The following is a 46,575-nucleotide window of genomic DNA, read 5'->3' as shown; positions in this document are numbered from 1 at the left end:
CTCTCGGCCTAGAAGGTGAGGTTCCAGGCGTCGATCTTGCCGGTGTCCTGGGCTGCGTTGTCGTTCACACGGAGCTTCCAGACGCCGTTCGCGACCTCGGAGGAGGCGTTGACGGTGAAGGTCTGGACGATGTTGTCCGTGCCACTGCCGGTCCGGTTGTGCACGGTGTACACGGTTCCGTCGGGGGCGACGAGGTCGACCTTCAGGTCACCGATGTAGGTGTGCTTGATGTCCACCCCGACCTTCAGGGTGGCCGGCGCGTTGCCGGTGACGCCGCTGACCGTGATCGAGCTCTCCACGGTGGCGTTGTCGGAGATCGTGACGTCGGCGAGGTTCTCGAAGTACGCGCCGGGCGGCGGGGTGGAGCCGCCGACGGCCTTCAGCGCGTCGACCGCGCCCTCACCGAAGAAGCCGTTCTTGGTCGTGGTGCCCTTGCAGCGGGTGTCCGAGGGGCACGCGCGGTCCGTGGCCTGCACGCCCAGCTGGTCCCGGATCTGCGCCGGGGTGAACGCCGGGTTCACGCTCGCGATCAGCGCGGCGACGCCCGCCACGTGCGGGGAGGCCATCGACGTGCCGTTCATGTTGCCGTACTTGCCGCCCGGGAGCGTCGAGTAGACACCGGAGGCGCCGTCGCCGCCCGGGGCCGCGATGTCGATCACGCCGTTGCCGAAGTTCGAGTACGAGGCCTTCGCGCCGCCGTTGCCCTGCGACGCGACCGTCACGACACCCGGGAGCTCGGTCGGGATGTCGATGCAGGCGTTGGTGATGGTGCGGGTGACCGGCGTGGAGTCGTTGGGGCTCTCGCTGTCGGTGGTCTTGTTCGCCAGGTCGTAGTTGGAGTTGCCGGCCGCGGCGACCTGGAGCGAGCCCTTGCCCTCGGCGTACGCCTGGGCGCGCTTGACGCCCTCGATGATGGCGGCCTGGTCCACGTTGTCCGGGCAGTTGAACTGCCACGGGTCCGTGTAATAGCTGTTGTTGGTGACCTTGAAGCCGTGGTCGCCGGCCCACATGAAGCCGCAGACGGTGTTCTCGGCGAAGAAGAGGCTGCTGGTCGGCTCGGCGATACGGACCGAGGAGATCTTCACGCCCGGCGCGACGCCGATGACTCCCTTGCTGTTCTTGGCGGCGGCGACGGTGCCGGCGACGTGCGTGCCGTGCGTGCCGACGTCCCGCCAGGCGCCGGCGCGGGTGTCCGCCTTGCCGTAGGCGCAGGAGACCGAGTCGGCCGCGTTGAAGTTGGGCGCGATGTCCTGGTGCTGGTCGTCGACGCCGGTGTCGAGGATGCCGACCTTGACGGAGGCGGAACCGGTGGTGACGGCCCAGGCCTGGTCGGCCTTGATCTGGGTCATGTCCCAGCGGTTGGACTCCGTGAGCGTCGTCGGCGACTGCGCCGGGTTCGCGGGGAGCGCCGGGTTGTAGGCATCGGCGGGGACGTCGGAGGTACGGGTGGCGCCGACCTGCTGGACGCCGGCGACCGTACGCATCGTCGAGGCGAAGCCCGTGGACGTCGAGTGGGCGACGATGACGCCGATGGCGTCGTACGAGGCGAAGACCGAACCGCCGTTGCTCGCCACGGCGTTGCGCACGGCCGTGGTGTCACCGGGCGCGGTGATGACCAGGTAGGCGCGGGTACCGGCGGCCCAGGCGGCGGCCGGGGCGGCGACGTTCGCCGCCCTCGACACCGAGGCGCCGGAGGGCTCAGGGGTGGTCGATTCCACTGCCTGGGCGGGGGCGGCGAGGGCGACGGCCGCGCCGAGAGCGGCGGCGGCCGCGACCGAGAGTCTCAGCCGGCTGGATATGTGGGAAAACAATGCGTCCTCCGATGACCGGGTGGCGCTGGTGGCGCCGACCTGGCCGTGTGATGTGTGGGGTGGACGCAAGATCCCAGACGTTGCCGTGCGGAAGGAAGGATTCTGTCCGACAAGCCCGTTGGCGTTACAGAGTGTTGACCTGACGGGGCGCCGGTCGGGGAGGGTTTCCGCCTCGATGCGGCGCTTCGTTCCGGCTGGTACGTACCGGGCGCCGAACCGGTCCCGTCTCGACGCGGGACCCCCGGCCGACGGCTGTCGAGGGAACCGTGCGAGGGCCGCCGGGCGGGGACGACGTCGCACGGGAGGGCCGACCACCGGCCGGTTCCCGAGGGCGCGGAACGAGAGCGGCCCTCACGCCCACCGGGCGGGTGCGCCGGCTCCGTCGTCAGCAGGAGGCGTTCCTCGCCGACGCGGCCCATGACCTGCGGACGCCGGTCGCCTCACTGCGGATGCTCGCCGTGACCGCCCCTGCGTGACGAGACGGACACCACCGACGAGCTGCGCCGCACGGCGCGGCCGGCGGACGGCATCGGCGGCCTGGACTCCGGTCCCTGGCTGCCTCCGGGCGCGGCCGGGTCCCTGTCCCGCTTCGTCCTGCGCCTGCCGGCCGTCAGTAGAGGCGCGGGGACATGACCTGAGGCTCGACGCCTGGCACTTCCAGGACGCAGCGGGGGATACCGGGACCGGGCGCCGCACGGACCGTCGCCGGGGTCGGCGGTTCGGTCGGCAGCTCGATGTGCACGGCCACCGGGTGGCCGTGCCCGGACGTGGCGTGCCCCGTCTCCTTGCCGTCGACGAGGACCTCCACCACCGCGGTGTGGCCCGTCTGGATGGTGACGCTGACCGAGTGCCCCGCGTGGTCGATGTGGAAATGGTGGCGTCGTCTCATGGGGTCGCCTCCGACCGGTCGCCGTCCACGCCCCCAGAACCAGGGTAGCCATCCGGCACCGGGCCAGCCTGGTCGCGGTCGCGGCGGCGTCACCCGAACAGCCCCCCTCCAGGCGTGCAACCACCCCTCCGTCCGGTGCACTGGAGAAGGAACACGTCCGCCGAGCATGGAGACGACCATGTACGAAATGCACGTCGGCATAGCGCCCCGAGACGGGATCTTCGTCTGGCACGTGGCCGCGATGGGCACCGCGACCGCCCTGTGCGGGCAGTCCCTCCACGAGGAGCCCCTCGAAGAGCGCGAGAGGACCGACCGTCACTGCACCCCCTGCATGAGCTCGTTCCAGGAGTTGATGAACGACCGGCATTGAGGGGCGGGACCTCGAGCAGGACACCGCCTCGACCTCGTTCCGCTAGACCTCGAGGCGGTCCCGCAGGGCCGACAGCGGCGTGCGCTTCGCGGCGCGTTCGCGCGAGTGGCGGTCGAGCTCCTCCATGAGGCGGCGGCCGCGGTGGCCGGGGTCCAGTTCGTCGAGGATCCGGTCGATCTCCGCGAGCAGCGCGCCGTGGAGCTGCCACTGCCGGGGGTCCCGCAGGACGCCCCGGAGCAGCAGGTCGGCGACGTGGTCACGGACCGCGCGGGTCGCGACGAGCTCCCCGGCGAGCCGTTCCTCCGCGGCGTCGGCGTTCGCGCTGACGCGTGCGGTGACGAGGACGGCGTAGCTCACGAGGGCGTCCGCGACACGCGCCAGGAGGTCTTCGAGCGCGATCGCCACGTCTCTCGGGAAGAGTTCCTCCTCCCTGCGTTCCTTGGCGAGGTCGGCGAGCGTACGGGCCAGGACGCGCAGGACGACGGCGCAGATCTCCAGGGTGTCGAGCCCGGTGCGCAGGACGACGCGGTGCAGAAGTCCCTCCTTGACGCGCGGATTGAGGCGGAGGCTGTCCTCGGCCTGTCGCAGCGCCGCGTCGACGTCGGCCACGTCGTTGTCGAGCCGGCGTGCCTCGTGCAGCCGCGCCTCGTGCCTGCGCGCGGCGGCATACGCGACGGGGGCCTGGGTCGCGACCTCCTCACCCATCCGCAGCAGCAGCTGCCGCATCCGCCGTGCCAGGTCCTCGATGGACTCCCCCGCCGATCCGACCCAGACCGGTGGCACGAGCAGGATGTTGAAGAGCAGGCCCACCACGGCCCCGATGAGGGTTTCCAGGACCCGGTCCCAGGCGGTGTTGGTGACCTGGGTGACGCCGAGGACGAGCATGGCGCTGATCGCGACCTCGGGCACGAACTCGTCGACGCGCACGAACCGGCCCACCACCAGCGAGGCCAGGATGATCAGCCCGAGACTCCACCAGGTCAGCCCGACCAGGGCGCTGAACGCGATCGCGATGATCACGCCGACGACCACGGCGTTGACGCGGCGGATCCCGGTCTTGAGCGTGGAGTAGAGCGTCACCTGGACGACGAGCAGGGCGGTGAGCGGCGCGGTCAGCGGGGCTGCCTCGCTGCTCAGCTGGAGGGCGACGACATAGGAGATCGTCGCCGCGGCGGTGGACCGGAGGGTCTGGACGACGACCGGGTCCCTGCGCCGCGCGAGCAGGTCGGCCAGCGGTTCTCGTAGCGCGGCGCGCACGTCCGTCACCTTTCAAGGTTTTCTCACCCTCGGCCGCTTCGCACTCCGTACCGGGACGGCCCGCCGGAATGGCGATCTCGTCGGGGGTACGGTGGGATGAGAACGATCACGCGTCCACGACGGATGGATGAAGGTTGTGTCGACCTCGAGCCATGCGGTGTCCGGCGCCCCCTGTTGGGTCAGTCTCATGGCCCGGGATCTCCGAGCCGCCGAGTCCTTCTACGGTGCCGTCTTCGGCTGGCACTTCCGGCCCACCCGGTTGGGTGAGGAGTTCTCCGTCGCCATGAGCGAGGGGGCGCCCGTCGCCGGGATCGGCGCCTTGGCGCCACGTCTGGCCGTGGCGGTCGCCTGGACGCCGTACTTCGCCGTCGACGACGCCGATGTGACCGCGGCCCGTATCCGGGAGCGCAGCGCCACCGTGGCCGTCGGGCCTCTGCGGTTCGGTACGGGGCGGGCGGCGCTCGCCTCCGACCGCGAGGGCGCCGTCTTCGGCATCTGGGAGGGCGAGGTGATCCCCGACTGGAGTGTCGGCAAGGGAGGCGCCCCGGCCTGGCTGGAGCTGCGGACGAGGAACGCCTTCGACGCGGCCATCTTCTACGCCGAGGTGCTGGACTGGGCCGGCGAGCGGCCCGGCTGCTGCCAGGTCTCCTACGAGGACGACCACGTCGTGCTGAGTCACGCGGGCGTCACCGTCGCCCGGCTGTTCGGCGGCGCGGTGGAGGCGGCCCCCGATCCGCAGGTCAGGCCGCGCTGGCATGTGCACTTCCGGGTGCCCGACGTCGACATCGCCGCCGAGACGGCCCTCAAGGCCGGCGGTACGACCGCTTCGGCCGTACTCCCCTCGGGCAACGGCCGGCGCATCACGCTGCGCGATCCGGACGGCGGGCTCTTCACGGTGTCCGACAGCGTGGAGTGACCGCGGGGCGTCCCCTCCGGGAGGTCACTCGCCGGCGTGCGCGGCCCGGCGGATCGTCGCGTCGAGGAGGGCCAGGGCCTGGTCCGCGGTACGTCCCGGCGCTCGGTTCCAGGGGCCGATGAGGCCGGTCCATCCCTGCGCGCGCAGCTCGGTGACGATCCAGGCGGCGGAGCGGTTCATGGTGTCGGCGCTGCCGTAGCCGAGGCGGTGCGCGGTGAGGAGGGCGCCGCAGAGGCAGCGGGCGCCCCGGGCGTCCCGGAGCCGGTACGGGCGGTTCTGCCAGCCCCACTCGACCAGGACGAGGCGGGCGTGGGCGAGGTGGGTGGAGGGGCGCAGGTCGGCCTGTCCGATGCGGCGCCAGGTGTGCAGCCGGTCGGGCAGGACCGCGCCGAGGCGTCCGGGGAGCCGCCGTTCGGTGGGCGGGGGCGTGGTGAGGCCGGCGAGGGCGGTGGCGACGAGCTGGTCGACGGGGACGGTGAGCAGCCGGCGCCAGTCCTCGGGGGCTGGCGGCGCTCCCTCGGGGGCGGGCGGGGCTTCGGCGGGGGTGCCCCAGTGCCGGACGATCTCCTGCCAGGCGGCGGTGTCGTAGAGCCGCGCGGCGGCGCGGTCGACGGTCTCGGGGGCGAGAGTCGGCAGGGACATGGGCGCTCCGGGCTCAGCGGTTCTCCAACTCCTCAGAATGTCGGCTTTGCCCCGATCATTCTTGAGCGATCCACCCAAAAGTTACCAATCGGTATGCCGTGACTTCCCATCCGGGCGGCAGTAGAACTCGTTCCCATTCCACCCGACAGTGAGGAACAACATGGCTGTCTCACGCCGTGGATTCATCACGGGAACAGGTTCTATTCTCGGCGCCTTGGCGCTCCCCTCACACGCCTACGGATCGACCACGCAGGCCCGCATCCCCGCTCTGGTGATCGGCACCGGATACGGCGGCTCCGTCGCCGCGCTGCGCCTCGCCCAGGCGGGCGTCGACGTGCGCATGGTCGAGATGGGCATGGCCTGGGACACCCCCGGCCCCGACGGCAAGATCTTCGCCAACACGACCACCCCCGACTACCGCTCGTTCTGGCTCCGCACCCGGACCAAGCAGCCGCTGAGCCAGTTCCTCGGCTTCCCGCTCGACAAGGACGTCCCCAGGCACACCGGCATCCTGGACGCCGAGGAGTTCGGCGGCATCACGGTCTACCAGGGCCGGGGCGTCGGCGGCGGTTCGCTGGTGAACGGCGGCATGGCGGTCACGCCGCGGCGCGAGAACTTCGGGGCGATCCTGCCCTCCGTGAACGCCGACGAGATGTACGACGTCTACTACCCCCGCGCCAACGCCGGCCTCGGGGTGACCGCCGTCGACCCCGCCTGGTGGGAGAGCGCCGCCTGCTACCAGTACGCGCGGGTCGGCCGTAAGCACGCCCAGCGCTCCGGCTTCCCGTTCGTCTTCGTGCCCAACGTCTACGACTGGGAGTACATGAAGCAGGAGCAGGCCGGCGCCGTGCCCAGGTCGGCCCTGGCCGGCGAGGTGCTCTACGGCAACAACCACGGCAAGAAGACCCTGCAGAAGACCTATCTCGCGCAGGCTCGGGCGACCGGCCGGGTCACCGTCACACCCCTGCACAGGGTGACGTCGGTGACCCCGGCGTCGGGCGGCGGCTACACGGTCGTCATGGACGTGCTCGACAGCGGCGGGAACGTCACGGCCACCACCTCCGCCGTCGCCGACCGGGTGTTCTTCGCGGCCGGCAGCGTCGGCACCAGCAAGCTGCTGACCAAGCTCCGGGCCACCGGCGCGCTGCCCCTCCTCAACGGAGAGATCGGCCAGGGCTGGGGCGACAACGGCAACGTCATGTGCGGCCGCGCGAACCACATGTGGGACCCGACCGGAAAGCTCCAGTCGTCCATGCCGACGGCCGGCATCGACAACTGGGCCGCGGGCGGGGCCTTCGCCGAGGTGGCGCCGCTACCGACCGGGATCGAGACGTACGCCTCGTTCTATCTGTCGATCACCAAGAACCCGCACCGCGCCGCCTTCTCGTGGAACGCCGCGGCCGGCCGCGTCGACCTCAACTGGCAGACCGCCTGGAAACAGCCGTCCATCGACGCCGCGAAGACCATCTTCGACAAGATCAACGCGAAGGAGGGCACGATCTACCGCACCGACCTCTTCGGCGCGTACAAGATCTGGGGCGACCACCTCACCTACCACCCGCTCGGCGGCGCGGTGCTGAACCGCGCCACCGACAACTACGGTCGCCTCCACGGCCATCCGGGCCTCTATGTGATCGACGGCGCGCTGATCCCCGGCAACACCAGCGTCAACCCGTTCGTCACCATCACCGCGCTCGCCGAACGCAACATCGAGAAGATCATCGCCACCGATCTCTGAGGTTACTGGGTGGGCAGCACACACACCGCATCGAGGCCCAGCACCCGGTTGAGCCGCCCGAACGACAACCAGGAGCCGATGCTCATCGTCAGCTCCACGATCTCGGGCTGGCTGTAGTGAGCGGTCATACGAGTCCAGAAGTCCTCGTCGAGACCGTGATGATCCAGGGCGTACCGCTCGGCGTACTCCGCGGCCAGCCGCGTACGGTCGTCGAAGTCATCGGTGGTGCGCCACTGGGTCACCGCGTCCGCGAACGACTCCTCGACCTTCTCGCCGTCGCGGTCGGTCCGCCAGTCGAGGCAGAACAGACAGCCGTTGATCTGCGCGATGCGCAGCCGCGCGGCCTCGAACTCGCGCAGCCCCAGGGTCGTATGGGCGTAGACCGAGAGCGAGAAGTTCGCGGCGGCCGTCCCGATCTCGGGGACGATGTCGCCCCACACGTATTCGATCGGGTGCCTGCCGTCGGGTACGTCGATTCTCATGGCCGTTTCCTTCCCAGTCGGCCCACTGCGGGCCGCAGCGGGACGTCGAGCGCGTCGTAGAGGCCGGGCTTCGCGTCCACGAGCCAGTCGACGGCGTTCACCAGTCGGCCGACGGCCGTCGCGTTCCCGCCCGCGGAACGGTTCTCGCCCTCGTCGCTCGCCTCCACCGTGACCTCGATGCGCGGGCGTCCCTCGATGACCACCCGGTGCGCTCCCGTGCCGTCGGGCGGCGTCGGCCAGTCGGGGGCGCAGGAGGGGTGGATGCGGGTGATGTGCTCGACGACGATGCGGGGTTCGCCGCCGACGATGCCCTGCACCTCGAAGCGCACGGCGCCCTGTGTGCCGGCCTCGAAGACGCCCATCGTCCGGGTGGTGACCGTGGTGTCGAGGGCGCGCCGCTCCAGGGTCTCGCGGATCTCGTCGAGTTCGACGCCGAGGGCGCGGGCCATGAGCCGGAGCTGACCGCCCCACACCATGGTCGGTATCGACGGGGCGAGCATCAGGGGCTCGTACTCCATCGGGTGCCCCATGCCGATGAGGTGGCGGACCGAGTCCTCCTGCTCGTACGTGGAGTAGTCGAAGATCTCCTGGCAGCGGATCACGTCCACGGTGGTGCCGAGGCCGCTGATCAGCAGGGGGAGCACATCGTTGCCCCAGCCGGGGTCGACGCCGGAGACGAAGAGCGAGCCTCCCCCCTCCGCGACGGCGGCGAGCACCGGGTCCCGGAACTCCGGCGGGGCGCTGCGCGGATCGTAGAGCGGGTAGAGCGCGGGGGTCACCACCACCGCGCCCGCGCGGACGGCCCTGACGACGTCGGCGAGCGCCTCGTCGGGCCGGATGTCGCCGGACGCCGCGTACACCACGGCTCGGGGGCGGGCAGCGAGCACGGCGTCGATGTCGTCGGTCGCCGGGACGCCCAGGGCGCGGTCGAGACCGGCGAGTTCGCCCGCGTCCCGGCCGACCTTGGCCGGATCGTGGACGAGGACGGCGGCGAGTGCGAGCGCCGGGTGGGCGTCGACGGCCCTGAGGGCCGCGCGGCCGACGTTTCCGGTGCCCCAGACAACGGTCGGAATCATGCGGGGAAGAGTAACCTGACGGATCGTCAGTTCCTAGAGGCGCGGACGATTTCGGCGGACGCAACCCTCTCGCAACCTCCGCCGGTGTTCTCTGGACCACCGAAGGACCCACGAGGAAGGGGCGGGAGATGGATCGACCCGGAGCACGTGTGGAGTTGACGCCCGCCGCGGCCGACCTGGTGCGGCGGCTGCGGGAGTCGCACGGCCCGCTGATGTTCCACCAGTCGGGCGGCTGCTGCGACGGCAGCGCGCCGATGTGCTATCCGGACGGGGAGTTCCGCACCGGCGCCTCGGACGTGCTGCTCGCCTCCCTGGAGGTCGCCGGCGTCGCGGAGCCGGTCCCGTTCTGGATGTCCACGGCGCAGTTCGAGCTGTGGAGTCACACGCGGCTGATCGTGGACGTCGTACCGGGGCGGGGCAGCGGGTTCTCCCTGGAGGCCCCGGAAGGCGTCCGTTTCCTCATCCGTTCCCGCCTGGTCGGCTCCTAGCCGCTCGACCGGAACGGGGGTCTGGTCAACTCTTCCGGATCCTGGGAGATTTGACGGGACGCCGGGGGGGGAATCGTGCGAGGTCCGGGTACGCGTACGCGCGCGTTGGCGACCGTCCTGCTGGCCTGGTGCGCCCTGCTGGCCGGGGCCACGCCGGGCACGGCCGAGGCCGTCTGGACGGAGGTCGCGCGGGGTGTCGCGTACCGCTCCTTCGACGTGGCCGCACTCGGCGGGCCGGCCCGGGTCCATCTGCTCTCCGTCGATCTGCGCGAGTCGGGCGTCGACATCGATCTGCTGACGCCGGGGGCCGTCGGAGCGCGCGCCCCGTTGTCGGTGCTCGCCGGAACGCGCGGCGCGGTCGCCGGGGTCAACGGGGACTTCTTCAACATCACCGAGACCCAGCACCCTGGCGTCGAGGCGACCGGCGCGCCGGTCGGTCCCGCGATCGCCGGCGGGCGGGCGCTGAAGGCCGCGGTGCCGACCGGACAGCGTTTCGGCCCCGCCCTGCCACCGGGCACCGACACGCGCGAGGTGCTGGGCGTGGGCGTCGACGGCCGGGCCCGGCTCGGCCGGCTCACCCTGGACGGCGCGGTCTCCACACCCCGGGGCGGGCTCGCGCTCGGCGGCCTGAACCAGTACGCGCTGCCCGTCGACTCGGTCGGGGTGTTCACCTCCGACTGGGGCGCCGCCTCACGGCTGCGCGCCACCTGCGGTACGGACACGGACCGCGCGGCGCCGTGCAGTGCGGAGACGTACGAGGTGACGGTGCGCGACGGAAGGGTCCTCGCGGTGGCCGGCACGCCCGGCCGGGGCACGATCGCCGACGGCACCGAGGTACTCGTCGGCCGGGAGGCGGGCGCGCGGAGACTGCGCTCGCTGACCGTCGGCGACCGGGTCGGCGTGCGCCATCGGCTGGTCGCGGACGGCTCCCGGGTCCCGTACCGCTTCGCCGTCGGCGGCTATCCGGTGCTGCGCTCGGGAGAGCCGCTGCCCGGCCTCGACGCCACCACCTCCGCCGTTCGCTCGGCGGCCGGTGTCATGGATCGTGGGCGCCGGCTGCTGCTGATGGCACTGGACGGGTCGCCCGAGCACCGCACCGGGCTCACGATCGCCGAGGTCGCCTCGGTCATGGCGGGCGTGGGTGCCGTGGACGCGTTCAGCCTCGACGGGGGTGGCTCCTCGACGCTGGTCGCCCGCGACCCGGACGCCTCGGCCGTCACCGTGCGCAACCATCCCGCCGGAGGGGCCGAGCGTCCCGTACCGAACGGCATCGGGATCTTCTCGCGCGACTGACCGCCACGGACACGCACCGTCACCGAGCGGGGCGCGCCCGTGCTGGCTAGCGTGGGTCACGGCAACGCCATCGAGAACCTCATCGATCGGAAGAGAGTCACCGTCATGGCCGCACGACCTGAAGGCACACCCTGCTGGACCGACGCGATGTTCACCGACGTCGAGGGCGCCAAGACGTTCTACGGCGAGGTGCTGGGCTGGACCTTCGGCGAATCGTCCTCGGAATTCGGCAATTACACCCAGGCCTACAAGAACGGCAAGGCCGTCGCGGCCGTCGTCCCGCCCATGCCGGGCCAGGACGGCTCCCCGCAGTCGGCCTGGTGTCTGTACTACGCCTCGCCGGACGTCGCCGCCACGGCCGAGAAGATCAGGAGCAGCGGCGGCACCGTCGTCATGGAGCCGATGGCCGTCGGTGACTTCGGCTCCATGTGCCTGGCCCAGGACCCGGCCGGCGTCATGTTCGGCGTCTGGCAGCCCGGCTCCCACACGGGTTTCGAGCTGGAGGGCGAGCCGGGCTCCTACGTGTGGGCAGAGGTCTTCACCCGGGAGCCCGCGAAGTCGGACGACTTCCTCACGTCGGTGTTCGGCTACAACGCCAAGAAGATGGTCGACGACACCATGGACTACAAGGTCTTCGACCTGGGCGGCGACATGCCGGTCCTGGGGCGGATGAAGATGACGGCGGAGGACTTCCCGGCCGAGGTCCCGTCGTACATCCAGGTCTACTTCGCCGTCGACAACTGCGACCAGGCGGTCGACAGGGCCGTGAAGCTCGGCGGCCAGAAGGTCTTCGGGCCGATGGACAGCCCCTTCGGCCGGTTCGCGGCGATCATGGACCCGCAGGGCGCGGCGTTCGCGGTGATCGACGTGAAGACCACCGAGGGCGAGATGCCCGCGATGGTCTGAGACGGGTACGACAGGTGCCCGGGACCCCAGCGGTCCCGGGCACCGTCGTGTCTCGGCCGCCGCCGTGACTCGGCGGGCCGCCGTGTCTCAGGCTGCGTCGCGCACGGCGACGATCCCGTTGAAGACGCCGATGTACGCCGTCCCGTCGGGCCCGATGGTGATCGGGGCCCAGTTGTTGTCGTACGCCGGACCGGTGCCGGTGAACCGCTTCCAGGCGCGCTTCCCGGTACGGAAGTCGACCGCCGTCAGATACCAGGCGTCGATACCGAAGGCGTTCGGCTCCTTCTCGTAGAAGTACAACAGGCCGTTGGCGGTGGACAGTTTGGGCACGGTGGAGGGCGAGCGGACGTCGCTCTCCCAGACGGTGTCGCAGCCGCTGCCGTCGCGGCGGACGTCGATCCTGGTCGCCCCGCCGACGACGCTGCGGCCGAAGGTCAGCGTCGTGGGGTTCTCGTAGCCGTAGTTGTTCTCGACGACGAGGCTGTTGCCCCAGCTGATCAGGGAGTTGTCGGTGGTCGAGGTGCCGGAGCGGAAGACCGGGACCTTGCAGACCAGGCGATCCGCGTCGGGGACGTCGGTGCCGCGTCGGTAGACGAGGACGTTCATCCGGTCGTCGGCGTTGTCGGTGATCGCGACGTAGGAGTCACCGACGCCGAAGAGGTCCGGAGTGGTGCCGGAACCCTGGTTCACCGAGCCGGGCTTGGTGCCGGTCCCCCGGTCGTACGTCTGGCGCCACTGGATCCGCGGGGTGCCGTCGGCGTCGGCGCGGAAGCTGTAGAGCGCGTGGTCGGAGACGATGGAGACGCCGTCCCGGGCGACGGAGAACGAGTTCTGGATCTCCTCGCCGACCAGCCGGACCGAGCGGAGCGTGCCGGTGGCGGGGTCGACCGTGCCGACCCTGCCGAGCCGGGTCACCCACCAGACACGGCCGTCCCAGTCGGGCATGACGGAGGTGACGGGGTCGCAGACGCCGCTCGGGAAGAGATTGGTCCAGCTGACGCAGTCGTGCGGGACGAGCGAGGTGAGGTCCCAGTCGTCCTCGACCGTGAACTGCCAGCTCCCGTCCGGCTTCTGACTGTGCGCGATACGGAGGATGTGCTGGCGGGAGTCGGCGAGGACGACCCGGTCCCGGTTGTCGAGGTAGAAGTAGGCGCCGCCCGAGGTGTCCTTGAAGATCTTCTCGAAGTCGAGGCGGGTGATGGCCTCGACGGTCGAGGAGCGCTGCGGCAGCTGGTACTCGGCGAGCGTGTCCAGGGTGCGGGGGTCGAGCAGCTTGAGCAGGAAGCCGGAGAAGGTGCCGCAGACGGTGAGGACGCGGCCGGCCGAGTCGAAGGTGACGGTGGCGCACTCGCCGCCGAGTGCGGCGATCCTCTCGCTGGACACCTTGGGGTCGCGTCCGAGCGGCCCGGAGAAGGGGTGGGTGCCGCTCCCCGCGCCGTCCGCGTGCATCCCGCTGCGTCCGTTGGGGGCGAGGTACGGGTGCTGGGCGGGCGGCGCGCCCGGTACGGGCAGGGCGGTGGCGGGAGCGCCGTCGTAGTGGTCGACCAGCCGGTGGCCGGGGGCCAGCGGTATGTCGTCGGCGAAGGCGGCGGGGGTGGCGAGCGCGAGGGCGGTCGCGCTCACCGCGGCGATCAGGGCGAGCACACGGGCTCGTCTTCGGGGGGTGGTCAATGCGGCTCCTCGGGTGCGTACGTCGGTCGCGCCGGCGGCCGACGTTAGGCCCGAGTTCGTGAGATGTACATGCAAATGCCCGTGGTTTCATGGGCACTTCATGATCGCGAAACGTTGCGTCGAACGGTGCGTCAGGGCTTGAGGCTGCTGACCACGTTGGCGGTGGCGGCCACCCCGTTCTGGATGGTCGGCGCCATGCTCGTGCCGGCGAGGAAGAAGCCGAGCAGGGCGCAGACCAGCGCGTGGGACAACTTGAGACCGCCGTTGCGGAGGAAGATCACCGCCAGAACGAGCAGCAGCAGTACGACAGAAACGGACACGGCCATCGCCCACACCCTCCTTGCGCCGCGCCGGAATCGCGGCGTTCGGCGGCCAGTGTGGCGCAGCGGGGGCGCCGTCCGGCCGTATGGCATGCCTGCCGAACGGGTGACGTTCCCGCCGCGGCGGTTCATCTGCGGTGGGACCGGCTCACGAGGAGGGCTCGGGCAGAGCGTGTCGCAGTGCCTTGTCCAGCTCCCCCGCGAGGTGCTTGGGGTCGGGGGGACTGTCGCCGAACAGCTTGCTCAGATGCGTGGTGAAGGTCTGGGTGAAGGCCCCGTAGTGCGGGGTGCGGGGGCGGGTGACGGCCTCGCCCTTCAAGGCGGTGAGCAGGGTGGTCCGCGCGTACAGCGGGCGCCCTTCCTCACGCGGCATACGGTCGGCGCTCTCCGCCGACGGCGAGGGCCCGGAGGCCGCCGGGAGCCGGCAGGACACCGCGTCCTCCGTGTACGCGGACTCCCGGGTGGCGGCGAAGCCCGCGTCGAGCAGGCAGCGTTCGCTCTGCGGGTCGGTGAGGAATGTGATCAGATCCCGCGCCGCATCGGCGCGCGCGCCGGTGGCGGACGTGGTGACGGCGAGATTCTGGCCGCCGAGGACCGCCTTGCCGGGGAGCGGGGCGACTCCGAGCTTCTCGGGGGTGAGCGACTGGTGCAACGTGCGGTAGGCGTAGGGCCAGTGGCGCAGGAAGGTCGTCCTGCCGTCGATGAAGTCGGTGAGGGACGCGGCTTCGTCGGAGCCGGTGGCGGCAGGGAGGAGGTAGGAGCTCTCGGTACGGTCGCGCAGCTCCTCGAGACCGTCCTCGAGGCCGCCGACGGTGGCCGTGTAGCGGCCGTTCTCGTCGGTGAGTCCGTCTTCGAGGACCGAGGCGAACGCCTCGATGCCGTTGACCGTCAGGCCTTCGTACGGGGCGAGTTGGCTGGTCCACCCCGCCTCGACACCGGGCAGGTCGGCCCGATCGACGGTCCTGATGAGGTCGCGCACGTCGTCCCAGGTGGTGTTCTCGTCGAGGCGGGTGTTCTTCTCCTGCACCCCGGCCCGCTCCAGATGGTCGCGGCGGTAGTAGAGCAGTCCGACGTCGGTGTTGAAGGGGACGGAGTAGGTCTTGTCCTTCCAACGGGCCGTACGGGCCACGGAGTCGATGACGTCGTCGCCCACGAGGGCCGCGTCCAGCTCCTGGACGAGCTTCGCCTCGGCGAACTCGGGCACCCAGGTGACGTCCAGGTTGACCACGTCGTACCGGGCGCTGCCGGACTGGAGGGCGCCGAGCAGCTGACTGCGCTGCTGGTCGGCGGAGCCCGGCAGTTCGACCAGGCGCGCCTGGTGGGTGTTGCCCGGCCTGGCGTTCCACTCCTTGATCAGCTTCTCGCGGATGCCCCCCTTGCCGGTGACGTCCCGGCCGCTGGCGACCAGGAGCGGCGCACCGGAGTCCGTCGCGTTCTCGGGCGGATCGCCGCCCTCGCCCGTGCACGCGCCCAGCGCGAGAAGACCGGCGAGAAGGAAGGTGGTGGTGCGACGGGATGCGCGGGCGGTCATGTCCCCTCCCCTGTACCGGTTCTGGCGACCTCGTCGCGCAGCCCGGCGATGAGGTCCCCCGAGCCGTCCAGGCACCGCCCACCGCTCACGGCGGCGATCCGCTCGTCGGGCCGACCCTTGGCGCAGCCGCCGACGTCCAGGGACGCCATGACGACCGGGACCCCGGCCTGCCCGAGGGTCGCGACCAGTCCCTCCAGCCGGTCGCCGGTGAGACGGGTGTTGTCCTCGTCGTCCGTGACGAAGACGATCAGCCGTGGCCGGCTGTCGTCCCCCTCCTCCTCCGCCTTCATGGCGGTCACCGCGGCGCTCAACGCCCGGGACGGATCGGCCTCGTTGTCCGCGATCCGGGCCCCGCCGACGGTCCTCCTCGCCTCGTCGCGGTTCTTGTGCGTACCGAGGTTCAGCAGAGGCGTGTACGGGCGGGCGGCTCCGGGCTTCGACGACACCGTCCACACGCCGTACTCGTCCTGGCCGCCCAGCCCGCCGAGGGACTGCTGGATGATCCCCGGGCCGCCGCCGGGGCCGTCCCACGCGCTTCTCATCGAACCGGAGTTGTCGAGCAGGAACAGCACCCTGCCGGGGCCGTTGGCCTTGCGGTACCCCTCCAGGGCGGCGTTCATCGTCTTGGCGTCGCCCGCGTCCGGAAGCCGCCCGGGGTCGGCGAGCGTGCCTGCGGCGGGGGGCGAGGCGGCCGGGGAGGCAGGGGCCTGCGCGTCGCCCGGCCCCGCGCGGTAGCCGTCGGCCGTGAACACGGCCACTCCTTCCGGGCCGGTCAGCCAGTGGCGGAAGCGGTCCGCGGCATCGTCCCGGGCCGCCTTGTCCTGATCGCCGCCGTCCCAGTGAACCCGCACGAAGGGCAGGGTGAGTCGGGGTACGTCGGCGGGGTACTCCGCCACGCGGGGAGTCCGGGTCTGGCGCCCGCAGCCCACCCCCGTCCTCAGCAGGTGCTCCGGCACGAGCGCGGCGGTCTTCGTGTCGACGGCGGCCACCTTGGGCAGCTCGCACAGCAGCGCACGGCCGTCGGGCAGCGGTCGTCCGGGCGCCAGGCCCCGTTCCACGCCGGCCGCGGCGCCGGGACGGTTCCCGTACAGGCCCACGGTGGCGAGCAGTCCGGAGTCGGTGTGTTCCGGGTCGCTCCGCGCCACGACGGCGTCGGCGGCGCGCTGGGTCAGCGCCTCGACGAACTGGGCGAGCGGGCGGCCGATCCGGTCCTTCTCCGATCCCTCCGCCAGCTGGGCGGGGACCGCCAGCACCATCGGGGAGTGGGCGAACGGCTTGTGCGCCGTGAGCTCCACCGACGATCCGCCGCCGACGTAGGAGCGGGCACGGTCGACAGCTGCCGCCGAGCCGGGAATCCAGATGTCCGGCTGGGGGCCGACGTCCCGCTGGGGGTTGGTCTCGGCGTCGGGGTCCTGCCAGAAGCGGGAGGAGTCCCGGAAGGCGGCGACGGCGTCGGCGGCCTTGGCGCCGTAGACGGTGATGCCGCTGCGTCGGCAGCCGTCGTCCTGGTTGGCGGGCGACTCCAGGTATTCGTTGACCGCCTTGCGTACGGTCGGCTCGGAGTCCGAGTCGACGAGCAGTCTCAGTTCCAGGGGAGAAGTGCACGGGCTCGTCGGCATGGCGCGGTAGAGGGCGAATCCCGCCACGACGGCCAGGGACAGGGCCAGGGCCGCCCAGGCCAGGACGGGGACACGACGCCATCGCCCGCTCGGTGTCGGTGGGTCGGGCGGAGGGGGCTGCGGAGGCGGAGGGGGCTGCGGAGGCTCGACATCGGCCGCGGTGAGGACGACATCGGCACCTTCGGCGGCGCAGCTCTGCGGCACCCACGGGGTCGGCTTCTTGCGCAGGGTGGTGTGGTGCGTGGACATGTACGTCCTGAGCGCGTCGGAGAGCGCGCTGAAGCTCACCTCACCGCCGGCACCGTCGACACCCTCCACGAGCACGCGAGCCAACTGGGCGGTGAACGGTGTGGGCGTGCCGGCGTCCCCCGCGTCGATCCTGTCGTTCGCCTGCACGCAGGCGAGCAGCGAGATCCGCCCGCGATGGTCCGCGGGCAGCTTGTTCCAGGCCGCCGACGCGTTGCCGGCGTAGCAGCAGTCGAGGACGACCACCACCTGCTCGGCCCGGGCCTGGCACAGGGCCGGGAGCACCTCGCTCCAGCGGACCGCCTGCAGGAACGCCGGTGGATCTCCCGGCACGATCGTCGTGCGGGGCATGGCGAGCCACAGTTCGTCCGGCTCGTTGTAGCTGGACACCAGACCGTGTCCGGCGAAGTACAGCAGGAGGAGCCCGTCCGCCCGGTCCCGGGCGCGCATGAGGTCGCGGAAGAACAGGTCGGAACCGGCCGGGCTGCTGGTGGTGATGTCCTCCTCGCGGAACACCCCGCCCGTTCGCAGCGCCCTCTCCAGCTCCGTGCTGTTGTGCCGGACGGCCGCGATGTCGCCCAGCACGCCGGACGGATCCGGCGGCAGATCGGAGGTGTACTCGGGCACCGTGACGAGCAGGGCGTGATTCACCCTTCCGCGCGGGTCGAAACGCGCCACCGGGCTACCTCGGATCGCCGTCCGAGGTGACGTCGAAGTCGGGGGGATCGTCCTCGCCGACCGATCGACGGTTCTCCTGCCACTCCCGCACGGCGGACTTCGCCTGCTCCAGGAGTTCGACGAGAATGACGCCGGTCACCCCTTGGAGGACGACAAGGACGATCTCGGTCCCGAGGCCCATCGGGGTGCCGTGCTCGTCCGGCGTGGCCCGCTGTTCGACCCGTAACTCCCCCTTCTCGAGCTTCTCCTTCACGATCGGCTCGCGAGTGAGCCAGGTCAGCAGGGCGTCGACATCACTGCGTGATGTCTCCTGGACCGGCCTGATGTGGATCTCGCGCTTCGTCACACCCTCCCCTGGCGTCATAACTCACCATCATGGCATGGCAGTTGCCCTCAGCACGATCCACTTGCAAGAGAATTCGAGGTCAGACCGCCACACAGTCGGACCACTCGACGGTGCGGTCGCACCAGCGGTCGAGCAGGACGCGGTCGTGTCCGACGGCGAGCAGCCCGGCGCCTGATTCCGCGCGGTAGGACTCCACCGCGGCGACGAGGGCCGCCGTGGTCGAGGCGTCGAGCATGGCCGTCATCTCGTCGCAGACCAGCCAGCGCGGGCGGAGCACCAGCGCCCTTGCCAGGCAGGCGCGTTGGAGCTGTCCGTCACTGACCTCGTGGGGGCGGCGCGCCAGCAGGTCGTCGGTGAGGCCGACGGTGGGGGCGAGTGCGGCGAGCCGTTCGGGGATCTCCGCGCGGCGGCGGCCGGCCCGCAGGGGTTCGGCGATCAGATCGCGCAGCCGCAGCCGCGGGTCTGCGGACATCCGGGGCTGCTGGAACACCACGCCGACGGAGGTCCGCAGGGCGCGCGGGGCGCGGTGGCGCCAGCCTCGCGCCTCCTGTCCGTCGATCGTGACGCGGCCGGCCTCCGGCCGGTGGAGCAGGGCGGCAACCCGGGCGAGCGTGGACTTGCCGCACCCGCTGGGTCCGAGCAGGCCGACCGACTCGCCCGGTTCGAGCGTCAGCGAGGCGCCGCGGAAGACCGGCGTGCGGCGGTCGTAGCCGGCGGTGATGGCATCGAGTTCAAGCACGGGGCACTCCTGGTGCGACGGGAGCGGGGAGGCGGCCACGGGCCGCCTCAGGCCGACGGGTGGACACACACCACGGCTCCACGCCACGGCGCGCCTCACGGCCAGGGCCGACGGGGCTCGTCCCCGACGCGCCTACGCGCCCGGGCGGGCCCCATGAGTCCGCGCCACCGCGCGCCCCACCGCCGGGGCCGAAGAGGCTCGACCCCGACGCGCCGACACGCCCGAGCAGGCACCACGGCTCCACGCCACCGCGCGCCTCACGGCCCGGGCCGACGGGGCTCGACCCCGAGGCGTCGGCGTGCCGTGGCGGGTGCTCGGTCGGGCCGCTACGCATCGGGGCCCTGTCCCACCGGGTGGTGGCAGGCCACTCCGGCGAGCGGCGACGGCAGCGTGCCGCAGACCTCCGTCGCCCGCGCGCACCGCGGGGCGAACGCGCAGCCGGGCGGCAGTGCGGTCAGCTCGGGCGGCATACCGGGGATGGGGGTGAACGCACGGTCGGGCAGTGCGTTCAGCAGGCCCCGGGCGTACGGGTGGCGCGGGCCCGGCTCGCCGAAGAAGCGGTGGGCGGCCGTCGTCTCGACGATCCGGCCGGCGTACATGACCGCCACCCGGTCGGCGATGCGTTCCGCCGCGGCCAGGTCGTGTGTGATCAGCAGCAGCGCCCGGCCCTCGTCGGCGTGGCGGCGTAGTTCGTCGACGGTCCGCTCGACCAGGTCGCGGTCGAGGCCGGTGGTCGGCTCGTCCGCGAGCAGGAGCGGGGCGTCGCCGATGAGCGCGAGGGCGGTCGCGGCGCGCTGGGCGAGGCCGCCGGAGAGTTCGTGCGGATGGCGGTCGAGGTGGCCGGCGGGGAAGGCGGCCCGTTCGGCGGCGGCCTCGGCGGCGGCACGCCGCTCCCGGCGCGGAGCCCCGGTCAGTTCGCGGACGGTCTCCTCGAGCTGGGCGCGCACGGTCCGCACGGGAGTGAGATGGGCGGCCGGGCTCTGCGGTACGAGGCCGACGCGCCGTCCTCGTACCGTACGGGCCAGGGTCCGCTCGTCGGCGGCCAGCAGGTCGACGCCGTCGAGCAGCGCCGTGCCGGACGCCTCGGCGTTGCCGGGCAGAAGTCCGAGGAGCGCGGAGGCGAGGACGGACTTGCCGCAGCCGCTCTCGCCGACGAGGGCCAGGCACTCCCCCGCCGCAAGGTCGAAGTCCGCGTCGGTGACGGCGGCGACATGCCGTCCGCCGCGCATCCGGAAGCGGACGGAGAGCCCGCGCACGCTGAGGACGGCCTCGTCGGCTCGCTCGGCGGTGACGGCCTCCAGGGCTCGTACGAGGCGCGGGTTCACAGCGTCAGCTCCGATCGGCGGCGCGGGTTGAGCCGGTCGCGCCACACTCCCGCGAGGCCGGCGATCGCGAGTGTCGGGACGATGAGCAGCAGGCCGGGGAAGAGCGTCGGCCACCAGTCCCCGGCGAGCAGCGAGGAGCGCGCGGACTGCACGAGATTGCCGAGGCTGGCCTGGTGGCTGGGGAGGCCGAGGCCGAGGAAGGAGAGCGCGGACTCGTGCCACATGGCGTGCGGCACCATCAGGACGGCGGCGAGCCCGGCCTGCGGCAGGACGGCGGGCAGCAGATGGCGCGCGGTCACGCGCCACCGCGAGGCGCCGCCGGAGATCGCCGCGTCGATGTAGGGGCGCGAGCGGAGCGAGAGCACCTCGGAGCGGACGATCCGGGCGGTCGAGAGCCAGTGCGTGAGGGCGACGGACACGATGACCGGCCACACGCCCGGCCGGAACATCGCCACGATGAAGATGCCGAGCAGCAGGTGCGGTACGGAGGAGAAGGCGTCGACGAGCCGCATCACGACCCGGTCGGTCCAGCCGCCGAGGGAGGCGGCCGCCGCGCCGACGGCGGTGCCGATGACGGTGGCGACGAGCGCGGCGACCAGGCCGACGAGGAGCGAGATCCGCAGCCCGTAGACGCAGCGCAGCAGCAGGTCGCGGCCGACGTCGTCGGTCCCGAAGGGGTGCTCCCAGGACGGCGGGAGGAGCTTCAGGGACAGGTCGACGGCCTGTTCGTCGAGTTGGACGAGCGGCGGTACGAGGAGCACGGCGAGCGCGACCGCGCCGACGATCACCGCGGAGGTCCACAGCCGTACACGGCGGGCCCGACGGTCAGCCATCGAAGCCCACCCTCGGGTCGGCGAGCCCGTACAGCAGATCGGAGAGGAGGTTGCCGAGGAGCACGGCGGCGGTGGCGAGCACGGTGAGCGCGGCGAGCAGCGGGAAGTCCACGGAGGTGGCGGCCTGGACGGTCGCGGCGGCGATGCCGGGCCAGCTGAAGACGGTCTCCACGAGGAGGGCTCCGGTGATGAGTTCGGGGACGCGGGAGCCGACCAGGGTGAGCATGGGCAGCATGCCGGAGCGCAGCGCGTGGCCGAGCAGGACGGTCCGCTCCCGCAGTCCACGCGCGCGTGCGCCGCGTACGTGGTCCTCCTCAAGGGCGTCGCCGACACCCTGCCTGACGTACAGGTAGAACCAGGGCAGTTGGGAGACGCCGAGGACGAGGGCGGGCAGCACGAGGTGGCTGATCACCTGGTCGGCGGTGACGGTGTCGCTGGCGGTGTCGGTCAGACCGCCGGCCGGCAGGGCGCCGAGCCTCAGGGCGAAGAACCAGATGGCGAGAAGCCCGAGCCAGAAGGCGGGGGCGGCTTCCAGGGTGTACGCGGCGGAGCTGACGGTCCGGTCGAGGAGGCCGCCGCGGCGGCGGCCGGCGAGGACGCCGAGCGCGGTGCCGAGCAGGATGGCGACGAGGAAGGCGGTGGCGGCGAGGAGCACGGACCAGCCGATGCGCTCGGCGATGACGTCGGCGACGGGCCGGCGCATGACGCTGGAGTCGCCGAGGTCGCCGCGCAGGGCGGCGGTGAGCCACTCCCACCAGCGGGTGACGAGGGGCTGGTCGACGCCGAGATTGGCGCGGAGCTGGTCGAGGTTCTCCTGCGAGGCGGTGAGCCCGGCGGTGCCCGCGTACGCCTTGACGGGGTCGAAGGGGGAGGCGGCGGCGACGGCGAAGACCGCGAAGGTGACGGCGAGGAGGACGGGGAGGGCGAACAGGGCCCGCCGTCCCGTCATCCGGGCCATGGCCCCCCAGGGGAGGCGCCGGCTCACTTCTCGGCGTCCTTGGGGATCCACGCCTCGACGTTCCACCAGGGGCCGGAGGCCAGGCCGTGGTCGTGCGGCTCGATCTGGGTGGAGAGTCCGTTCCAGCTGTCGCTCACCACATAGAGGTGGTCGATGTGGGTGAGGAAGGTGTAGCCGGGGTTCTTCACGAGCTCGCGCTGGACGGTGGAGTAGGCGGCGTGCCGCTTGACGGCTTGGTTCGTCCGGCGGCCGTCCTCCAAAGCCTTGTCGACGGCCTTGTTGTCGTACCAGGCCATGTTGTTGAAGCCGTCGCCGCCGAGCGTGGACTTCAGGAGCAGGTACTGGTCGAAGTCGGGGTCGCCGGGCGAGCCGCCGCCGGCGAGGACCGCGTCGGTCTTCATCCGGGGCTCGATGACCTCCCAGGTGCCGCCCTGCGTCTTGATCTCGATGCCGGCCTTCTTGGCGTCCGAGGCGTAGGCGAGGGCGTGGTCCTGGCGGAGCTTGTCGCCGGAGAGGTACCAGAGCGGGAACGTGGCCCGTACGCCGTTCTTCACGCGGATGCCGTCGGGGCCGGGCTTCCAGCCGGCCTCGTCGAGGATCTTCCGGGCGCCCGCGAGGTCGTGGCGGCGTTCGGTGCCCTTGGCGAACCACTCGCTGTCGGTGGGGACGGGTCCGTAGGCGGGCTTTCCGGCACCTTCGAGGATCTTGTCGACCATGGTCTGCCGGTCGACGGCGACGTCGAGTGCGCGGCGGACGGCGGTGTCCCCGGTGACCTTGTTGTGGGTCGGGAGCGTGACGGTCCGGTAGTCGTAGGTCTTCGCGGCGAAGGTCTTCTTCGTCTTGTCGTTCTCGAAGCCCGCGGCGAGGTTGGGCGGCAGGATGGCGGCGTCCAGGTCGCCGGCGCGGAGCCGGGTGGCGCGGACGTCGTCGTCCTTGATGATCGCCATGGTGAACTGCTTCACCCGGGGCGCGCCGTTCCAGTACGTCGCGTTGGCCTTGAAGCTGAGCTTCTCGCCCTTGGACCAGTCGCTCAGGACGTACGGTCCGGTGCCGATCGGCTTCGTGGTGAAGGCGCCGGTGTTGACGTCCTGCTTCGCGGCGACGTGCTCGGGGGCGATGGCGTGGACGGTGCGCTCGGCGAAGGGCGCGTAGGGGTACTTGAGCCGGAAGACGACGGTGTCGTCACCGACCGCCTCGACGCTCTTGAGGGCGTCGAGTTCGGTGCGGGAGGGGTTGTTCGTCTTCGGGTCGAGGATCGTCCGGTACGTGAAGACGACGTCCTTCGCGGTGAAGGGAACGCCGTCGCTGAAGGACACGTCGTCGCGGAGGGTGTACGTGTAGGTGAGGCCGCCGTCGCTGATGTGGGGCAGCTTCAGGGCGAGGGCGGGCTTCAGCGTCATGTCGCCGTCGAAGGCCAGCAGGCCGTCGAAGATCTTGGAGTTGCCGTCCTTGCCGTAGCCGAGGAGGGGGCTGAGGGTCTCGGGCTCGTAGGCGATGCCGACGACCGCGGAATCCTTCGGGCCGCCGGAGCCCGAGGCGGTCCCGCCCGGGTTCGAACAGGCCGCCGCGGTGAGGGCCAGTGCTCCGGCCAGCGTCGCGGCGGCCGCGCCGCGTATGGATCGGGCGGTCATCGTGCCCACACCCCTCTTGAAGATCAACTGTTGTTGCGAACGACTCGCAATTAAACAGTATGTAAAGGGGTGCGGACACAAGGGCCCCTTACTTCCGCCCTAGGCGGGAGCCGGGAGCCCGACCAGCGCGGCGACGGTGTCCTGGTGCCGCCCCGCCGAACCCAGCGCGATCTGGTCGGACTTGGCCCGCTTCAGCGCGAGGTGGGCGGGGTGCTCCCAGGTCATGCCGATGCCGCCGTGCAGTTGGACACACTCCTCGGCCGCGTGGACGGCGACCTTCGAGCAGTACGCCTGGGCCACGGCCACCGTCAGCGGGGCGTCCGCACTGCCGGTGGCCAGCGCGTCGGCGGCGGCGCGGGCCGCCGCCCGGGCGTTCACGACCTCCAGCCAGAGCTGCGCCATCCGGTGCTTCAGCGCCTGGAAGGAGCCGACGGGCCGGTTGAACTGGTAGCGCTCGCGGGTGTGGCGGACGGTCTCCTCCAGACACCACTCGGCCAGCCCGAGCTGCTCGGAGGCGAGCAGCCCGGCGCCCGCGAGCAGGCCGCGGCGGACCGCCGCGCGGGCCATGTCCGCGTCCGCGAGCCGGGTGCCGCTCGTCCCGTCCGTGGTGACCGCCGCGAGCGGCCGGGTCAGGTCGAGAGGGGTCTGCGCCTCGACCGTGGCCTCCGCGGCCGGAACCGCGTACAGCCCGTCGGCACGGGGCACCAGCAGGACGTCCGCCGCGGCCGCGTCCGCGACACCCGTCACCCGCCCGGTCGTGGGCGGCACCGCGTCGGGGTCCGCCGAGAGCGGGACGGCGAGCACCGCCACCGTGCGGCCGCCCGCGAGACCGGCGAGGAGCTCGGCGACGGGCCCGCTCTCCGAGTCCAGCGCGAGCAGGATCTCGGTCGCCACCACGGCACTGGTGAGGTACGGCGCCGGGGTCACCGCGCGCCCGAGCTCCTCGAGGACGACGGCCGCCTCACGGTGGCTCGCGCCCTGCCCACCGAGCTTCTCGGGGACGAGGAGTCCGGCGGCACCCATGTCGCCGGCGAGCGACTTCCAGAGGCCGGGGACGTACGGATCACCGCTCTCGATCCGGCCGAGCACCACGCTCGGGTCCGCCCGGTCGGCTAGCAGGGAGCGGACCGCCGCCCGCAGGTCGTCCTCGGTCTCGGAATAGAGCAGATCAGTCATCGCGCGAGGTCCTTCCAGGCGACGTCCTTGTCGTTGCGGGGCTCGGCGGGCAGGCCGAGGACGCGTTCGGCGACGATGTTGAGCAGGACCTCGGTCGTGCCGCCCTCGATCGAGTTGCCCTTGGAGCGCAGATAGCGGTAGCCGGCGTCCCGGCCGGTGAAGTCGACAAGTTCGGGGCGGCGCATGGTCCAGTCCCCGTACAACAGCCCCTCCTCACCGAGGAGTTCGACCTCCAGGCCGCTGATGGCCTGGTTGAGGCGGGCGAAGCCCAGCTTCATGGCGCTGCCCTCGGGGCCCGGCTGTCCGGCGACGAGCTGCTGACGCAGCCGCTCGCCGGTGAGACGGGCCACCTCGGAGTCGACCCAGAGGTCGAGCAGCCGCCGGTGCAGCTCGTGGGTGCGCAGCTCGGGGTGCTCGCGCCAGGTCGTGGAGACCGGGCCGATCATCCCACCCTCGCGGGGGATGCGGGCGCCGCCGATGGAGACCCGCTCGTTCATGAGCGTGGTCTGGGCGACGCGCCAACCGTCGCCGATCTCGCCGAGCCGGTGGGCGTCGGGGATACGGACGTCGGTCAGGAAGACCTCGTTGAACTCGGCCTCTCCGGTGATCTGGCGCAGTGGACGGACCTCGACACCGGGGTCGGTCATGTCGCAGATGAAGTAGGTGATGCCCCGGTGCTTGGGCAGGTCCGGGTCGGTGCGGGCGATGAGGATGGCCCAGCGGGCGACGTGCGCGCTGGAGGTCCACACCTTCTGGCCGTTCACGACCCATGTGTCGCCGTCGCGTACGGCTCGGGTGCCGAGCGCGGCGAGGTCGGAGCCGGCCCCGGGCTCGCTGAAGAGCTGGCACCACACCTCCTCGCCGACCCAGAGCGGCTTGAGGAAGCGCTGCTTGACGTCCTCGGAGCCGTAGGCGAGAACGGTCGGCGCGGCCATGCCGAGGCCGATGCCGATCCGGCGGGGGTCGTTGTCGGGGGCACCGGCGGCTGCCAGTTCGGCGTCGACGACGGCCTGCAGGGAGCGCGGGGCGTCGAGGCCGCCCAGGCCCACGGGGTAGTGCACCCAGGCGAGGCCGGCGTCGAATCGGGCACGCAGGAAGTCCGTGCGGTCGGTGGTGGCGGGCGGGTGCTCGGCGAGCAGCTGCCCGGTCCGCGCGATGAGCGCCTCGGCGTCGATCGGGGCGGTCATCGGGTGGCCCCTTCCGGGAGGACGACGAGCCGGCCGGTGGTGACACCCTCGGAGACGCGCTGCACCGCGTCGGCCGCGCCGGCGAACGGCACCCGCTCGCTGACCAGCGGCTTGATCAGGCCCTTGGCCGCGTACTCGGTGAGGGTCTCGTGGCAGCGCAGGATCGCGGCCGGGTCCTTCAGGTTGTAGAGGCCCCAGTGGAGTCCGACGATCGAGTAGTTCTTGACGAGGGCGTGGTTGAGCGCGGGCGAGGGAATGGAGCCGCTCGCGAAGCCGACGATCACGATCCGGCCCTCGAAGGCGACCACCTTGGCGGACTGGGCGTAGGCCGCGCCGCCGACGGGGTCGTAGATCACGTCGGCGCCCCGGCCGCCGGTGGCCTCCTTGACGGCGGCGATGACGTCCTCGGAGTGCCGGTCGACGACGACGTCGCAGCCGAGCGCGCGGGCGACCTCGGCCTTCTCCGCTCCGCCGACGACGCCGATGACGGTGGCACCGGCCGCCTTGCCGAGCTGGACGGCGGCGCTGCCGACGCCACCCGCGGCGGCGTGGACGAGGAGGGTCTCGCCCTCCTTCAGCGCGGCGCGCCGGTGCAGGCCGAACCAACCGGTCTGGTAACCGATGTGGAGCGCGGCCGCCTCGGCGTCGTCGAGCGCCTCGGGCGCGGGGAGCAGGGCCGCCGCGTCCGCCACCGCGTACTCGGCGAGTCCGCCGTACGGGAGGGCGGGGGTCGCGATGACCCGGCGGCCGTCCTCGGTCTCCCCGCAGATCTCCACGCCGGGGGTGAAGGGCAGCGGGGGCCGCACCTGGTACTGGCCCCGGCAGAGGAGGGCGTCGGGGAAGTTGACGTTGGCGGCGCGCACCTTGAGGAGCACCTGCCCCTCGCCGGGTGTCGGGGTGTCCACCTCGTCGAGCTGCATCACCTCGCCCGGCTCGCCGTTCTCGTGCACTCGCCATGCCTGCATCGCGGTCCTCCACCAGCCGTCGTCCGTACTGCGCGGTCGGTCGCATACTAAGCGGTCGCTTGTGCCTGGTGGAACCATGCGCCGGATACTTCTTCCGCGCTGGCGTCCGTCAGGACGCCTTGGGCCGGGCCCTCACATGCATCCGCTCGCCCTGCGGCCCGAACAGGCTCAGAAACTCCACCGGGCCGTCGGCCGTCGGCCCGAACCAGTGCGGTACGCGGGTGTCGAACTCGGCCGCCTCTCCCGCGCCGATGACCACGTCGTGCTCCCCGAGGACGAGCCGCAGCTTGCCGGAGAGGACGTAGAGCCACTCGTACCCCTCGTGGACCCGCTGCTCCACCAGCGCCTCGGACTTCTCCTGCACGATCTTGTACGCCTGGAGGCCACCGGGCTGGCGGGTGAGCGGATACATGGTCCGGCCGTGTCGCACGATCGGCTTCGCGCGCACCCGGGGATCGCCGACGGGCGGGGCGCCGACCAGCTCGTCGAGCGGCACCTGATGGGCCCGGGCGATGGGCAGCAGCAGCTCGAGACTCGGCTTGCGCTGTCCGGACTCCAGGCGGGAGAGCGTGCTCACGGAGATCCCGGTGGAGGCGGACAGGTCTCCCAGCGTGGCGCCGCGCTCGCGCCGGACGCGGCGCAGCCGCGGGCCGATCTCGTTCAGTACGTCGTCGATGCGCTCGTCGTCGGTCATGGTTTCCATTTGCGGAAATGGCAAGAGCGTTTGTCAAGCGCGCCGGCCAGGGCGAGGGTCGACGTATGGACATGAACGAGCGGTACGACGTGGTGGTGGTGGGCGGCGGCGCGGCAGGGCTGAGCGCGGCCCTGATCCTCGGCCGGTCGCGGCGGAGGACCCTGGTGATCGACGCCGGCGAGCCGCGCAACGCTCCGGCCGCGCATATGCAGGGCTTCCTCTCCAGGGACGGGATGAGCCCGGCGGAATTCCTGCGGGTGGGACGCCGGGAGATCGCCGCGTACGGGGTGGAGTGGGCGGCCGGACGCGTGACGGCGGCGGTGCCGGACGGTGCCGACGGCTTCGTGGTGACCGTGGACGACGGTCGTCGGGTCTCGGCGCGCCGGCTCGTCGTCACCACGGGTCTGGTGGACGAGCTCCCGGAGATCGACGGCGTCGCGGAGCGGTGGGGTCGCGATGTGCTGCACTGCCCGTACTGCCACGGCTGGGAGGTCCGCGACCGTGCCTTCGGGGTGATCGCGCATCCGGTGATGGGCGTCCATCAGGCCCTGGTCGTCGCACAGTGGTCCGACGACGTGACCCTCTTCCTGCACACCGCCGACGAGCCCTCCGATCAGGACCGGGCCCGGGCGGCGGCGGCCGGAATCGAGGTGGTGACGGGCGAGGTGGCCGGCCTGGTCGTCGAGGACGACCGGTTCACGGGCGTACGCATGGCGAACGGCCGCGTCGTCGCGCGTGACGTGCTCTTCGTCGGGCCGCGCATGACGCCCCGGGACGGCCTGCTCACCGCGCTGGGTGCCACCACGCGCGAAACGCCGCTCGGCCCGTTCGTGGCGGTGGACGAGACGGGGCGGACCGATGTCCCCGGCGTCTGGGCGGCGGGGAACGCCATCGGCGCGCAGGAGCAGGTCATCAATGCGGCGAGCGGGGGCTACCGGGCCGGCGTGGCGATCAACATGGAGCTGATCATGGAAGACCTGGACCGCAAGGTCGCGGCAGGGGCCGCGACGACCGGGGGCCGACGGGTCTTCAGTTCTTGACCGTCTCGCGCTATCGATGCGGCATGACCGACGAAGCGCCGGACCTGCCGGGACTCCCCGCCCCTCCCCCGCTCGGCGCCACCGCGCTGCCACCGGGGACGTACGAGGGGCGGGTGGTCCTGGTGACCGGGGGCGGGTCGGGACTGGGGAAAGCGATCGCCGCGGAGTTCGCCCGGCTCGGGGCGGAGCTGCTGATCGTCGGGCGTAGGGCCGCCCGGCTGGAGGCGGCGCGGGACGAGCTGGCCGGCATCGGCGGGAGGCGGGTGGCGACCGCCGTCTGCGACATCCGCGACGCCGAGGCCGTCGCCGGGGTCTTCTCCTCCTGCGAGGCGGCGCTCGGCTCCCGCCCGGACGTCCTGGTCAACAACGCGGCGGCCAACTTCCCCGTACCGGCCGAGGAGTTGACGCCGAACGGCTGGCGTGCGGTCGTCGACGTCACGCTGACGGGCACCTGGTTCATGACCCGGGAGTTCGCCCGCCGCCACCTCGCGGCGGGGACTCCAGGATCCGTCGTGAACGTGGGCGCCTCGTACGCCTGGACCGGCGGTCCCGGTTTCGCCCACTCGGCGGCGGCGAAGGCCGGGGTCAAGAACCTGGTGGAGACGTTGGCCGTGGAGTGGGGACCGTACGGGATCCAGGTCAACGGCCTGGTGCCGGGGCTGATGCCGCACGAGGACATGACGTCCGACATCCGGGGCGCCCTCGACCGGGCGCCGCACCAGGACACCCGGCAGCCCGCCCTCCGCGTGGGGTACCCGCGCGAGCTGGGCTGGGCGGCGACCTTCCTGGCCTCCCCGTACGCCCGGTTCGTCTCCGGGCACACGCTGGTGGTCGACGGCGCGAACTGGCAGCGCCGGGCCCTGGTCAACGATCCCGTGGTGCCGGTGCGCGAGCAGTTGGGGCGGGGGCGGTTCAGGGAGTGAGCGCGCCGGCCCACGCGGATCGCGCGAATCACGCTGGTCCACGCGGATGAACACGGGCGCCTGCGGCTGCGGGGGCGGGGCCGAGCGTGGAGGATCGGCGAGGGTGGCCGGACGACCTCCAGACGTGGAAAGGCAGGGCACGACATGCTCGGTACGGACTTCACCAAGGGCTCCCCCAGCTGGATCGACCTGGGCAGTCCCGACACGGCGGTCGCCGCCGGGTTCTACACCGCCGTCTTCGGCTGGGAGTTCGCCTCGGCCGGGCCGGACGCCGGCGGCTACGGCTTCTTCCAGCAGGACGGCCGCACGGTCGCCGCGCTCGGGCCGCTGACCGAGGAGGGCGCGCGCTCCTCCTGGACCGTGTACTTCCAGACTCCGGACGCCGACGCCACGGCCAAGACCGCGGAGAGCGCCGGAGGCAGGGTGCGCGCGCAGCCCTTCGACGTCATGGACGCCGGGCGGATGGCGCAGCTGACCGATCCGGGCGGCGCCGATTTCGCGGTGTGGCAGCCGGGCTCGGTGAAGGGTCTGGAGAAGACCTCCGAGGACAACACGCTGTGCTGGGCGGAGCTGCACGTCCCGGACCCGCGGGCCGCCGTGGAGTTCTACGGCAAGCTGTTCGGCTGGCGCTCGCAGGACATGGACGCGCCGGGGATGACCTACCGGGTGCTGTCCACGGCCGAGGGCGACCAGCAGGACGCTTCGTTCGGCGGGATCGCCGAGCTCCAGGAGGGCGGGGACCACGCGCGCTGGATCCCGTACTTCGCGGTGGCGGACGTGGACGACACCGCGGTGCGAACGCAGGGCAACGGCGGCTCTGTCCTCATGCCGGCGGCGGACATCCCCGACGTGGGCCGGATCGCCTGGCTGGCGGACCCGTTCGGAGCCCCCTTCGCCGTCCTCAAGCCGGCCCCGCAGGGGTGAGTCAGCGGCCCTCGAAGCGTGGGGGCCGGCGGGCGGCCTTCGCCCCGTAGCCCTCACGGGCGTCGTCCGAGGAGAGGGTGAGCGCCGCGGCGAGGGCGGTGCGGTCGAGGGTCGCGGCCATGGCGTGATCGGCGTAGGCGTCGATGTTCCGCTTGACGGCGCGGACCGCGAGCGGCGCGTTCGCCGCGATGGCGGCCGCGGTCTCGCGGGCGGCGCGGTCCAGCTCGTCGTGTGGTGTGACGAGCTGGACGAGCCCGAGCCGTTCGGCGGTGGCGGCGTCGATACGGCGGCCGGTGAGCGCGAGGTACTTGGCCCAGCCGGCGCCCGCCTCGCGGGCGATCCTCAGGTCACCGCCCGCGTCGACGGCGACGCCGAGGGTCGCCTCGGGCAGGGCGAAGACGGCGTCGTCGGCGGCGATCCGGACGTCCGCCATGAGCGCGAGCTCGAACCCGAAGCCGAGGCAGTACCCCTGGACGGCGGCCACCACCGGCTGGGGCAGCCGGGCGAAGACGGCGAAGCGCTCATGGACCCAGCGAATGCCCTCGTCGTACCGCTGGATCCGCTCGGCGACCGTATGCCCGGTGATACCCCCACCGGGCGCGGAGACATCGATCCCGGCACAGAACGCCCGCCCCTCGGCCCGCAGAAGTACGACCCGCACCCTCTCGTCGAACCGGATCCGATCGGCCATCAGCCCGAGCTGCCGACTGGCCTCCCAGCTCCACCCGTTGAGCTTCTCGGGCCGGCAGAGGGTGAGCACCCCGACGCCGTTCTCGACATCGAGCGTGAGCCGCTCCTCGCCGTCCGGGATCTCCGTGTCGAGCGTGTCGATCATCATGCACCCCCCACGTCCTGACGGATCGTCAGGTTAGGTGCTCGGCACCGCGAGAGGAAGGCCGCACGCCGTTCGGACGGGCCTCAGCGGGGGAAGAGCTCGAAGGCGACGGTCGGCCGGTCGCCGTAGCGCGGCGCGAAACGCCGGTTGTTGCCGTCGAGGAACGTGCGGATGTAGGACTCCGGGTCCTCGTCCGTGAGGGCCTCGATGTAGGCGCGGTGGGCCAGGAGGGACTGGACGGCGCGCTCCTCGCCGGGCGTGGCGTCGACGGCGTGGGTCGGGGTGTTGGAGCCGGCGACCGCCACCCAGCGGACGCCGTTCCACGGCTCCAGGCCCTGCTCGGTCAGTTCGGGGAAGATCCAGCGGTTGCCCGCGTCGCCCGCCGCGTCCAACGTCGCGCGGCCCACGGCCACGTGGTCCGGGGTGTTCCAGAAGCCGCCCACACCCGTGCCCCAGGTGTCACGGTGGTTCAGGGTGACGACCAGCTCGGGACGGTGCCTGCGGATCGCCGCCGCGATGTCGCGGCGCAGGCCGAGTCCGTACTCGATCACGCCGTCCCGGTGGTCCATGAACTCCACCGTCGGCACCCCGACGACGGCCGCGCTCGCCCGCTGCTCCTGCTCGCGCAGTGGGCCGCAGGCGGCGGGGTCGAGCGAGTCGATGCCGGCCTCGCCGCGGGTGGCGAGGACGTAGACGACCTCCTTGCCCTCGTCCGTCCAGCCGGCGACGGCCGCGGCGCAGCCGTACTCGAGGTCGTCCGGGTGGGCGACCACGGCGAGCGCGCGCTGCCAGTCACCGGGCATGTCTTCGAGTTGCGTGATGCTCGTGTCGATCATGGCCGCAGGATACGGCCTCAGACCCGGATCGCTCCGGAAAGGATCACCGAGCGCGACGCATGGCGGGGACGGTCCGGGTTGAGCCCGCGCCGCACCGCGAGCGTGACGGCGAGTCGCTGGGCACGCACCAGGGCGGCCACCGGATCGATGGCGTCGGCGGCGAACAGCGCCCCGGTGGCCTCCACTTCGTCCCGCAGGCCGGCCGGTGCCGGGCCCAGACAGCACACGAGGCTGGACCGGTCGCTGATGATGATCGGCCCGTGGCGGTACTCCATCGCCGCGTACGACTCCGTCCATGCGCGCGCCACACCACGGAGCTTGTGCGCGGCCTCGTCGGCGAGTCCGACGGTCCAGCCCGTACCGAGGAAGGTGAACTGGCGGCGCTGCTCCCAGGCCGTCGGCAGCGGTTCGTACAGGGCCAGTTCGGCGTCGACGATCGACGGGGCGAGGTCCACCCCGAGCCCCGCGCGCAGCAGTTGGAGGGCCGTGGTGGCGAACCGGGTCTGGGCCACGGAGCGTTCGTCGGCGTAGTCGAGGCCGATCACCCGGTCCGCGTGGTGCGCCGCGCGGCTGTCCGGGACGCCGGTCAGGACGAGGGTCGGGATGCGGCCCGCAGCCCGGGCGAGGAGCGTCGCGACCTCCGTCGTCGTACCGGAACGGGTGAGCGCGACGATCCGGTCGTAGCCCCGCCCGAGCGGGGTCTCGTCGGAGGCGGGAAAGGCGTCGGTCTCGCCCTGGCCGAGGGATTCGCGCAGGGCCGCGTAGGCGCGGGCGATGAAGTACGAGGTGCCGCAGCCGACGACCGCGATCCGCTCACCGCGCCGGGGCAGCAGATCGGCGTGGTCGGCGGCCGTGTCCGCCGCGCGCCGCCAGCAGTCGGGCTGGCTGGCGATCTCGGCACTGACGTGGGTGGTCATGTCCGGTCCTCTCCTCATGGGTGGTCCGGACCGAGTTCTATCCGCCCTGCCACGAGCGATCAATGAGCAATCAGGACTCACTTCTTGGACTTTTGCGCCCGCCCGCACCACGCGCCCCCGCGCCGCAGGACGCCCTGACCACGAGCCGGGGCCGCAGCTGCACCTGGTGCAGCGGGGAGGCGTCGCCGTCGGCGAGCCGGCGCAGCAGGATCTGCGCGGCGAGCCTGCCGACCTGGAACTTGGGCGGTGAGACGGCTGTCAGCGGGGTCTCCGCGACGTCCGCGAACTCGTTGTCGTAGCTGATCAGGGCAAGGTCCTCGGGGACGCGCAGCCCCGCGCGGCGGGCGGCGGCGAGCACGAGCGCGGCCTCGCGGTCGCCGAAGCAGAGCCCGGCGGTGACCCCCGCTCCCCGCAGTTCGGCGACGGCGCGATCGGCCCGTTCGGGGTTCCAGCGGTCCCCCGCGTCCCGTACGCGCAGCGGCTCGTGGAGGCCGAGGTCGGCGACGGCCCGGTCGAAACCGGACTCGATGGGCTGGGTGGTCGGTGCGTCGGTGCGGACGAGGAGCGCGACCCGTTCGTGGCCGAGGGCCCGCAGATGGCGTACCGCGTCGTAGGCGCCGCCCTCGTGGTCGGTGCAGACGTGTTCGGTGGGGTCGCCCGGGCCGTACGCGGCGAGCCGACGCTCGACGAGGACCGCCGGGACGGACAGCGCGAGGAGTTCGTCGGCGCGCCGGCCCGGGTCGGTGGCCGTGTGCAGGGAGGGGACGAGCAGCAGCCCGTGGACGCCGGAGGAGAGCAGCCGCCGGACGGCGGCGTCCTCCTCGTCGGGGTCGTAGTGCGAGCAGGCGAGGACGAGCCGGGCGCCGGCCGCGGCGAGCTCCCGCTCGATGCCCTGGAGGACGCGGGGGTAGTAGAAGGTGGTGTCGGGGACGAGCACCCCGACGACCCTGCGGCCGGCGGCTGTCGCCGAGTCGTCGTCCGGTCGATGTGCGGCGAAGGTCCCCGCGCCCTGGCGGCGTTCGACGAGGCCGAGCGCGACGAGGTCCTCGTACGCGCGGCGGACCGTGGTCACGGAGAGGCCGGTCTCCGTGGCCAGGGCCCGCTCGGTGGGGAGCTTGGAGCCGGGTGGCCAGGTGCCGTCGAGGATGCCGCGGCGCAGCTCGGCCATCAGGGCGCGGAACTTCAGCTCCCGTCCGGACGCCGGCACGTCGTTCCCCGCCATCCCGGCCTCCCGCGTGCTCACCTCGATTGCTGCCCGATTGCGCGGCGAATCCTATCCCCGGCACATCGGATCCCGCCCGGGCCGATCAGACCTCTCCCCGGGCGAGCGCGAGCAGCCGGTCCAGGACACGGGGGCCGCCGGCCCGGACGCCGTCGTGCTCGAACTCGTCCGTGACCCAGGTCCGCAGGCCCCGGATCGCGCGGGCGGTCTCCAGGGAGTGCGCGGTGTCCACGTACAGGTCGTCGTGGTAGACGGCGGCGGCGACGGGCACCTCGTTGGCGGCGAGGCGGGCGGGGTCGTAGAGCGGCGCCCAGACCTTCCGTTCGGCGAGCAGCCGGGCCGTCTCGCGCAGCGGGCGCAGGGCGGGGTCGGTCTCGAAGTGCCAGGGATGGACGGTCTCGCCCGTGAACAGGAGCGGTGCGTCGCCGGCGAGGGTCTTCTCCGCGTCGAACTCCGGGAACTCGGCGCGGACGCGTTCGGCGGCCCAGGCGGTGGGGCCCTGCCCCTGGGCGTAGATGGCTTCGTGGAGCAGGGCGTAGAGCGGGTGTCCGGCGTACGAGAGGGCGGCCTGGACGTTCTCCAGGAAGGCGTCCGAGAGCGCGGGCCCGGCGGGTGTGGGGACGAAGGCGTCCTCCAGCAGGAAGTGGAGCTGGTGGGTGCCCTCGCCGCTGCCGAGGAGGATCCCGAGGGACTGGAACGCGGCCGGGGTGAGCCGCCCGCCGGACGGGAGGGTCACCTCGTGCGCGTGCAGGTGGGCGGCGATGGCGCGGGCGCGGTCGACGTCCTGGGGGTAGCGGGCGTAGTGGGCCTCGACCTTGCGCCGGATACGGGGGTAGGCGGCCCGGTAGACCTCGTCGGCGGTGGCGTGCAGGGACGGCAGCCCGCCGGTGATCAGGACCGTCCGCAGGCCCTCGGGGGCCGTGGACAGATAGTGGGTGGCGCAGAAGCCGCCGAAGCTCTGGCCGAGCACGGTCCATCGGGCTCCGCCGGTGAGCCGCTTCCGGATCAGTTCACAGTCCTGGACGATCGAGTCGGCCCGGAAGTGTGCGAGATGGTCGGCCTGCTGCCGGGGGGTGCCGCGCAGGGGCAGGGTCTGGCGGTTGGCGGGGGTGGAGTTGCCGGTGCCGCGTTGGTCGAGCAGGAGGACGCGGAACTCCTGGACGGCCCGTCCGAGCCAGGCCTGGCGGCCGATGAAGCGGCGGGCCCCGAAGCCGGGCCCGCCCTCCAGGTACACCAGCCACGGCAGGTCGTCCCCGGACTTGTCGCTCGCGACGGCCTCACGGCCGTAGACCTCGATCTGTTCGCCTTCGGGGTCCGCGTGGTCGAGCGGCACGGTGAAGCGACGGTCGGTGAGGACGAGGCCGGGCTGGCGGTAGCTGGTCAATGCTGCTCCTGTTCAATACGCCCCCGCCCGCCCAGTGGATCACAGGGTGCGGGCGGGGGCGTATCGAGGTGGGTCAGGAGGTCGGGAAGTCGTCGGCCGTCCTGATGCGGTCGCGGATCCAGACACCGGCCGGCTTGAGGGAGCCCGTGCCGGCCCACGGCCCGTTGTCGGCGCACGTGCCGACGTTGAAGACGGCTCCGCTGCGGTTGTCGTCGGAGAAGTTCCAGTTGACCCAGCTGATCTTCCTGGCGGCCATGAGGTCGAGGAACCGCTGGGTCATCGCGAAGTCGTTGGCGCCCTCACCCGCGTAGTTCTGGGTGCCGAACTCGGTGACGAAGACGGGCAGCTTGTCGGCGGCGCGGGAGAGGGTGTTCAGGTACTCGTCGCGGTGCGAGTACGCGTAGAAGTGGAAGGTGTACATGATGTTGGCGGCGTTCACCGGGTTCGCGACGATCTCGGACTCGTCGGCGCCCTCGGACACACCGAGCGAGGACCACGCACGCGTGCCGACGAGGATCGGGGTCTCGGCGTCCTTGGCGCGGATGACGGGGATCAGCTGTTCGGCGTAGCTCTTGATCCGGGACCAGGCGACGCCGCTGGGCTCGTTGGCGATCTCGTAGAGCAGGTTGGTCTTGGCGCCGTGGCGCTGGGCGATCTCGGTGAAGAAGGTCTTGGCCCGGGCGAGGTTGTAGTGCGGGTCGCCGGGGTCGAGCATGTGCCAGTCGACGATCACGTACATGCCGCGCGCGGTGGCCTGTTCGATGAGCGAGTGGGCCAGGTCGGTGTACTTGCGCGGGTCGGTCTCGTACCCGTCCTCCTGGACGTAGGTGGAGACGCGCAGGACGTCGGCTTTCCAGTCCTTGGCGAGCGCGTCGAGCGAGCCGCCGGTCAGACACTGGCTGTACCACTGCGTGCCGTGGCTGGACATGCCGCGCAGCTGGATGGGCTTGCCGTACTGGTTGCAGAGCTTGGTGCCGCAGACCTTCAGCTGACCGTTGATCGCGGCCGGTGTGTCGGCGACGGGCGCGGCGGTGTCGACCTTGAGGTGGTCGACGTTGGGGCCGCCGTTGGCGGTGGTGGCGGTGGCGCGGATCGTGTTGGCGCCGGCCTTGAGGTTGGCGGTGACGGTGGTGGTGGTCCAGGTGGTCCAGGCGCCGGTGCCCGCGAAGGCCTTGCCGGAGGCCGCGACCGCGCCGTTGACGGAGATGTCCATGGGGCGGTTGGTGGGGGTGCCGTTGGCGTAGCGCAGGGTGAGGGTCGCGGTGCCGGCCTGCGCGGCACTGACGTTCCACTGGACGTAACTGCCCGCGGTGTTGTCGTAGTTGACGAACCCCGAGCCCGTGAAGCCGGTGTGGTTGGACTCGACCGCGCCGCTGGAGACCGTGGCGCTCTCGGCCTCATGGGTGACGGGGGCTGCCACCGCCGTCGGTGGTGCGGCGGCGAGGCCGAGGAGCAGGGCGGTCACCGCGGTGCCGGCGGCACCCAGTGAGCGCAGATGGTGACGTGCCGATCGTGCCGATGTCATGGGGGTCTCCCGGAACGATGGATTGGAAGGAAAGTTTCCTAACGGATGAATAGCAGTCCGATGGAGCGCCTCGCAAGGGTCATGACAAGAGACGGCGTTCAGCGGGCTGTCGGAACCCCGGACGGTCCCGGCCCCCGTGCGCACCGCCCCCGACGCTCCTAGCGTGGATCCATGATCCGGTTCGAGCAGGTCGGCAAGGTGTACGCGGACGGCACCACGGCCGTCGACGGCCTGTCGTTCGACGTCGCCGAGGGCGAACTGGTCACCCTGGTCGGGCCGTCCGGTTGCGGCAAGACGACCACGATGATGATGGTCAACCGGCTCATCGAACCGACGTCGGGCCGCGTCCTGGTCGACGGGGAGGACGTCGCGAAGGTCGATCCGGTCGAACTGCGCAGGAACATCGGCTACGTGATCCAGCAGGTCGGGCTCTTCCCGCACCGGACGGTCCTCGACAACACCGCGACCGTGCCCTCGTTGATCGGCTGGAGGAAGGCCCGGGCCCGCGCCCGCGCCGCCGAACTCCTCGATCTGGTCGGCCTCGACCCCAAGGTCTACGGCGGCCGCTATCCGGCCCAGCTCTCCGGCGGACAGCGCCAGCGCGTCGGCGTGGCCCGCGCGCTCGCCGCCGACCCGCCGGTGCTCCTGATGGACGAACCCTTCGGTGCGGTCGACCCGGTCGTCCGCGAGCACCTCCAGAACGAGTTCCTGAACCTCCAGGCCACCGTGCGCAAGACCGTCCTCCTGGTCACCCACGACATCGAGGAGGCCGTCCGGATGGGCGACCGGATCGCCGTGTACGGGGAGGGCCGCATCGAGCAGTTCGACACGCCGGCGGCGGTGCTCGGCACTCCCGCCACGCCGTACGTCGCCCAGTTCGTCGGCGCGGACCGGGGTCTCAAGCGTCTCTCGGTCACCGAGGTCGAGCCGGACGACCTGGAACAGCCGTCGGTCGCCCGCCTGGACGAGCCGGCCGCCGACGCGGCGGCACGGCTGCGCGCCGACGGGGCGCGCTGGGCAGTGGTCCTCGGCGGCGACGGCGACCTGCACGGCTGGGTGGCCGCCGACACCCTCGACCTCGCCGGCCAGGAGGGCACGGTGGGCGACCTGGCCCGCCGTATGGATGCCTGGGTGTCGGTGGGCGCCCCGCTGAAGCAGGCGTTCGGCGAGATGCTCCAGCACGACGCGGGCTGGGTGGCGGTCCTCGACGGCCCGCGATTCCTCGGCGTCCTCACCCCCGCCAAGCTGCACGAGGCACTGCGGCGTTCGGTGGGCGCCGAGGCTCGGGGAGTCGGGCGGGGGGAGGTCGAGTTCGACTCGGTGGCGGACGCCTGAGGGGGTGGATAACCCACGCGGCGGTCAACCGGCCAGACGTGCGGTCCAGCGGCGGGAGGCGTCCGAGTCGCAGGTGAACTGGACGAGCGGCATGTTGTTGTCGGTGGAGCGCCCACCGGCCACCGTCATGCACTTGTCCGTCTGCACATTGACGATCTGGTAGGTCCGGCCGCTCCAGTTGGTCACCCTCCACCGGCGCGAGGGGTCGCTGTCACAAAACGCCCCACCCCGCACCGACGCTCCGGAGCCGTTCCTAGCTCGCGGGAATGAGCTTCTTCTGCTGGAGATACGTCCTCGCGACGTCCTCCGGGAGGCGGCGCCAGCTGTCGACCCGCTCGTTCATGTTCGCGAGATCGGCCGTGGTCAGGACCGTGTTGAGGCGGTCGAGGGCGCTCGTCACGCCCTCGCCGCCCGCGCGGGAGTGGTTGACGACCGGGACGATGTGGTCGGCGTTCTGCAGGTGCTTGTCGTCGGCGAGCAGGACCAGACCGAAGTCGTCGAGCGTGGCGTCGGTGGTCGTCGTCAGGACCATCTGGTCCTGACCGCTCTGCACGGCCTGTTTGGCCTGCGTGGTGCCCACACCCTTCGGGTCGACGCCGGTGATGTCGATGCCGTACGTCTCTCTCAGGCCGGGCGCGCAGTACGGCCGCTGGACGCATTCGTCGCCCGCCGCGAGCCGCACCGGCAGCTTCGCCGCGCCCAGGTCGCTGAGGGTCTTGAGCCGGTGCTCGGTGGCGTACGCGGCGGTGACGGCGAAGGCGTTCTGGTCGACGGCCTCTCCGGCGTCGAGGACGGTCAGCCCGCGCGAGCCGGCGAGCCTGCGCAGGGCGGTCATCGTCGCGGCGAGGTCGGGCGAGCCGACGGTCGGCGCCTCGGGACCGTCGACCTTGGCGTTCAGCCAGTCGGCGAACGTCGCCGCGTACTCGGGGACGACGTCGATCTGGCCGCTCTCCAGGGCCGGTTCGTAGATCTCCCGGTTGGTGACCGAGATGATCCTTGTGCTGTATCCGGCCTGTTCGAGCAGGAGGGCGTACATCTGGGCGAGCAGATCGCTCTCGGTGAATCCGGCGTTGCCGATGGTCAGATGGCGGCTGTCGCCGGGTGAGCCCGTGACCTCGCCCCGGTTCTCCAGCGAGGGGCCGGTTGCACAGCCGGTGAGGACGGCGCACAGCGCCACCGCACCCGCGGCGACGCTCCGCCCCCTCATCCCGCGCTCCCCCGCGCCCAGGCCGGGGCGAGCCGCTGCGCCCCCACGAAGACGAGCTCGACCACGAGCGCGAAAGCGGCGACGAGGACGGCGCCCGCGACGACCTGCGGGGTGGAGGCGAGGTTGAAGCCGGCGGTGATGATCCGGCCGAGGCCGCCGCCGCCTGCGAGCGCCGCGACGGTCGCGGTGGCCACGAGCTGCACGGCGGCGATACGGACTCCGGTGAGGATCAACGGGAGCGCGAACGGCATCTCGACCCGGAACATCATCTGCGTTCCGGTCATGCCCATCCCCCGCGCGGCCCGTACGACATCGGCGTCGACGCCCCGCATCCCGACGTACGCGTTGGTGAGCAGCGGCGGTACGGCGAAGAGGACGAGCGCGATGACCGTCGGCCAGTCCCCGTACGTGCCGATCGGGCTGAGCAGCAGCAGGACGAGGACGGCGAAGGTGGGCACGGCGCGGCCGACGTTGGAGAGGTTGACGGCGAGGGCTCCGCCCTTGCCGAGGTGGCCGAGGACCAGGGCGACCGGGAGGGCGAGGGCGCAGCTGAGCGCGAGGCAGACGACGGTCAGGAAGAGGTGTTCGGCGAGCCGGTGCCAGACCCCGTTGTCGCCGGACCAGTTGGCGGCGTCGGAGAGCCAGTCCCAGGTGGCGGAGAGGGTGTTCACGCGGCCTGCCCGCGGGAGCGGGCCGTCCACGGCGTGAGCAGCCGTTGCAGGCCGAGCAGCAGCAGGTCGGCGACGACGGCGATGATCACGCAGAGGACGGAGGCCGTGAGGACCTGCGCCTTGAAGTAGGTGTTCATTCCGGAGTAGATGAGGTTGCCGAGGCCTCCGTGTCCGACGATCGCGCCGATGGTGACGAGGGAGACGGCGGAGACCGTGGCGATGCGCAGCCCCGCCATCGCGGCGGGGAGCGCGAGCGGCAGCTCGACGGCGAGCAGCAGGCGGACGGGCCCGTATCCCATGCCGCGTGCGGCTTGGCGGGTGTCCTCGGGGACGGCGCGGAGGCCGGCCAGGAAGTTCCGTACGAGCAGGGTGAGGGAGTAGAGCACGAGCCCGGCGACGACGAGCGAGGCGCTGAGCCCGTACAGCGGCAGGAGCAGCGAGAACATCGCGAGGGACGGGATCGTGTACAGGATCGTGGTGACCCCCAGGACCGGGCCGGCCCCCCAGCGCCAACGCCGGGCCAGGACGGCGAGGGGCACGGCGAGCAGCAGCGCGAGGGCGACGGAGATCGCGGTGATCTCCAGATGCTGGACGACGGCGTCGCCGAGGATCTCGCTCCGGGAGGACAGATAGGCGCCGCAGATCCACTCGTTGCGCGCGAGGCAGTCGTCCGGAGGCGCGGTCATCCCTCCATTGCAGGCCGCGGCCCGGCGGGGTGCACGCCGGGCCGGGCCGTTCGGGCCATCTCATTCACAGCCGGAACAGCACTCCCGCCGGAACGACCCCCCTAGCCGGGGTACCTCTCGTGGAGATCGTCGGGCCAGGGCTCGTGCTCCTGGCTCAGGGCCCGTTCGCTGCGCTCCTTGAGCCGTTCTCCCCGCTCCCGCAGGCGGGCGGCCTCCTCGGCGTCGGTGCTGCTCCGTGCCCGCTGCAGCAGGTTCTCCGCCTTGTCGCGCTGGTACTGGGCATGGGCGTGGGCGGCCTCGCCCTCACGTCCGCCGCTGTCGTGTGCGGTCATGATGCGCCTCCTCGGGCGGCGGCTTCCCTCACCGGCGCGGGGAGAAACGCGGACGCCCGGCCGTCGCCGTACGGCCGACTACTCCTGGAGGACGGAGAGCACGTTGCCCGCCGGGTCGGTGAACCAGGCGATCGCGGCCGGACCCTCGGGGCCCGGGCCCCTGACGACACCCTTGGCATCGTGCTCGAACTCCGCGTAGCGCTCCAGGCTCACGCCCCGCTTCGTCAGCTCGTCGACGGCCACCTCGATGTCGTCCACGGGGAAGTTGAGGATCGTGAAGGACGCGGGCGTGTGGTTGTCCTTGGGGTAGACGAAGATGTTCGCGCCGCTCCCCAGCTTGATGGTCAGCATCCGCATGTCGCCCTGCCCGCTCTCCTCGACCGGGAGGCCGAGGGTCTCGCCGTAGAACTGGCGGGCCTTGCCGAGATCGTCGACCGAGAAGCCGCTGAACGCCTTCGTCTGTCCGAACATGCCGTTGTCTCCTTCGAGTGGACCCGTGGGATTCCGAGGGCACACCAAGCGGACCACCTTCCGGACGCCCGCCACGCGGGCTGACGTCCGGATGGTGGTCGCACGTCACTCTCAGGGAGCGATCGGGAGCCGGCGCTTGTGGTCGGTGAGCTCGTAGCGGCGGACGATGGAGGCGAAGGCAGTCTCCGCGACCGGCTTGCCCTCCAGGAAGTCGTCGATGTCGTCGTAGGTGACCCCGAGCGCGTCCTCGTCGGGCTTGCCCGGGTCGAGGGTCTCCAGGTCGGCCGTGGGCGTCTTCCACACCAGCACGGAGGGGGCCCCGAGCGCCTCGGCGACGGCGCGCACACGGCGCTTGGTCAGACCGGTCAGCGGGACGACGTCGGCCGCGCCGTCGCCGTACTTGGTGAAGAAGCCGGAGACGGCCTCCGCCGCGTGGTCGGTGCCGACGACGAGGCCGTCGTGGGCGCCCGCGACGGCGTACTGCGCGATCATCCGCTGGCGGGCCTTGATGTTGCCCTGGACGAAGTCCTGGTGGTGGGCGTCCCGGAAGGTCACGCCGCCGGCCAGGGCGGCGTCGAGGGCGGCGTCGCTCGACGGCCTGACGTCCACGGTCAGGACCCGGTCGGCGGCGATGAAGCCCAGCGCGAGCTGGGCGTCCTTCTCGTCGGCCTGGACGCCGTAGGGCAGGCGCATGGCGTAGAAGGTGGCGTCGTGTCCGGCGGCACGGGCCCGCTCGACGGCCAGCTGGCAGAGCCGGCCCGCGGTCGTGGAGTCGACACCGCCGCTGATCCCGAGCACCAGGGCGCGCAGCCCCGTGGAGGTGAGGCGCTCGGTGAGGAAGGCCACCCGGCGTTCGATCTCGGCGAGCGGGTCGAACGTCGGGGAAACCTCGAGTTCCCGGGCGATCTTCTGCTGCGTGGCGGTGGACGCCGCGTCGGTCACGGAGTGCTCCTCGGGGTGGTGCGACGGTACGGGGGCGGGCACTGATCCGGTACGCCGGTCGGGCGACTGGTCACGGGCCGAGGTCGACTCTATGCGGCACGCCGAGGGAACGGTGCGCGGGCCCGGCCCACCGGGCCGGCGGGGCACCACCCCGCCGTGCTCGACCCCGCGGGCGCGGGGCGCCCTTGGGGCTGCCCGCCAGTCGCGGACGAACACGTGCGCGAAGCCCGCCGCCGCCCGCACCGGCGGCACCGGCACGACGCCGGCCCCGTTCGTCACGGATTCCGTCCCGGACTCTTTACGCGCGTGTCATGCACGGGTAACTTCCGCTCTCGCAAACGCTTGCTGCAAGTTGCTGACTGCCCTTTCAGAGAGGGGGTGGCAGCCCTCCCGTTCCGGTCCGAGGCGCTTCGGAGTGAGCGGGGTCCATCGACCGCCGCGACCTCCCCGTCGCGGCCCTGCTCCGGAGAAGTGACGTATGCGACGCACTCCCTTCCGGCGGTTCGGACGCGCCCCGGCGGCAGCCGCGGCCGCCGCCTGCCTGCTCGGGCTGCTCTCCGCCGTACCCCCCGCCGGCCCGGCCACCGTGCCCACGGCCCCCGCCGCGGCAGCGGACAACACGGCGACGGTCTTCTACTACACGAAGACGAGGAACTGGTCTGCCCACAACCTCCACTACGCGCCCGACGGCGGCGCCTGGACCACCGTCCCCGGCGTCGCGATGGAAGCGGCCTGTACGGACTGGGTGAAGAAGACCGTCGCCCTGGGCTCCGCCGAAGGGCTCCAGGCCACCTTCAACAACGGCACCGGCACCTGGGACAACAACGGCGGCCGGAACTACGACCTGGGAACCGGCGCCATCACGGTGAAGGACGGCGTGGTCGCCCACTCCGACCCGTGCGCCGACGACCCGGGCGAGCCCGAGCCCGGCAACCTGGCCACCGTCTACTACTCCACGGCCGCCCTCGGCTGGACCACCGCCAACCTGCACTACGCCCCGGCCGGCGGAGCCTGGACCGCCGTCCCGGGCGTCGGCATGGAGGCCGCCTGCACCGGCTGGTGGAAGCGGACCGTGGACCTGGGCGCGGCCACCGCCATGAGCGCCGTCTTCAACAACGGCAACGGCGTCTGGGACAACAACAACGGCGCGAACTACGCGCTGTCCGCCGGTACGACGACCGTCAAGGACAAGGTCGTCACCGGCAACGCCGCCGACCCGTGTGCCGCCGAGGTCCCCGACACCGAGGCGCCCGGCGTGCCCGCCGGGGTCGAGGCGAGCGCCGACGGCATCTCCGTCGTCCTCAGCTGGGAGCCCGCCACCGACGACAAGGGGGTGACGGGGTATCAGGTGACACGTACGGGCGGCACCCGCGGCACGACGGTCACCGACGTGGGCTCCACCGTCCTCTCCGACGCGAATCTGGAGGAGAACACCGCCTACACGTACACGGTCAGGGCCCGCGACGCGGCAGGCAACACCTCCGCCGCCTCCGCGCCCGCCCGGGCGACCACCGGCACGGCGCCCCCGGCCCCCGACCCGGGCCGCCCGCTCGGCACCGACCCACGCAAGGACCCGATCTACTTCGTCCTGACCGCCCGCTTCAACGACGGCGACACCTCGAACAACCGGGGCGGCAGCCAGCACACGAAGTCCGGGAACGCGGCCAACGACGACCCCATGTTCCGGGGCGACTTCAAGGGCCTGGTGAACAAGCTCGACTACATCAAGGGGCTCGGCTTCTCCGCCGTGTGGATCACCCCCGTGGTGCTCAACCGGTCCGACTACGACTACCACGGGTACCACGGCTACGACTTCTACAGGGTGGACGCCCGGCTGGAGTCGGCCGGCGCCTCGTACCAGGACCTGATCAACGCCGCCCACGCCAAGGGCATGAAGATCTACCAGGACGTCGTCTACAACCACTCCTCCCGCTGGGGCGCCAAGGGCCTGTTCACCCCGAAGGTGTACGGCGTCCGCGACAGCCAGTGGAGCTGGCACTACGACGAGCCCAACTCCTCCTTCGAGTACGACGGACTCTCCGTCGAGCCCAAGTCCGGCAAGTCGTACTACAACGGCGATCTGTGGTCGACGGCCGAGCCGACGGGCAACACGTGCGTCAACTGGGGCACCCCGACCCCGTACACCTCCCCCGAGGGCTACCGGATCTACAACTGCCAGTGGCCGAACCCCACGTCGGGCATGTTCCCGAAGTCGCTCTACCACAACTGCTGGATCGGCAACTGGGAGGGCGAGGACTCCCGTTCCTGCTGGCTGCACGACGATCTCGCCGACTTCAACACCGAGTCCACGGCCGTGCAGAACTATCTGATCGGCGCCTACGACAAGTACATCGACATGGGGGTCGACGGCTTCCGCGTCGACACCGCCGTCCACATCCCGCGCACCACCTGGAACCGGCGATTCCTGCCGGCCATCCAGGAGCGTGTCACGCAGAGGTTCGGGGCGGAGGCCGCGAGGAACTTCTTCGTCTTCGGCGAGGTCGCGGCCTTCGTCAACGACAAGTGGAACCGCGGTTCGGTCAACCACTCCGCCCAGTTCTACACCTGGAAGGAGCGCAAGGAGTACGCGCTCGACGACGCGGCCGCAGCCCTGGAGATGTACGACTACGAGCAGCAGCAGGGCACGGCGAACCAGCCGACGTCGAACAACGCCTTCCTGAACGGGAACACCTACCACGCGCCGGACCACAGCAGGTTCTCCGGGATGAACGTCATCGACATGCGGATGCACATGAACTTCGGTGACGCGCAGAACGCCTTCGGCAACGGCAAGGACTCCGACGACAGCTACAACGACGCCACGTACAACGTCGTCTACGTCGACAGCCACGACTACGGTCCCAACAAGAGCAGCGAACGCTACGCCGGCGGCACCGACGCCTGGGCGGAGAACATGTCGCTGATGTGGACCTTCCGCGGCATCCCGACGCTGTACTACGGCTCCGAGATCGAGTTCCAGAAGGGCAAGAAGATCGACTGCGGGCCCACCTGCCCGCTGGCGACCACGGGCCGTGCCTACTTCGGCGACCATCTCTCCGGGGAGGTGAAGGCCTCCGGCTTCTCCACCGTCGAGTCGGCGAGCGGCGCGGTCGCCCAGACCCTGGCCCAGCCGCTGGCACAGCACGTCCAGCGGCTCAACCAGATCCGCCGGGCGGTCCCGGCCCTGCAGATGGGCCAGTACTCCACCGAGGGCGTCAGCGGCTCGATGGCGTTCAAGCGCCGCTACACCAGCGGCACGACCGACAGCTTCGCGCTGGTCACGGTCACCGGCGGGGCCGGCTTCACGGGCATCCCGAACGGCACCTACACGGACGCCGTCACCGGCGACCAGCGGGTCGTCACCAACGGCACCCTGAACGTCACGGCTCCGGGGAAGGGCAACCTGCGGGTGTACGTCCTGAACGGGCCCGGTCGGATCGGTGCCGCGGGGCCGTATCTGAAGTAGCGGCGCCCTGGTGGGGTCGGGATGCGGGCGGGGGGCGGGGGGCCAGCGGCCCGCCCCCCCCCCCCCAAACCC

Annotated in this window: 45 protein-coding genes; 12 read left to right on the top strand and 33 right to left on the bottom strand. The window is 71.8% G+C overall.

Annotated elements, in window-relative coordinates; all coding sequences use genetic code 11:
• Positions 1 to 8 precede the first annotated feature (8 nt).
• Positions 9 to 1,811 carry a S8 family serine peptidase gene (locus ACFC0D_RS26640; RefSeq protein WP_376440797.1) on the bottom strand — a complete coding sequence of 601 codons (1,803 nt, stop codon included), beginning with the start codon at positions 1,809 to 1,811 and terminating at the stop codon, positions 9 to 11.
• Positions 1,812 to 2,179: 368 nt separating this feature from the next.
• Here ACFC0D_RS26640 and ACFC0D_RS26635 point away from each other — a divergent pair, with 368 nt between their 5' ends.
• Positions 2,180 to 2,287 (top strand): histidine kinase dimerization/phospho-acceptor domain-containing protein, encoded by a 108-nt coding sequence (locus ACFC0D_RS26635; protein ID WP_376440794.1) that lies wholly within the window; start codon positions 2,180 to 2,182, stop codon positions 2,285 to 2,287.
• A gap of 134 nt (positions 2,288 to 2,421) precedes the next feature.
• Here ACFC0D_RS26635 and ACFC0D_RS26630 read toward each other — a convergent pair whose 3' ends face one another.
• On the bottom strand, positions 2,422 to 2,700 hold the full coding sequence (locus ACFC0D_RS26630; RefSeq protein ID WP_376440791.1) for a hypothetical protein: 279 nt from the start codon (positions 2,698 to 2,700) through the stop codon (positions 2,422 to 2,424).
• Positions 2,701 to 2,878: 178 nt separating this feature from the next.
• Here ACFC0D_RS26630 and ACFC0D_RS26625 point away from each other — a divergent pair, with 178 nt between their 5' ends.
• A complete protein-coding gene (locus ACFC0D_RS26625; RefSeq protein ID WP_376440788.1) occupies positions 2,879 to 3,070 on the top strand; it encodes a hypothetical protein in 192 nt (63 codons plus the stop codon).
• A 42-nt stretch (positions 3,071 to 3,112) separates the two neighbouring features.
• Here ACFC0D_RS26625 and ACFC0D_RS26620 read toward each other — a convergent pair whose 3' ends face one another.
• Positions 3,113 to 4,336 (bottom strand): aromatic acid exporter family protein, encoded by a 1,224-nt coding sequence (locus ACFC0D_RS26620; RefSeq protein ID WP_376440785.1) that lies wholly within the window; start codon positions 4,334 to 4,336, stop codon positions 3,113 to 3,115.
• A gap of 178 nt (positions 4,337 to 4,514) precedes the next feature.
• Between ACFC0D_RS26620 and ACFC0D_RS26615 the strand changes: the two genes are divergently transcribed.
• Positions 4,515 to 5,243: a VOC family protein gene (locus tag ACFC0D_RS26615; protein ID WP_376440782.1), complete on the top strand. Its 729-nt coding sequence runs from the start codon at positions 4,515 to 4,517 to the stop codon at positions 5,241 to 5,243.
• A 24-nt stretch (positions 5,244 to 5,267) separates the two neighbouring features.
• Here the strand turns inward: ACFC0D_RS26615 and ACFC0D_RS26610 are convergent, their stop codons facing one another.
• Positions 5,268 to 5,885 (bottom strand): hypothetical protein, encoded by a 618-nt coding sequence (locus ACFC0D_RS26610; RefSeq protein ID WP_376440779.1) that lies wholly within the window; start codon positions 5,883 to 5,885, stop codon positions 5,268 to 5,270.
• A gap of 160 nt (positions 5,886 to 6,045) precedes the next feature.
• Here ACFC0D_RS26610 and ACFC0D_RS26605 point away from each other — a divergent pair, with 160 nt between their 5' ends.
• Positions 6,046 to 7,623 carry a GMC oxidoreductase gene (locus ACFC0D_RS26605; protein WP_376440776.1) on the top strand — a complete coding sequence of 526 codons (1,578 nt, stop codon included), beginning with the start codon at positions 6,046 to 6,048 and terminating at the stop codon, positions 7,621 to 7,623.
• 2 nt (positions 7,624 to 7,625) lie between these two features.
• Here ACFC0D_RS26605 and ACFC0D_RS26600 read toward each other — a convergent pair whose 3' ends face one another.
• Together ACFC0D_RS26600 and ACFC0D_RS26595 are read right to left on the bottom strand one after the other, a co-directional pair.
• Positions 7,626 to 8,105, bottom strand: a complete 480-nt coding sequence (locus ACFC0D_RS26600) for a carboxymuconolactone decarboxylase family protein (RefSeq protein ID WP_376440773.1) — start codon at positions 8,103 to 8,105, stop codon at positions 7,626 to 7,628.
• Positions 8,102 to 9,181: a dihydrodipicolinate reductase gene (locus ACFC0D_RS26595; RefSeq protein ID WP_376440771.1), complete on the bottom strand. Its 1,080-nt coding sequence runs from the start codon at positions 9,179 to 9,181 to the stop codon at positions 8,102 to 8,104. Before ACFC0D_RS26595 ends, ACFC0D_RS26600 begins: the two co-directional genes overlap by 4 nt.
• Positions 9,182 to 9,309: 128 nt before the next feature.
• Between ACFC0D_RS26595 and ACFC0D_RS26590 the strand changes: the two genes are divergently transcribed.
• From ACFC0D_RS26590 to ACFC0D_RS26580, 3 genes are all read left to right on the top strand, one after another.
• Complete coding sequence (locus tag ACFC0D_RS26590) at positions 9,310 to 9,669, top strand: DUF779 domain-containing protein (protein WP_376440768.1); 360 nt, start codon at positions 9,310 to 9,312, stop codon at positions 9,667 to 9,669.
• Positions 9,670 to 9,744: 75 nt separating this feature from the next.
• Complete coding sequence (locus ACFC0D_RS26585) at positions 9,745 to 10,962, top strand: phosphodiester glycosidase family protein (RefSeq protein WP_376440766.1); 1,218 nt, start codon at positions 9,745 to 9,747, stop codon at positions 10,960 to 10,962.
• 105 nt (positions 10,963 to 11,067) lie between these two features.
• Positions 11,068 to 11,868 (top strand): VOC family protein, encoded by an 801-nt coding sequence (locus ACFC0D_RS26580; RefSeq protein ID WP_376440763.1) that lies wholly within the window; start codon positions 11,068 to 11,070, stop codon positions 11,866 to 11,868.
• 87 nt (positions 11,869 to 11,955) lie between these two features.
• Here ACFC0D_RS26580 and ACFC0D_RS26575 read toward each other — a convergent pair whose 3' ends face one another.
• The 14 genes from ACFC0D_RS26575 to ACFC0D_RS26510 all read right to left on the bottom strand — a co-directional run bounded on the left by ACFC0D_RS26575 (position 11,956) and on the right by ACFC0D_RS26510 (position 27,787).
• Positions 11,956 to 13,539 (bottom strand): hypothetical protein, encoded by a 1,584-nt coding sequence (locus tag ACFC0D_RS26575; RefSeq protein ID WP_376440761.1) that lies wholly within the window; start codon positions 13,537 to 13,539, stop codon positions 11,956 to 11,958.
• 131 nt (positions 13,540 to 13,670) lie between these two features.
• A complete protein-coding gene (locus ACFC0D_RS26570; RefSeq protein ID WP_329112937.1) occupies positions 13,671 to 13,865 on the bottom strand; it encodes a hypothetical protein in 195 nt (64 codons plus the stop codon).
• 142 nt (positions 13,866 to 14,007) lie between these two features.
• A complete protein-coding gene (locus ACFC0D_RS26565; protein WP_376440758.1) occupies positions 14,008 to 15,390 on the bottom strand; it encodes an extracellular solute-binding protein in 1,383 nt (460 codons plus the stop codon).
• Positions 15,387 to 17,933 (bottom strand): substrate-binding domain-containing protein, encoded by a 2,547-nt coding sequence (locus ACFC0D_RS26560; protein WP_376440756.1) that lies wholly within the window; start codon positions 17,931 to 17,933, stop codon positions 15,387 to 15,389. Before ACFC0D_RS26560 ends, ACFC0D_RS26565 begins: the two co-directional genes overlap by 4 nt.
• Before the next feature lie 4 nt (positions 17,934 to 17,937).
• Positions 17,938 to 18,279, bottom strand: a complete 342-nt coding sequence (locus tag ACFC0D_RS26555) for a hypothetical protein (RefSeq protein ID WP_376440754.1) — start codon at positions 18,277 to 18,279, stop codon at positions 17,938 to 17,940.
• A 79-nt stretch (positions 18,280 to 18,358) separates the two neighbouring features.
• A complete protein-coding gene (locus tag ACFC0D_RS26550) occupies positions 18,359 to 19,018 on the bottom strand; it encodes an ABC transporter ATP-binding protein (RefSeq protein WP_376440751.1) in 660 nt (219 codons plus the stop codon).
• Between the two features lie 326 nt (positions 19,019 to 19,344).
• Positions 19,345 to 20,247 carry an ABC transporter ATP-binding protein gene (locus tag ACFC0D_RS26545; RefSeq protein WP_376440808.1) on the bottom strand — a complete coding sequence of 301 codons (903 nt, stop codon included), beginning with the start codon at positions 20,245 to 20,247 and terminating at the stop codon, positions 19,345 to 19,347.
• A gap of 92 nt (positions 20,248 to 20,339) precedes the next feature.
• Positions 20,340 to 21,176 carry an ABC transporter permease gene (locus ACFC0D_RS26540; protein ID WP_376440749.1) on the bottom strand — a complete coding sequence of 279 codons (837 nt, stop codon included), beginning with the start codon at positions 21,174 to 21,176 and terminating at the stop codon, positions 20,340 to 20,342.
• Positions 21,169 to 22,134, bottom strand: coding sequence for an ABC transporter permease (locus ACFC0D_RS26535; RefSeq protein WP_376440805.1), 966 nt, complete (start codon positions 22,132 to 22,134; stop codon positions 21,169 to 21,171). The genes ACFC0D_RS26540 and ACFC0D_RS26535 overlap by 8 nt, the downstream gene beginning before the upstream one ends.
• A 23-nt stretch (positions 22,135 to 22,157) precedes the next feature.
• On the bottom strand, positions 22,158 to 23,765 hold the full coding sequence (locus ACFC0D_RS26530) for an ABC transporter substrate-binding protein (protein ID WP_376440746.1): 1,608 nt from the start codon (positions 23,763 to 23,765) through the stop codon (positions 22,158 to 22,160).
• 99 nt (positions 23,766 to 23,864) lie between these two features.
• The gene (locus tag ACFC0D_RS26525; protein ID WP_376440743.1) at positions 23,865 to 24,941 is read right to left on the bottom strand and encodes an acyl-CoA dehydrogenase family protein; all 1,077 of its coding nucleotides are present in this window, start codon (positions 24,939 to 24,941) and stop codon (positions 23,865 to 23,867) included.
• Positions 24,938 to 26,128, bottom strand: a complete 1,191-nt coding sequence (locus ACFC0D_RS26520; RefSeq protein ID WP_376440740.1) for an acyl-CoA dehydrogenase family protein — start codon at positions 26,126 to 26,128, stop codon at positions 24,938 to 24,940. Before ACFC0D_RS26520 ends, ACFC0D_RS26525 begins: the two co-directional genes overlap by 4 nt.
• Positions 26,125 to 27,093: an NADPH:quinone oxidoreductase family protein gene (locus ACFC0D_RS26515; RefSeq protein WP_376440737.1), complete on the bottom strand. Its 969-nt coding sequence runs from the start codon at positions 27,091 to 27,093 to the stop codon at positions 26,125 to 26,127. Before ACFC0D_RS26515 ends, ACFC0D_RS26520 begins: the two co-directional genes overlap by 4 nt.
• A gap of 109 nt (positions 27,094 to 27,202) precedes the next feature.
• On the bottom strand, positions 27,203 to 27,787 hold the full coding sequence (locus ACFC0D_RS26510; protein ID WP_376440734.1) for a helix-turn-helix domain-containing protein: 585 nt from the start codon (positions 27,785 to 27,787) through the stop codon (positions 27,203 to 27,205).
• 71 nt (positions 27,788 to 27,858) lie between these two features.
• On the opposite strand from ACFC0D_RS26510, the gene ACFC0D_RS26505 reads away from it, so the two are divergent.
• The 3 genes from ACFC0D_RS26505 (at position 27,859) to ACFC0D_RS26495 (ending at position 30,674) form a co-directional block, all read left to right on the top strand.
• Entirely contained in the window at positions 27,859 to 28,827 is a 969-nt protein-coding gene (locus ACFC0D_RS26505) for an NAD(P)/FAD-dependent oxidoreductase (RefSeq protein WP_376440802.1), read from the top strand.
• A 23-nt stretch (positions 28,828 to 28,850) separates the two neighbouring features.
• Complete coding sequence (locus ACFC0D_RS26500) at positions 28,851 to 29,750, top strand: SDR family oxidoreductase (RefSeq protein ID WP_376440732.1); 900 nt, start codon at positions 28,851 to 28,853, stop codon at positions 29,748 to 29,750.
• Between the two features lie 144 nt (positions 29,751 to 29,894).
• Positions 29,895 to 30,674, top strand: a complete 780-nt coding sequence (locus ACFC0D_RS26495) for a VOC family protein (RefSeq protein ID WP_376440729.1) — start codon at positions 29,895 to 29,897, stop codon at positions 30,672 to 30,674.
• Position 30,675: 1 nt separating this feature from the next.
• Here the strand turns inward: ACFC0D_RS26495 and ACFC0D_RS26490 are convergent, their stop codons facing one another.
• The 6 genes from ACFC0D_RS26490 to ACFC0D_RS26465 all read right to left on the bottom strand — a co-directional run bounded on the left by ACFC0D_RS26490 (position 30,676) and on the right by ACFC0D_RS26465 (position 37,393).
• On the bottom strand, positions 30,676 to 31,512 hold the full coding sequence (locus ACFC0D_RS26490) for an enoyl-CoA hydratase/isomerase family protein (RefSeq protein ID WP_376440726.1): 837 nt from the start codon (positions 31,510 to 31,512) through the stop codon (positions 30,676 to 30,678).
• Between the two features lie 80 nt (positions 31,513 to 31,592).
• On the bottom strand, positions 31,593 to 32,345 hold the full coding sequence (locus ACFC0D_RS26485) for a PIG-L deacetylase family protein (RefSeq protein ID WP_376440724.1): 753 nt from the start codon (positions 32,343 to 32,345) through the stop codon (positions 31,593 to 31,595).
• 17 nt (positions 32,346 to 32,362) lie between these two features.
• Positions 32,363 to 33,262, bottom strand: a complete 900-nt coding sequence (locus tag ACFC0D_RS26480) for an SIS domain-containing protein (protein ID WP_376440721.1) — start codon at positions 33,260 to 33,262, stop codon at positions 32,363 to 32,365.
• Between the two features lie 70 nt (positions 33,263 to 33,332).
• Positions 33,333 to 34,484 carry a GntR family transcriptional regulator gene (locus ACFC0D_RS26475; RefSeq protein WP_376440719.1) on the bottom strand — a complete coding sequence of 384 codons (1,152 nt, stop codon included), beginning with the start codon at positions 34,482 to 34,484 and terminating at the stop codon, positions 33,333 to 33,335.
• Positions 34,485 to 34,569: 85 nt separating this feature from the next.
• The gene (locus ACFC0D_RS26470; protein ID WP_376440716.1) at positions 34,570 to 35,868 is read right to left on the bottom strand and encodes an alpha/beta fold hydrolase; all 1,299 of its coding nucleotides are present in this window, start codon (positions 35,866 to 35,868) and stop codon (positions 34,570 to 34,572) included.
• Between the two features lie 73 nt (positions 35,869 to 35,941).
• A complete protein-coding gene (locus ACFC0D_RS26465) occupies positions 35,942 to 37,393 on the bottom strand; it encodes a cellulase family glycosylhydrolase (protein WP_376440714.1) in 1,452 nt (483 codons plus the stop codon).
• A 171-nt stretch (positions 37,394 to 37,564) separates the two neighbouring features.
• On the opposite strand from ACFC0D_RS26465, the gene ACFC0D_RS26460 reads away from it, so the two are divergent.
• Positions 37,565 to 38,728, top strand: coding sequence for an ABC transporter ATP-binding protein (locus tag ACFC0D_RS26460; RefSeq protein WP_376440711.1), 1,164 nt, complete (start codon positions 37,565 to 37,567; stop codon positions 38,726 to 38,728).
• Between the two features lie 24 nt (positions 38,729 to 38,752).
• Here the strand turns inward: ACFC0D_RS26460 and ACFC0D_RS26455 are convergent, their stop codons facing one another.
• The 7 genes from ACFC0D_RS26455 to nadE all read right to left on the bottom strand — a co-directional run bounded on the left by ACFC0D_RS26455 (position 38,753) and on the right by nadE (position 43,037).
• Positions 38,753 to 38,962, bottom strand: a complete 210-nt coding sequence (locus ACFC0D_RS26455; protein WP_376440709.1) for an RICIN domain-containing protein — start codon at positions 38,960 to 38,962, stop codon at positions 38,753 to 38,755.
• Positions 38,963 to 38,981: 19 nt separating this feature from the next.
• Positions 38,982 to 39,935: an ABC transporter substrate-binding protein gene (locus ACFC0D_RS26450; RefSeq protein ID WP_376440706.1), complete on the bottom strand. Its 954-nt coding sequence runs from the start codon at positions 39,933 to 39,935 to the stop codon at positions 38,982 to 38,984.
• The gene (locus ACFC0D_RS26445) at positions 39,932 to 40,606 is read right to left on the bottom strand and encodes an ABC transporter permease (RefSeq protein WP_376440704.1); all 675 of its coding nucleotides are present in this window, start codon (positions 40,604 to 40,606) and stop codon (positions 39,932 to 39,934) included. Before ACFC0D_RS26445 ends, ACFC0D_RS26450 begins: the two co-directional genes overlap by 4 nt.
• On the bottom strand, positions 40,603 to 41,292 hold the full coding sequence (locus ACFC0D_RS26440; RefSeq protein ID WP_376440701.1) for an ABC transporter permease: 690 nt from the start codon (positions 41,290 to 41,292) through the stop codon (positions 40,603 to 40,605). The genes ACFC0D_RS26445 and ACFC0D_RS26440 overlap by 4 nt, the downstream gene beginning before the upstream one ends.
• A gap of 101 nt (positions 41,293 to 41,393) precedes the next feature.
• Positions 41,394 to 41,624 carry a DUF6381 family protein gene (locus ACFC0D_RS26435; protein ID WP_376440698.1) on the bottom strand — a complete coding sequence of 77 codons (231 nt, stop codon included), beginning with the start codon at positions 41,622 to 41,624 and terminating at the stop codon, positions 41,394 to 41,396.
• A gap of 78 nt (positions 41,625 to 41,702) precedes the next feature.
• A complete protein-coding gene (locus ACFC0D_RS26430) occupies positions 41,703 to 42,095 on the bottom strand; it encodes a VOC family protein (RefSeq protein ID WP_376440696.1) in 393 nt (130 codons plus the stop codon).
• Positions 42,096 to 42,206: 111 nt separating this feature from the next.
• Positions 42,207 to 43,037, bottom strand: coding sequence for an ammonia-dependent NAD(+) synthetase (nadE, locus tag ACFC0D_RS26425; RefSeq protein ID WP_376440799.1), 831 nt, complete (start codon positions 43,035 to 43,037; stop codon positions 42,207 to 42,209).
• 478 nt (positions 43,038 to 43,515) lie between these two features.
• On the opposite strand from nadE, the gene ACFC0D_RS26420 reads away from it, so the two are divergent.
• Positions 43,516 to 46,503 (top strand): carbohydrate binding domain-containing protein, encoded by a 2,988-nt coding sequence (locus ACFC0D_RS26420; RefSeq protein ID WP_376440693.1) that lies wholly within the window; start codon positions 43,516 to 43,518, stop codon positions 46,501 to 46,503.
• Positions 46,504 to 46,575: the final 72 nt, after the last annotated feature.

This window comes from Streptomyces sp. NPDC056222 (genome assembly GCF_042264065.1).
GTDB lineage: Bacteria > Actinomycetota > Actinomycetes > Streptomycetales > Streptomycetaceae > Streptomyces.
The sequence above is the reverse complement of the archived record's forward strand: the minus strand, read 5'-3'. Positions and strand labels throughout refer to the sequence as shown.

Excerpts from the sequence above, each read along its gene's own strand:
- ACFC0D_RS26495 (WP_376440729.1), top strand. The coding sequence starts at position 29,895 with ATGCTCGGTACGGACTTCACCAAGGGCTCCCCCAGCTGGATCGACCTG.
- ACFC0D_RS26505 (WP_376440802.1), top strand. The coding sequence starts at position 27,859 with ATGAACGAGCGGTACGACGTGGTGGTGGTGGGCGGCGGCGCGGCAGGG.
- ACFC0D_RS26625 (WP_376440788.1), top strand. The coding sequence starts at position 2,879 with ATGTACGAAATGCACGTCGGCATAGCGCCCCGAGACGGGATCTTCGTC.
- ACFC0D_RS26485 (WP_376440724.1), bottom strand. The coding sequence starts at position 32,345 with ATGATCGACACGAGCATCACGCAACTCGAAGACATGCCCGGTGACTGG.
- ACFC0D_RS26520 (WP_376440740.1), bottom strand. The coding sequence starts at position 26,128 with ATGACCGCCCCGATCGACGCCGAGGCGCTCATCGCGCGGACCGGGCAG.
- ACFC0D_RS26500 (WP_376440732.1), top strand. The coding sequence starts at position 28,851 with ATGACCGACGAAGCGCCGGACCTGCCGGGACTCCCCGCCCCTCCCCCG.
- ACFC0D_RS26610 (WP_376440779.1), bottom strand. The coding sequence starts at position 5,885 with ATGTCCCTGCCGACTCTCGCCCCCGAGACCGTCGACCGCGCCGCCGCG.
- ACFC0D_RS26480 (WP_376440721.1), bottom strand. The coding sequence starts at position 33,262 with ATGACCACCCACGTCAGTGCCGAGATCGCCAGCCAGCCCGACTGCTGG.
- ACFC0D_RS26530 (WP_376440746.1), bottom strand. The coding sequence starts at position 23,765 with ATGACCGCCCGATCCATACGCGGCGCGGCCGCCGCGACGCTGGCCGGA.
- ACFC0D_RS26535 (WP_376440805.1), bottom strand. The coding sequence starts at position 22,134 with ATGGCCCGGATGACGGGACGGCGGGCCCTGTTCGCCCTCCCCGTCCTC.
- ACFC0D_RS26465 (WP_376440714.1), bottom strand. The coding sequence starts at position 37,393 with ATGACATCGGCACGATCGGCACGTCACCATCTGCGCTCACTGGGTGCC.
- ACFC0D_RS26525 (WP_376440743.1), bottom strand. The coding sequence starts at position 24,941 with ATGACTGATCTGCTCTATTCCGAGACCGAGGACGACCTGCGGGCGGCG.
- ACFC0D_RS26590 (WP_376440768.1), top strand. The coding sequence starts at position 9,310 with ATGGATCGACCCGGAGCACGTGTGGAGTTGACGCCCGCCGCGGCCGAC.
- ACFC0D_RS26570 (WP_329112937.1), bottom strand. The coding sequence starts at position 13,865 with ATGGCCGTGTCCGTTTCTGTCGTACTGCTGCTGCTCGTTCTGGCGGTG.
- ACFC0D_RS26420 (WP_376440693.1), top strand. The coding sequence starts at position 43,516 with ATGCGACGCACTCCCTTCCGGCGGTTCGGACGCGCCCCGGCGGCAGCC.
- ACFC0D_RS26450 (WP_376440706.1), bottom strand. The coding sequence starts at position 39,935 with ATGAGGGGGCGGAGCGTCGCCGCGGGTGCGGTGGCGCTGTGCGCCGTC.
- ACFC0D_RS26460 (WP_376440711.1), top strand. The coding sequence starts at position 37,565 with ATGATCCGGTTCGAGCAGGTCGGCAAGGTGTACGCGGACGGCACCACG.
- ACFC0D_RS26510 (WP_376440734.1), bottom strand. The coding sequence starts at position 27,787 with ATGACCGACGACGAGCGCATCGACGACGTACTGAACGAGATCGGCCCG.
- ACFC0D_RS26515 (WP_376440737.1), bottom strand. The coding sequence starts at position 27,093 with ATGCAGGCATGGCGAGTGCACGAGAACGGCGAGCCGGGCGAGGTGATG.
- ACFC0D_RS26615 (WP_376440782.1), top strand. The coding sequence starts at position 4,515 with ATGGCCCGGGATCTCCGAGCCGCCGAGTCCTTCTACGGTGCCGTCTTC.
- ACFC0D_RS26580 (WP_376440763.1), top strand. The coding sequence starts at position 11,068 with ATGGCCGCACGACCTGAAGGCACACCCTGCTGGACCGACGCGATGTTC.
- ACFC0D_RS26605 (WP_376440776.1), top strand. The coding sequence starts at position 6,046 with ATGGCTGTCTCACGCCGTGGATTCATCACGGGAACAGGTTCTATTCTC.
- ACFC0D_RS26600 (WP_376440773.1), bottom strand. The coding sequence starts at position 8,105 with ATGAGAATCGACGTACCCGACGGCAGGCACCCGATCGAATACGTGTGG.
- ACFC0D_RS26490 (WP_376440726.1), bottom strand. The coding sequence starts at position 31,512 with ATGATGATCGACACGCTCGACACGGAGATCCCGGACGGCGAGGAGCGG.
- ACFC0D_RS26435 (WP_376440698.1), bottom strand. The coding sequence starts at position 41,624 with ATGACCGCACACGACAGCGGCGGACGTGAGGGCGAGGCCGCCCACGCC.
- ACFC0D_RS26565 (WP_376440758.1), bottom strand. The coding sequence starts at position 15,390 with ATGACCGCCCGCGCATCCCGTCGCACCACCACCTTCCTTCTCGCCGGT.
- ACFC0D_RS26475 (WP_376440719.1), bottom strand. The coding sequence starts at position 34,484 with ATGGCGGGGAACGACGTGCCGGCGTCCGGACGGGAGCTGAAGTTCCGC.
- ACFC0D_RS26630 (WP_376440791.1), bottom strand. The coding sequence starts at position 2,700 with ATGAGACGACGCCACCATTTCCACATCGACCACGCGGGGCACTCGGTC.
- ACFC0D_RS26545 (WP_376440808.1), bottom strand. The coding sequence starts at position 20,247 with ATGCGCGGCGGACGGCATGTCGCCGCCGTCACCGACGCGGACTTCGAC.
- ACFC0D_RS26595 (WP_376440771.1), bottom strand. The coding sequence starts at position 9,181 with ATGATTCCGACCGTTGTCTGGGGCACCGGAAACGTCGGCCGCGCGGCC.
- ACFC0D_RS26430 (WP_376440696.1), bottom strand. The coding sequence starts at position 42,095 with ATGTTCGGACAGACGAAGGCGTTCAGCGGCTTCTCGGTCGACGATCTC.
- ACFC0D_RS26440 (WP_376440701.1), bottom strand. The coding sequence starts at position 41,292 with ATGACCGCGCCTCCGGACGACTGCCTCGCGCGCAACGAGTGGATCTGC.
- ACFC0D_RS26540 (WP_376440749.1), bottom strand. The coding sequence starts at position 21,176 with ATGGCTGACCGTCGGGCCCGCCGTGTACGGCTGTGGACCTCCGCGGTG.